Raw genomic sequence first — 47,576 nt, 5'->3', positions numbered from 1 at the left:
CCTCGCCCCGCCGACCCGACCCCGGTCCGGCTCGCGGTCGCGGGGCCTGACGCCTGTCGGCGTCAGGCCCCGCCGGCCGTCCGGGACCCGGCGCGGCGGATGTCGAGCAGGTGGTGCTCGGCCTCGTGGACCGTGTGCCGGCCGAGCCAGAGCAGGGTCCGCACCTCGCGTTGCGGCCACGGGTAGACGCCGGTGCGGGCCAGGTCGGCCTCGCCGAGCGCCCCGAAGCGGGCCGCGAACCCTTCGGCGGCCGTGGCCAGGTCGGCGAGGACCACCTCCGGGTCCTGGGCGTTGTAGCGCTCGGTGACCACCAGCTCGTCGCGGCCCATCGGCGTGAACTCGGGCTCCGCCACGCGCAGCGCCAGCGCCAGCCGCTCACCCTGCACCCGGAACACGTCCCGGACGTGGCAGGCGTACTCCAGCGGCGACCACACCTCCGGTGCGGGCCGCCGGCGCACGTCCGGCGCCCCGTGCAGCGCGGCCGGAAAGTGCCCGGCCAGGTCACGCAGCCGCCCCGGCAGCTCGCCACTGTCGAGCGCGGAATAGACGAACAGACACTCGTCACACCGATCCACGCGTTCAGGGTAGGTGCTGTACTGCGTACCGGTGGGGCGTGCTCCTGCCGCCCCGGGGAGGGCGGCGCGCCGAATCCGCCACCGGGCGCGGACGTGGCGGCGGAGGATGGGCGGAGCGGACGCACGTCCGGGTGCCGCCGCAGGGAGAACGGGAGCCGCCGATGACCGCCAACCGGGAGATCGTGGCGGACGCCTTCGCCGCCTGGTCCGCCGGCACCCGCGCCATCACCGACATCTTCGCCGAGGACATGCGGTGGGAGATCATCGGCCGCTCCGTGGCGGGCGGGCTCTACCAACCCGCCCGGCAGTTCATCGAGGAGGCGCTGACGCCCTTCGGGGCGCGCTTCACGGCGCAGGATCCCTTCCGGCCCGTGCTCATCCGGGGCATCTACGAGGACCCGAGCGCCGACATGGTGATCGTGGCGTGGAACGGCGCGGGCACCACCACGATCGGCACGACGTACACCGACACGGTCGCCTGGTTCCTGCGGATGCGGGACGGCAAGGTGGTCGAGGGGACCGCCTTCTTCGACAGCATCGCCTTCAACGAGCTCTGGCAGGACGTGCCGGCCTAGCCGCCGGGTGCCGGGTCCCGGAGGACGTACGCCAGGATGGGCGCGTGGACTTCGAGCTGCACCGGGGTGAGCTGCTGGCGTACTGCTACCGGATGCTGGGCTCGTTCCACGAGGCCGAGGACGTCGTGCAGGAGACGATGCTGCGAGCCTGGCGGGCCAGGGACCGCTACGACCCGGCGCGCGCCTCGCAACGGACCTGGCTGTACCGGATCGCCACGAACGCGTGCCTCACCGCGCTGGAAGGGCGCGCGCGACGGCCGTTGCCGTCCGGGCTGGGCGCACCGAGCGACGACCCGGAAGCCCCGCTGACACCCTCGATGGACATCCCGTGGCTCCAGCCGTTCCCCGACGACCGGATCGAGGTGGAGACGCGGATCGACCTGCGGCTCGCGCTCGTGGCGGCCACGCAGGTGCTCCCGGCCCGGCAGCGGGCCGTGCTCCTGCTCCGCGAGGTGCTGGAATTCAGCGCCGCCGAGGTCGCCGCGCAACTGGGCACCACGGTCGCCGCGGTCAACAGCGCGCTCCAGCGTGCCCGGGCCGCTCTCACGGAGGTCGGCGACGCCGGCGAGGTGGCCGAACCGGACGATCCGCGGGTGCGGGCCGTGGTCCAGGAGTACGTGCGGGCGTTCGAGGCGGCCGACGTTCCCGGGCTCGTGCGGCTGCTCGCCGACCAGGCGGTCCTGGAGATGCCGCCGGTGCCGCTGTGGTACCGGGGCAGCCGCGACTACGGCCGGTTCATGGATCGCGTGTTCCGGACCCGCGGCGCCGGCTGGCGCCTGCGACGGCTGAGCGCCAACGGGCAACCGGCCCTCGCCGCGTACGCGCCGCAGCCGGCCGGTCCGCACCGGCTGCACACGTTGCAGGTGCTCACCGTCGTCGGCGGGCGCGTCACGCACAACGTGGTGTTCGCCGACCCGCGCGTCTTCGACGCGTTCGACCTGCCCCCGACGATTCCTGCCGAGGAGTTCCGCCCGGCGCGATGAGTCCGGCCGGTGCCGCCGGTACGTACCGGTGAGCACCTACCGAAGGGACATCATCGTGAGCGTCACCGTCATTCAGTTCATGACCCTGGACGGGATCGTGTCGGACCCGGACGGATCCGGGGGCACGCCCACGGGCGGCTGGGCCTTCCGGCACGGCCCGGAGAGCGTCGCCGGGGACAAGTTCCGCCTCGGCAGCCTGCTGGACGAGGGGGTCCTGCTGCTCGGGCGGACCACCTGGGAACTGTTCGCCGGGCTCTGGCCCGGACGCGACGACCCGTTCGCGGCCCGGATGAACGCGGCGTCCAAGCTGGTCGCCACCCGCTCGCTGGGCGACGTCTCGGCCTGGGCGAACTCCGCGATCATCGGCGGCGACCCGGTCGAGGCGGTCGGACGGGAGCGGCGCGATGTCATCGTCACGGGGAGCCTGAGCGTCGTGCGCCGGCTGGTGGCCGAGGACCTGGTCGACGAGTACCGGCTCCTCACCTTCCCGACGATTCTCCGCACCGGCGAGCGGATCTTCCCGGCGGACGGTCCGCCCACGTACCTGCGGTGTCTGTCGGTGGAGCAGGTGGGCGCGGCGGTCCTCGCGCGGTACCGGCGGGCATGAACGGTGCGGTCGAAACTGTTGCGCCAGCGCCGTTACATTGACGTTAACTGCTATACCAATCATCGGTACCCGGCTATATGATGCCGATCAACAGGTCCGCAACGCCTCACACAATCGCTGCTCCGGCACATTCTCCGCACCTGCCGACCGTCGCGCGTCCGAATCCACCCACGCCCGGCGGCCGATTCCCGCTGCCTGCGCAGGCAATTCGCGGACGCTGCGGAAAGGCCTCACGAAAAGGGTGGAACGGAAGGGCGGATGATGACGGGGGTGCCGTCCTTGGTCATCGGTATCGCGTCCTCGGCCGCGGAACGCCGGCAGCTCGCGCAGCTGATCGGCGGCACCGAGACGTTCCTGATCGTCTCCAGCGCGCACCAGGCACGACGGTTCCTCGATCTGCTGCGCACGCCCGGGGCGGCGCGACCCGCTCCCGCCCGTGACGCGGTCGTCGACGAGCCGCCGCCGGACGGCGCGCCGGTGTCCGAACTGGACGTCGACTCCGACCGCCGCGTCCTACGGTGGCGGGAGCGTGAGGTCGGGCTGACGCCGCTGGAGCACGACCTCCTGGTCTGCCTCGCCGGCACCCCCGGCCAGGTGTGGACGTACGCGCAGCTGCACCGGGCCGTGTGGGGCAACGACCATCTGGGGCGTGGTTCCGACATGCACTCGGTGGTGCGCCGGGTGCGCCGCAAGCTCGGCCGGGTGGGCGCGGCGCCGACCATCCACGCGGTGCGCGGCATCGGCTTCCGCCTCGCGCCGTCCTGATCCGCGTTCGCCACCGTCGCCGTCCGCCGGGGCCGGCACCCCGATCCGGGCCGTGAACGCGGTCCGGCCCGCCCGGTCAAGACACCGGGCGGGCCGGACCTCACGGTCGACGGTCAGTCGTCAACAGCGGATGGGGGACAGGGTGAAGTCCTCCACGGTGGGCGTGGTGTTGTTGATCTTCGTCTGACGGGTCTGGGGCTTCCAGCCGTCCTTGGCGACGATGATGCTGAGCGGGTTGTTGCGCCGGTCCATCCAGTAGGCGTACCTGCCGTCGGCGTCGGTGGCGAACGTCCAGGACATCGCCCACGAGTCGACCTGGACCACCGCGCCGGGAAGCGGCGCGACGGCGCCCTGGCAGCTCCGGCCGGAGACGGTGCCCATCAGCTTGCCCCAGCTGGTCGGCGGCTGCGCGATCATCGTGACCGCCACCGGCGGCACGGTGTACGGCGTGTTCTCCTTGATCGCGACCGACGCCGAGTAGGTGCCGGGCTGGTCGACGTTGGCCGTCATGCCGACGGTCACCGTGACCTTCTCACCCGGCGCCAGGGTGACCTTCGACTGGTCGATGGTCAGCCAGCTGACGTCCGCCGGCCCCTCGGCGCACTCCTCGAAGCCGGGCAGCACCTCGCTGTCCTTCGTGGCGTTGAAGCTGCCCGAGGAGCCGCCGATCTTGTAGAAGCCGCACGCCGCTCCGCCGCGGTAGCGGGGGGTGTTGGCGTTGGGCAGGTTCGCCCACGAGTCGGTGGCCGGGTCGTACGCGAAGCCGGCGTTGGTGATGGCCCCGCCCTGCGAGCCACCGACCACCAGGAGCTTGCCGTTCGCGACGGCGAACGAGCTGGCCCAGTTGTCGGCCGGCGCGTCCGCGACGGCGGTCCAGGCGTTGGCGCCGGGGTCGAAGGCGTAGCTGGCCTTCTGCGAGACGGACCCGTCGTTGCCGCCGGTGCAGTAGACCGTGCCGCCGATCCCGCCGCAGGACGCGAACGCCACCGACTTCGGGTAGTTGGGCAGGGTCTCCCAGGCGTCGGCGCCCGGGTCGTAGCGGACCACCGAGTTGGACATCGGCAGGCAGCTGGAGGTGGTGCAGCCACCGATGGCGTACAGCTTGCCGTCGGCGACGGCCTGGCCGGCCGCGGCCCGCGGCGCGGGGTTGTCGGCCTTCCTGGTCCAGGTGTTGGCCGCCGGGTCGTACGACCAGGTCGTGCCGTCCGGTCCGGCGGCGCCCCAGCCACCGGTGGCGATGATCCTGCCGTCGACGACCCCGACCGTCATGGCGTTGCGCGCGGCGGGGAGGTCGGCGATCGCCGTCCAGGTCTGGGCGATCGGGTCGTACACGTAGTTCTTCGCGCTGGACGTCGAGCCGTCACCGCCGGCGATCGAGTAGACCTTGCCGTCGAGGTTCACCACCCGGTTGTCCATCACGTTGGCCGGGTAGCTGGCGATGCCCGTCCACGGCGCCGCCTGGGGACCGGTCGGCGTGGCGGCCGCGGTGGCCGACTTGCCGGACGGACGGGCGGCGAGCGACGTCGGGGTGGTGAGCCGCTGGGCCGGCGCGCCGGGCGAGCCGAGCAGCTGCTGCTCGGACAGCTGGGACCCGTCGGCCCGCTGCAGGACGAACCCGCCGTCCTGCTCGCTGAACTCGACGGCGACCGGGGCCCCGCCGGTGTTGGTCACCGTGAAGGTCTTGCTGACCTTGCCGGTGGGCATCCGGACGGTGCCGGTCACCGACGTCGGCTGCACGGCCAGCCGGCCCGCGGCCAGCTGGAAGTTCGCCGCCGTCGCCCAGTCGGCCTCGACGGCGACCTGCTTGGTCTGGCTGACGTAGTTGCCGGCCTTGGCTGTGAACGGGTGCTGGCCGGTCAGCGACGAGAACATCCAGTAGAAGCCGTCGGCGAGTTCGGTGTCGTCCGGCGTCGCCACCGAGGTCGCCTTCTCCGCCGGGCGGTCGTCACTGGTGACGGTCGCGCCGTTGACGTAGCCGTTGTCGTTCTTGTCCCGCACGTGACCCAGCACCAGGCCACCGTCGACCGGCTTGCAGACGAGCTTGCTGCCGATCAGCACGTTGTCGACCTGCCACCACCATTCCCAGGAGGCGTCGTAGTAGTGGAAACGGACCCGGACCTGCGCCTGGCCCGCCGCCTGCGGGATCGGCACCTCGGTGACCCGGGGCCCGCGCACGTCGGCCGCCTGGCGGAGCACGTTGCTCCAGGTGGTGCCGCCGTCGAGGCTGAGGTCGACGTCCGCCCGGTCGGAGCTCAGCCAGTTGAAGTCCTGGTTGAACCGGATCACCGGCGCGGTGACGTCGGTGAGGTTGACGACGGGGCTGACCAGCGAGGTGTCCTGCCGGCCACCGCTGCCGTAGTCGTCGCTGTCGATGATGGCGAAGCCACCGGAGCCGCCGGTCAGGTTGCCCCGGTCACCGCTGTCGGTGAACTTCCAGACCTGGCCGGTGCCGGCGTTGTCCACGACGGACCAGCCGTTGGGCACGCTGGTGCCGTCGAAGGTCTCGTACACGCCGTCGGAGCTGTTGGTGTAGCCGGGCGCCGTGGTGCACGCGTTCGGGTCGGCCGGTACGGCGATGTTGCTGGTGGTGTTGCCCGAGCCGACCACGACCTCCTTGGTCACGGCCGGGTAGCCCGGGTACTGCGACTCGACCTTGAGCCGGTAGGTCGCCCCGGCCGGGAGCTTGAGGCTGTAGCGGCCGTTGGCGGGCGTGGTGTAGTCGGAGACGGGGAGCCCCTCGGCGCTCACCTTCGCGTAGAGCGGCCAGCCGTGCCCGGAGCCGTCGGTGACCTGACCGCTGACGGTGACGCTCGGCACCGCCGTCAGCGCGACGTTCAGCGTGGTGGTCGTGTTCGTGGTCACCGTCGCCGAGAGCGTCCTGGTCTGGTAGCCGAACGCCGAGACGGTGACCTGGTAGTCGCCGGCCAGCAGCAGCGACGAGTACGTCCCGTCGGCGGCGGTGGTCAGCGAGCGGGTGGCCGCGCCGGTCAGCGCGATGGTGGCGCCGGCGATCGGGGTGCCGGTGGCCGCGTCGGTCACCTTGCCGGCCAGGGTGCCGTTGTCGCCGATCGGGGCGGCGTTGAGCAGCGCGAGCGCGTCCAGCCGGCCCTCACCGTAGACGTTGTTGTCGTCCGTGGTGCCGCCGCACTGGGTGTCGGCCTTGTCGACCGCCGTGTCGTTCAGCAGCGCACGGGTCGCCGCGACGTCGCCGACGAGCGTGGGCGCCGCCGACCAGAGCAGCGCGATCGCCCCAGCGAGGTGCGGCGCGGCCATCGAGGTGCCGCTGTAGCTGGCGTAGGAGTTGTCCGGCACGCTGGACCGGACGTTGACCCCGGGCGCCGACAGGTTGGGCTTGATCTCGCCGTTCTGCCCCGCGCCCCGCGAGGAGAAGCTGGCGATGTTGTTGTTGATGTCGTACGCGCCGGCCGAGTAGTTGCTGGCCAGGCTGCCCGGCGAGCCGCTGGTCTGGCAGGCGGGCCCGTTGTTGCCGTTGGACCAGGTGCCGAAGATGCCCGAGGCGGTCCAGGCGTCGGTCACGTCCTCCATGAACGGCTCGTTGGAGGGCAGCGTGGTGCCCCACGAGTTGTTGATGATGTTCGGCCGCTTGCTGGCGTCCGGGTTCTGCCCGTTGAGGTCGGTGGGCTCCAGCATCCACTGGCCGGAGGAGATCAGCGCGGCGTCGGTCGGGCAGCACCCGTTCGCGGCGATCCACTTGACCCCGGGGGCGACACCGATCTGGTTGGCGCCGTCGGAACCGGCCATGGTGCCCATCGTGTGCGTGCCGTGGCCGTCCTCGTCACACGGTGCGGTGGCGCAGGTGCCGGCGGCGTCGAACCAGTTGTAGTTGTGGTCGAAGGTGCCGTCACCGTTGTTGCCCCGGTAGGAGCTGACCAGCGCGGGGTGGTCGAACTGAACGCCGCTGTCGATGCTGGCCACGGTGATGCCGGCGCCCTTGACGCCGTACTGGGACCAGACGTCGTCGGCGTTGATGTTCGCGATGCCCCACTCCAGGGCGTTCACCGACTTCTCGTCGGTGCCCTTGGTGACCTCGGGGAGCTTGTACTCGACCGGGGCGTACAGGCCGTCGACCTCGGCGTGGGCGGCGAGGTTCTGCGCCATGGTGAGGGAGCCACCGCTGACCTTGATGGCGTTGGTCGCCCAGAACGTCTGGTACTTCGCGCCGGAGCGGTCGAGTTCGGCGCGGACCTTCGCCTGGCTGTCCTCGGCGGTCTTCTTGAGCGCCTCCGCGACCGCGGTGCCCCGCGCGGCCCAGTCCTTGTTCGCCCCGGCCTTGCCCAGGTCGGCCTTGGCGCCGAAGTGGATCCAGAAGTCGCCCTCGCTCTTGCCCTGAAGTTGCCGGGTGAGTTCGGGACGGATCTTGTCGCCGGCGGATGCGCCGGTTCCCGTTCCGGTCTGCGCAGCCTGTGCGCCTGTGCCGGTGGCGGCCATGGTGGTCGCGGCGAGAACCAGGGCCGCGCCCGCACTCACCAGCCGACCGGCCAGGCCCCTCCTGTGTGGACGTCTCAGCATCGGTGCTGCCTCCTCCAGAACGACCCGCGGATGTTCGAGCCATGGCGGAAGGGCGCAGGGAACTCCTCTCCCGTCGGATCACACCGGTTTGAACGAACCCCCCAAGCCCCCTAGGCGCCGTGCGGGTCTACGCCGGCTGCCTGAGTGGACACTATGATCGACAGGAAAGCGCGATCAAGCACCGTACGTGAGCAACTTGTCACCAACAGGTTCCCTCCCGGTGGGCCTGGTTGACATTTACTGTCACGGCGATTCCCATAAGCGGCAATTTCTGCCGCTGGTACCTCCGGGCGGGGGGTAACGTGACCGAGCAGGAGACGAGCACAGCGGAGCACCCGTTCCCGCTGGTGATCGGGGTGACCTCGGCGCCGGCCGAGCGCATCCGCCTCACCGAGCTGCTCGACGGCGTCGCACCCCTGCTCCTGGTCGCCGACCTCGACGAACTGCGCCGGCTGCTCGCGACGCCGGGGACACCGCCGGCGGACCTCGCCACCCCGCCCCCTGCGACCCCGGCGCCCCCACCACCGGACGACACGCTCGTCATCGACGCGGCCCGCTCCGTCGCCCGCTGGGGGGACCGGGAGATCGTCCTCACCCGGCTGGAGCGCGACCTGCTGGCCTGCCTGACCACCGAGCCGGTGCGGGTGTGGACCTACGCCGAGCTGCACCGCTCCGTCTGGCACGACGAGGGGTTGCAAGACAAGGCGGACGTGCAGTCCCTGGTCAAGCGGCTGCGCCGCAAGCTCGACCAGCTGGGCACCGGTGTCACCGTCGTCGCCGTGCGCGGCGTCGGACTCCGGCTGACCGACCACCGGCGGCCCCGGGCGCAGGGCACGGGCCACTCGCCGGGTGGTCGCTAGCGCCGGACGCCGCCCGGCCCTCCTGCCGGAGGGCCGGGCGGCGGTCGGTCACCGCACCCGGTAGGCGTTGATGATCTGCTCCGTGACGGTGCCGCCGGCGGTGTCGGTGGCGCTGGCCCGCAGCGACACGTGTCCCGGGACGTCGTGGCGTACCCGCGCCGTCCAGCCGTCCGGTGTCGCGCTCAGCGGCGCGTCCTGCCAGTTCGCGCCGCCGTCGTAGGAGACCTGCACGGTCAGGGCCGCGACGTCGGCCCGCGGTGACCCGGGCTGTCGCTCCACCCGCACCGGCAGGTCGAGGGTCTGGCCGGCCGCCACCGCCTCGCCGCCGTCCAGCCGGGGTTCGAACCGCACCACCATCAGCGGCAGCCGGACGGGCGTGCCGCCGTCGGCGTGCCCGGACTCGAAGGTCCAGCTGGCGCTCACCTCGGTGCTGAGGTCGGTGAACGTGCGGGTGGCCCTCGTCTCCAGCAGGTAGCTGCCGGGGTCCGGTGCGACGGGGAACGATCCGTAGCCCGCTTCGGTGGTCTCGCCGACGAGCTTCCCGTTGCGGTAGAGGGCGGTGCGGGCGCTGGTGGTGCGGGAGATGCTGGGGTGCCCGGCGGCATCGCCGTGCAGAGAGAGGTCGACCTGGAGCGTGTCCCCCAGCCGGGTGGTCCCGCTGGCGGGCCAGCCGAGCGCTGCGAAGGACGGACCGAAGGGGGCGCGATGCCAGGTGTCCCGGTACGTCCTGCCGGCCCGGTAGCCGGTGGGTGCCGACTGCAGGATCTCCTGCCAGTCCAGCCACCCGTCCGCGGTCGGCACGCCGATGTCCAGCCGGGACGACCACCGCACCCCGCTGTTGTGGTATTCGATACGCCGGCCGGGCAGGGCGGTGGGCAGGGACGCCGCCGGGGCGGGCGTTTCGAAGCTCAGCTCGGGGAAGACGGCCCGTTCTCCGGCCTGCCCGGGGGCGCCGTGGAACCGCTGGGTGACCGTGGCCAGGTCGCCCGTCCGGTAGTCGCGGCTGAAACCCGTCGGCATCCGGCCGGACACGGTCTCGCTGACCGCGTACAGGTACGGACTGTTCGGGGCCTGTGAATGCGCCCACTGACCGCTGACCCAGCCGAGGAACTCGTCGGCCGGCACCGCCGCACCGAGCTGCCCGCTGAAGACGCCGCTGAACGTCTCGGTGGTGACAGCGAAGCCGTACAGCAGGTTCTGCGGGAGGAAGACCGCGCTGAGGTCGGCCAGAACGGGTGCGGCGGACGGCTCCGGCACGGTCATGCGGATCGGTTTCGCCCGACGGGCGTCGACGGTCAGGTGCGTGTCGCCGGTCAGGACGAGTTCCGGCTGCGCGAGCAGCGAGACGTCCGACGTGTCGCCCGCGCCGGTCCAGACGGAACTGGCCAGGCCGTAGCGTCCCTTCGGCAGGCGCAGCTCCACGGTTCCGTCCGCGTCGTACGGATCCCGGGTCAGATACCCGTCCAGCCCCACCAGCGAGGTGTGGTAGTCCGCCGTCGCGGTGCCGCTGCGGTCGAGGTGGGTCAGCGTGAGCTGGTAGCTCTCCACCTCCTTCTCCACGGCGATCGGGGTGCCGGCGACCGTCGCGCCGGCGCGAGCGACCAGCCGGCCGCTGAACAGCCCGTCCGGCCCACCGACCCGGGTGTCCACCGTGACGGTCACCGCCGCCCGCCCGCCGGCCGGCACCGTGACCCGCTCGGGCGTGAAGCGGAACATCCCGTCCGGGGCCCGGACACCGTCCGGGCCGGTGACCTCCGCGGACAGGTCCAGGCCGAGGTCGGTCGGTCCGGAGTTGAGGTACGTCAGCGTGCGGGTGATCGGGGTGTCGTCGGCGTGCGGCCAGAGGGCGCGACCGAAGGAGATGCCGGCCGGTTCCGCGGTGAGGGTCTGTCCGATGGCCCGGGCGACGTCCACGCGGCCGGCGCCCTGCTGGTAGACCGTCTGCCCGGCCTGTGCCGCGGCGGAGGCCATCAGGGCCGCCTTGAACTGTGGGGCCGACCAGTCCGGGTGCTGCTGGGCGAGCAGTGCCACGGCTCCGGTGACGTGCGGGGTCGCCATCGACGTGCCGGACACCGCCACGTACTTGTCGCCGACCGGGTTCCCGAGCGTCGTACCGGCGGCGCGGGCCGCCACGATCTCCACGCCGGGCGCGGTGAGGTCGGGCTTGATCCCGCCGTCGCCGGTCCGCGGGCCCCGGCTCGAGAACGCCGCGAAATGGTCGTCGCGATCCACCGCGCCGACGGCCAGCGCCGCGTCGGCGCTGGCGGGTGAGCCCACCGGGGCGAGCTCACCGTCGTTGCCCGCGGCGACGACGAAGAGGGTCCCGGTCTGCGCGGTGAGGCTGTCCACCGCCTGCTCCAGCGGATCGAGGTCCGGGGTGTCGGGCCCTCCGACGCTGAGGTTCACCACCCGGGCGTGCTTCTCGACCGCGGCCCAGTGCATGCCGGCGAGGATCGCCGACTCGGAGCAGAAGTCCGTGCAGACCCGGCCGGACAGCAGGGTGGCGTCCGGTGCCACCCCCCGGTACCGGCCGCCCGACGCGGCGCCGCTGCCGGCGATGATGGACGCGACGTGGGTGCCGTGCCCCACCCTGTCCACCGCTTCGGAGCCCCCGGTGAAGTCGCGCGCCTCCACGACCCGGCCGGCCAGGTCCGGGTGCCCGGTGTCCACCCCGCTGTCCAGCACGGCGACGCTGACGCCGCGGCCGGTGTACCCGGCCTGGTACGCGGCGGGGGCGCCGATCTGTGGCACGCTGCGGTCCAGCAGGACCTGCCGCCTGCCGTCGAGCCAGATCCGGCTCACCTCCGGCGCCAGGTCGGTTCCCTGGCCGGAGCCCTTCGTGCTCAGCATTGCCCAGACGGAGGTGGCACGAGCCTTCGGCGCAACGACGGCGGCACCGGCGATCGCCGGCAGGTCGCGGGTCGTACGGGCGCCCGTCACGGCCGTCCGTCGTGCCCCCGCCCGGTACGACACGAGCAGCGGCAGCTCCTTCGCGCTCGCGTCGTCGTAGCCGGACCGGATCAGCTCGGTCACGTCGAACAGGCGCCGGTCCACCTTCCCGTCGCGGATCAGCGGATCGACGTCGTGCGGAACGACCTGCACGCGCCCGCCCTCCCGGCGGACCAGGAATCGCATGCCGGTACGCCCGGCGCCCGGGCGTACGCTCAGCGCCTCGCCGGTGATGGTGACCCGGTCCCCGGTCAGCAATGTGACGGTGGCCGGTCGGCCGCCACCGGCCCGTGTCGTCATCTCCGATCGCAGGGGCGCGGTGCCGCCCGCCCCGCCGGCGGGGGCCGCCCAGCTCGCCGCCGTGGTGCCGTACAGCACCACCGCCGTGAGACCGGCGACCGAAAGTCGTCGTAACTGCCGCAACTGAACCTCCCGATCGATGTCGTCGCCTGGTTCGACTCGCGGCCGGGCCGGCCGGTGACATGTGAACGGGCCCGGCGGAATCCTCGCCCCGCGCCGTGGTGCCCGCGGTGGGGTCTTTGGCGAAGCGGGGGAGGACAGGCCGGTGCAGCCCCTAGGCTGGCGGCAGGAGGTGGCAGCGGTGAGTGCTCGCGGTCGGGGCCGGTCGACGGCGAGGCGCAACCGCCTGCTCCTGGCCGGCCTGCTGGCGGTGGTCGGGCTCATCCTGCTGCTGCTGGGCCTCACCGTCGCCAACGGCGCGGTCGCCGGCGTCGAGGTCGTGCTGGCCCTCCTGCTCCTGATCGGCAGCTACGCGATCCAGTACGCGGCCCGCCGCGACACTCTCTACCGGGACGAGCGGCCGCGGTGATCGGGTCGGACCGGGAATCCCGTTAGGCTGACCGGCGTGGATCAGGAAGACCGGATCGCGCTGTTCCTCGACTACGAGAACCTGGCGCTCGGCGTGCGGGACCATCACGGCGGCCGGGCGTTCGACTTCCGCCCGATAGCCGACGCCCTCGCCGAGCGCGGCCGGGTGGTGGTGCGCCGGGCGTACGCGGACTGGTCGTACTTCGACGAGGACCGGCGGATGCTCACCCGGTCGCACGTCGAGCTGATCGAGATTCCGCAGCGGATGGGTGCCTCGCGGAAGAACGCGGCGGACATCAAGATGGCCGTCGACGCCGTCGAGCTGGCCTTCGAGCGCGGCTACATCTCGACGTTCGTGATCTGCACGGGGGACAGCGACTTCACGCCGCTGGTGCACAAGCTCCGCGAACTCAACAAGCGGGTGATCGGGGTCGGTGTGGAGAAGTCCACGTCGGCGCTGCTGCCGCCCGCCTGCGACGAGTTCCTCTACTACGACCGCCTCGAAGGGGTCGACGTGCCGCCCGCGGCCGGCCGCCGGGGCCGGGCGGGCCGTCCGGCCGAAATCGAGACACCGCCGCCGGCCGAGCCGCCGGCCGAGGTCGCCCCGGCCGTGGAGGAGCGCGCGCGGGACGTCGACACGCTCGCGGTCCTGGTGGCCCAGACGGTGGCCGGCATGCAGGGCAGCTCCAGCGGCGAGGTGACCGCCTCCGGCCTGAAGCGCACGCTGCTGCGCAAGGACCCGACGTTCAGCGAGTCCGACTACGGCTTCCGCACCTTCGGGGAGCTGCTGCGTCACCTGGCCGGGCACAACGTCGTCGAGCTCGCCGAGGGACCCGCCAAGGGTGACCCGGAGGTGTCGCTGCCCGAGCGGGGTGACCGGGAGGTGGCCTTCGCGCTGCTGCGGTCCGTGGTGGTGGACCTGGCCGGCGAGGGCGGCGCGGTGGCGCTGTCCGGGCTGAAGGACCAGCTCCGCCGGGCGCGGCCTGATTTCAGCGAGAAGAAGCTCGGCTACCGCAGCTTCCTCCAGTTCGGCAAGGCCGCCGCCACGAGCGGCGCCGTGGAGCTGCGGTGGAGCCCGGAGGCCGACGACTACCTGCTCACCCCGCACAGCGCCTGAGGACGGGCGCGCCCCCGCTCAGCTCAGGCGGCACCGCGGCGGATGCGGATCCGGGCAGGCGCCCGGCACGGAGGCTCTCGGGGACGGCGAGCCGGTCGGCGTCGCGGTGGGGCTTCCGGTCGGTGTCGCCGTCGAGGACGGGCTCGCGGTCGGGTTCGCCGTCGTCGGAGTCGCCGGCGGCGGGGTCGGCGCGGGCGTGGTGGCGGGGGACGGCACCGGCGGCGCGACCGGCTCCGTGCCGACCGGGGTTCCCGCGACGGCCGGCCGCCGGCCTCCGTCGGCCGGCTGTGGGAGCCGGGTGGGGCCACCGGCCGGCGGCCGGGCCGGATCGTCGCCGGACGTGCCGGGTGCGCCGAGGACCGGGTCCGGCCCGGTGTCCTCGCCGGGGACCGGGGCGGGACCGTGCGTGGCCGTCCCGGGACGGTGCGCCGGCCCGGCCGTCGCGGGCCAGGTGCCCGCCGCCGTCACTCCGAGGAGCACCGCGACCGCCACGGCGCCGGCCGCGGCCAGGCGCTTCGGGCGCCGCCGTGGCACCGGGGCGTCCGCGACACCGAGCGGTCGCGGTGGCCGCGGCCGGGCCGCCCGGTGCGCGGCCAGCAGGGCGTCGAGCTGCGTGGCGACCGCGTCGCGGGTCCCGGTGGCGGTGGCGTACGCCAGGGTGAGGTAGAACCGGACGTTCGCCGCGCCGGTGACCGGCACGCGCAGGCCGGACGGGCGCCGGCCGTCCCCGGGGTGCAGGAGGGTGACCGGCAGGTCGGGGTGGTGCCCGAGGCCGAGCAGGTCGCCGTGCGCCCACTCGCGCCCGCCGGCCCGCCCGACGAAGACGACCCGCCGGTCGGTCACCACGGCGGCGCCGGTGTCGACCACCCGCAGCCCGGCCGGCAGCGCGCCGTCGGCCGGGTCGAGCAGGTCCCCGGTCAGCGCCGGGCCCGGCGCCGGGAGCCCGGGCAGGTGCCGGGCCTCCGCCTCGACCAGCTCGACGACCGGCACGATCCGGTAGACCACCTCGCCGTCGTCGAGGCCGACCGGCAGCTCGGTGTCGGGCAGGGCGCAGCCGTGGAAGCCTGCCGCCTCGATCCGGAGCCGCTCCAGGTGCTCGGTGCGGCGGCGCCACGTCCGGGCCGCCGCCTCGTACGCACACCTGCGGCGCTCGTTCTCGCGCCGCGTCCATGCGATCTGCCGTCCCAGCTCGGGGTGACGCCCGGCCGGGGTGGACCGTCTCGTCGTCACGCCCGGTACAACGTCCTCCACGGAGGGTGGACACGTGAGGGCGGCTATCGTCCGCTTTGGTTCCGGTACGTCCGTGCGACAATCCGCAGATGGCGCAGATCGTCCAGTTGCTGGCCTCGCCGGTGCACCGCTACGTGGGCCGGCCGGCCGACGGCCCGGCGCCGGCGCCGCCCGGCGAGCTGGTCGAGGAGGTGCGGATCCGGTCCGGCCTGGGCATCGTCGGTGACCGCTACTTCGGCAAGCCGGCGCACCGGGAGGCGAGCGTGACCCTGATCGCGCAGGAGTCGTTGCCTCCCGGCGCCGACCTCACCCAGGTCCGGCGCAACGTGCTGACCCGTGGCATCGCCGTGGACGAGCTGGTGGGCCGGGTGCTCACCCTGGACTCCGGCGACGGGCCGGTCAGCCTGCGCGTCCACCGGGCCGCCCCGCCCTGCGCCTGGCTGGACGTCACCGTCGCGCCCGGCACCTGGAAGGCGCTGCGCGGCCGGGGCGGCGTGCGCTGCGCCCCGCTCACCGACGGCGTCCTGCGGGTCGGGCCGGTAGAGGTGACCGTCGATTTTTGAGCGCGCCCCGGGAACTTTCCGGCCCGGCCGGCCGACCAACACATGACCGTCCGGCCGGCGGCGGGGTGACAGGGAGGACGGCGGGATGAACCGAGCGGGGCCCGCGCCCGTACCGTGGATCATGACGGTGGTGGACCGGCGGGCCGGTCGCGGATGAGCACCGAAACCGACGACGAGCAGGTGACCCGGTGGGCGCACCGGGCCGGTCGGGGCGACCAGCAGGCTGCCGCCGCGTTCGTCCGGGCCCTCCAGGGCCCGGTGTGGCGGTTCCTCGCGCACCTGGCCGGTCCCGCCGAGGCCGACGACCTCACCCAGGAGACGTTCCTGCGCGCGCTGCGCAGCCTGCCCGGCTTCGCCGGCCGGTCCGCGGCCCGCACCTGGGTCTTCACCATCGCCCGCCGGGTCGCCGTGGACCACGTCCGCGCGGCGACGGCACGCCCCCGGGTGGCCGCGCTGCCCGACTGGCAGGCCGCCGCCGAGGCGGCCGGGGCGGTCACCCCGGGCGGGGACGACGCGGTGACCCTGCGTGGCCTCATCGCCGGGCTCGCCCCGGAACGGCGGGAGGCATTCGTCGCCACCCAGGTGGTCGGCCTGTCCTACGCCGAGGCGGCCCAGGTGTGCGGCTGCCCGGTCGGCACCATCCGGTCCCGGGTCGCCCGGGCCCGCGAGGACCTTGTCGCCGCCTGGCAGGGTGACGCCCGGCCGGCTCGCCGGGGCAGCCGGGTGGTCTGAGCGCGCCCGCCGGTCACGCGGCCCGGCGGTCGCGGGCCTGCGCGGCGTACGGCGTGGGGGGCAGCAGCCGCAGTGGCGCCGGCTCGGACGGCTCCTCGGTACGCAGGGACCAGCGTGACCCGCCCTGCCGGCCCTGCCGGGGCGGCGTGCCGCCCGGGCGCCACCGGGGCCGGGCGAGCAGCACCATCACCACCCAGCCGACCAGCAGGAAGCCGTGGCTCACCAGCCGCTGCACCGCGACCTGCCCGGTGATCAGGTCATTCACCGACAGCAGCAGCAGGGTGGCGACGAACGCGCTGAGCATCGGCAGCAGGCCAGCCGGGGCGGAGCGCCGCAGCGCCACGTAGAGGAAGCCGGCGCCCACGGCCACGTTCCACGCGGCCGACTCGTGCCAGAGGTGCTGGCCGCCGGTGTGCGCGTGGTCGATCACGGCCTCCCGGCCGACCTGGGCCAGGCCGAGCACGAGCTGCACCGCGCCGAGCAGCCCGAGCACCCCGCGCAGCCCGAGCGCCGCGCGCTCCCGCCACCCGGGCCGGACCGGCGGGGCCGCGGCGAGGATCGCGTCGACCAGGTCGGGCACCGGCGGCGCGAGCTGCGTACGGGCCCGCCGGGTCACCGCGGCGGCCGCCTCGAACCAGCCCCGGCAGCCGGCGCAGCCCGCCAGGTGCGCCTCGGCCGCCGCGCTCTCCGGCCGGGTCGCCTCCCCGTCCAGCTGCGCCGAAAGGATCTCCCGCCACTGCTCACACGCCATGTACAGATAGTCGTCCGCAGGGGCCGCCTGGTTCCCGGCGCCCCGGGTCGAGCCGCCGGTCAGAGCCCGAAGAAGTCCAGGTAGGCCTCGATCTGGTGGGCGAGCATGGGCTCGCCCGGGTGCGCCGGCAGCCCCCGGTCGCGCGCCGCGCGCAGCAGCGCGGTCTCCGCCGGGGACATGATGATGTCCGCGACGACCGCGTGCGCCGGCAGCTCCGCCACCGGGAACGGGGGCGGGTCGTCGGGCCGCAGCCCCAGCGGGGTCGCGTTCACGGCGAGGTCGGCGTCGGCCAGCCGCGGCCGCGTCCCGGTCCCGACCCGTCCCGGGTACGCCGCGGACAGCCGCCCGCCCAGGGCGGCGAGCCGGTCCGGGTCGGTGTCGGCCAGGTGCAGGCCGGCCACGCCGGCATCGAGCAGGGCGACCGCGATGGCGCTGCCCGCGCCGCCCGCGCCCACCAGGCAGACCTGCCGGTCGCGCGGGTCGTGTCCGGCCGCCAGCAGCCCGCGGACGAATCCGTCGCCGTCGAAGGTGTCCGCCGACCAGGTGCCGTCCGGCTCCCGGCGCAGCGCGTTGACGCTGCCGGCCAGCCGGGCCCGGTCGGTGGCCCGGTCGGCCAGGGCGAGCAGCGCCGCCTTGTGCGGCACCGTGACCAGCAGGCCGTGCAGGTTGGTCACCTGCCGCAGCCCGGCGATCACCGGCCGGAGGCCGGCCGCCGGCACGTGCACCGGGACCAGCACGGCGTCGCTGCCCCGCCGGGCCAGCACCGGGTTGAGCAGCCCGGGGGCGCGGACCTGGGCGATCGGGTCGCCCAGCAACGCGTACAGCCGGGTGGCGCCGGTGATCGGGATCACCGGACGGCCTGCGGGCGTCGCAGCCCGCGCAGCGCCCCCGCCCACGCCACCACCTCGTCGAGCACTGTGCCCACGGTGGCCTCCTGGTGCGGGCCGGGCCGGAAGTCGCGGAACTGCGCGAAGTCGGTGTGCAGGGACAGCGTCACCTGGGAGCGGACCACCGGCACCGACACCTGCCCCAGCACCAGCCGCAGGTGCTCGGCGGCCCGGGTGCCGCCGTGCACGCCGTAGCTGACCAGGCCGGCGGGCTTGTGGTGCCACTCCTCGTAGAGGAAGTCGACGGCGTCCTTGAGGGCGCCGGGGATCGAGTGGTTGTACTCGGGGGTGACGAAGACGAACGCGTCCAGCGCCGCGACGGCGGCAGCCCACCGGCGTACCGCCGGCCGGCTGGACGGGGCCATCGAGGGCGGCAGCATCTCGTCGAAGTGGGGCAGCGGGTGGTCCTTGAGGTCGACCAGCTCCACCGTGGCGTCCGGGCGTTTCGCGGCGATGTCGCACACCCAGCGGGCCACCACGTCGGCCTTGCGGCCCGGGCGGGTGCTGCCGGCGACGACCCCGATCCTGATCATTGACGGGCCTCCCTGGTCGATCGGTCGGGTCCGGTCCGGACCCGCTGGTCCGCGAGGTCGCGGGCGAGCTGGAGCGCGCCGTGCAGCGAGGAGAGCCCGCCGAGCGCGGCGGCGGCGACGCGCGGCGCGGGGCGTCCGGGCCGGCCCGCCTGCCGGCTGAGGTGCCCGACCAGCGGCACGAAGCCGGGCAACCCGGTGGCGAACCCGCCGCCCACGATCGCCAGCTCGGCCGCGACCAGCTCGCCGAGGCTGACCACCGCGGCGGCCAGCGCCGCGCAACTGGTACGCACCGCGCGCAGCGCCCAGGGCCGGCCGGCGCGCAGCCCGGCCCGCAACTGCGGGTAGTCGACGTCGGCGCCGCGCAGCCGGCCCGCCCGGCGCAGGGTGGCCGGGCCGGACGCGATCGCCTGCACGCAGCCGGCGCGCCCGCAGTCGCAGCGCTCGCCGCCCAGGTCGACGACCATGTGCCCGACCTCCGCCGAGGCGCGGGCCGGCACGTTCCGGCCGCCCAGCACGATCCCGCCGCCGACGCCGGTGCCGACGCCCAGGTAGAGCACGTCGTCGCGGCCGGCGTGCCGGGCCTCGGCCAGCGCGGCGAGGCCGCCGTCGTCGGCGTACCCGGTCGGGACGCCGGGGAAGAGGCGGCGCAGCGCGCCGGTCAGGTCGAGGCCGGTCCAGCTCGGCCGGCCCGGCCACGCCAGCACGGCGCCGGCCGGGTCGGTGGTCGCCGGCATTGCCACGCCGACGGCGCCGACCGGTCCCCAGGCGACGCGCAGCGCGCCCAGCTCGGCGTCCAGCGCGGCCAGGTCGCCGGCCGCGTCGGCCCCGGCCGGCCAGGTGAAGCTGCGCTCGTACGCGGGCCGGCCGGCTGCCTCGGCGCGCAGGGCGACCTTGGTGCCGCCGACATCGACGCCGAGCACTCCGGCGTCCGGCCCGCCCGCCACGCCGGCGCTCAGTTGTCCAGGACGTGCAGGACGACGAGCGCGGCGGCGGCGAGGGCGAAGATCAGCGGCACCACGGTCATCGGGAAGGGATCACGGGCCCGGAGGTGGAAGCCGACCGCGCCGAGCAGCAGCAGCGCCACCCCGATCGCGGCGGCGACGCCGAGCGGCCACCAGAGCAGACCCAGCAGCAGCCCGGCCACGGCGGCGGCCTCCAGGACGCCGATCATCCGGGTCCGCCCGGCCGAGACGCCGAGATGGGCCATCCGCTCCCGCATCGCGGGCTGGCCGACGAGCTTCGGCACGGCCACGCCGAGCAGGACGGAGGCCAGGATGATGCTGAGCGAGAAGATCGGAACGCGCACGGGGTGTCCTCAATGGTCGGGGGTGGAGGGGACGGGGTCAGGGCACGGTGGCGACGAGCGCGCGGGCCGCCAGCCGGTAGCCGAGCGCGCCGAGGCCGACGATCACCCCGCTGGCCAGCGGGGCGAGCACCGACTCGTGCCGGAAACTCTCCCGGGCCCACACGTTGGACAGGTGGACCTCCATCCAGGGCCGGGGGTAGTTGGCCAGCGCGTCGCGCAGGCTCCAGCCGGCGATCATCAGCGCCCCGGGGTTGATGATCGCACCCACCGTGTCGTAACTGTCCTGGATGGTACGGATGAGTTCGCCCTCGCAGTCGTGCTGCCGGGCGATCACCCGCCAGCCCCGGCCCGCGACCTCCTCGCCGACGGCCCGCTCGATGTCCTGCACCGTGTCGGTGCCGTAGATCTCCGGCTCCCGCCGGCCGAGGATGCCCAGGTTCGGGCCGTTCAGCAGGAGTACATCGGACACGGTCCACCTCGCGCGGAGCGGCCCCGTACCGGCGGGACCGACGACAGTCCTCGGAGTATCGGCCGGGCGGCGGGAGCCGGTCACCGGAAACAGGGGGCGACTAGGGGCCGGGGTAGGGGGAGCGGTCAGCCCAGCGTGGCGGCCTTGCGCAGCAGCACCGAGCGTTCGCGCTGGTTGGCGCACAGCCGGGCCGCCAGCTCCAGCTCGGCGCGCGCTTCCGGTCGCCGTCCGAGGCGGGCCAGCAGCTCGCCGCGTACGGTCGGGACCAGATGCGAACCGGGGAGCCGGTCCGCGGCGATCAGCTCGTCCACGATGGCCAGGGCCTGCGCCGGGCCCGAGGCCATGGCGACGGCGACGGCCCGGTTGAGCTCGACCACCGGCGAGGGCGCGACCCGGCCGAGTGCCTCGTAGAGCACCACGATGCGGTCCCAGTCGGTCGCCTCGACCGAGGGTGCCGACGCGTGGGTGGCGGCGATCGCGGCCTGCAGGCCGTAGGGGCCGAGGCCGCGAGCCGACGCCCTGGCCAGCGCGGCCAGCCCACGGCGGATCGCCGAGAGGTCCCACCGCCGCCGGTCCTGGTCCTCGAGCAGGATCGGCGAGCCGTCCGGGCCGGTCCGGGCCGGGAAGCGCGCGGCGGTCAGCTCGCACAACGCGAGCAGGCCGTGCACCTCCGGCTCGGCCGGTTGCAGCGCGGCCAGCGTGCGAGCCAGCCGGATCGCCTCGTACGCGACGTCGGGGCGCACCAGCCGGTCGCCCGACGTGGCCGTCGAGCCTTCGGTGAAGATCACGTAGAGGACGCTGAGCACGCCGGCCAGCCGTTCCCGGCGCTCGGCGGCCGGCGGCAGCTCGAACGGCACGCGGGCCGCCGCGATCGTCTTCTTGGCCCGGGTGATGCGGGCCTGCACGGTCGGCACGGGTACGAGGAAGGCGCGGGCGATCTCCTCGCTGGACAGGCCGCCGACCACGCGCAGGGTCAGCGCCACCCGGGCCTCGGGGGAGAGCACCGGGTGGCAGCTGACGAACATCAGCGCCAGGATGTCGTCGTCGATCCGGTCGGGGTCGATCTCCTCGTCGACCGCCGGGTCGGCGGCCAGAAGGGCGTACCGGTCCTGGAGGGCGGCCCGGCGGCGGATCGCGTCGATCGCCCGCCGCCGGGCCGCGGCCATCAGCCAGCCCGCCGGATTCGCCGGAGCGGCGACCGGCCACGACACCAGCGCCTCGGCCACCGCCTCCTGGGCCGCGTCCTCGGCCAGCCCGAAATCGCCGGTGAGCCGGGTCAGCGCGGCGACGATCCGCGCCGACTCGATCCGCCAGACGGCCTCGACGTCGGCCGTGCCCATCAGATCCGGCCGCTGCTCTCGCTCCGGTCCTCCTCGACGAACGTCCCGTTGTCCTGCGGGACCTCGTCCTCCCCGGGCACCCGCCGGACCTCGACCTTGGACCCGCGGGCCGCCGGGACCCGCTTGGCCCACTCGACCGCCTCCTGCTTCGAGGCAACGTCGAGCAGGAAGAAGCCCCCGAACAGTTCCTTGGTCTCGCCGTACGGCCCGTCCGTGACCACCGGGGCCTCGCCGCTGAAGTCGACCACGACGCCCTGGCGCGGATCGTCCAGCCCCTCCGCGGCGAGGAGAACACCGGCCTTGACCATCTCCTCGATGAACTGGCGGGTCGTGGTCATCATCTCGCCGATGTCCGCCATCATGGCCGCGTTCGACTCGTCGGTGCCCCGCATGATCAGCAGGTACTTCGGCATCGCGTCCTCCTCGTCCGGCGGGGCCGCCTCCCGGCCCTCGCACCCTAACGTCGAGCGAGTCGCCCGCGGATCGACACGGCCCCGGAGAAATCTCGCTGACCTCCCGTCCGGCCGCCTACGCGCGAGTCGTGGAGCGGGGCGCGGTAAGGGGCGGTTAGGGGCCGTTAGGGGAGGTGGGCGGCGCGGCGGGTCGGTTAGCGTCCACCGCGAGCCGAGCACGTCACCGCGACCGACGGGGCGTCCGCCGCGAACCGACCGAACGGCACGGGTCCGGCCGTGCGCCCGCCCCGAGCCGCGCCGCCGCCGGAAAGCGACCAGCGAACCGCCGTTCCTTCTGACGCAGGAAGTGGGACATCATGAGTGGTCTGTCGGCGACCCCGCCGGAGTTCCCCGAGTGGCCGCAGTTCGGCGACGAGGAGCGGACCGGGCTGATCCGCGCGCTGGAGCAGGGCCAGTGGTGGCGCGTCGGGGGCAACGAGGTCGACACCTTCGAGGCGGAGTTCGGGGCGTACCACGGCAGCCCGCACGCGCTCGCCGTCACCAACGGCACCCACGCCCTGGAGGTCGCGCTGGAGGTGCTCGGCGTCGGGCCCGGTACCGAGGTGATCGTCCCGGCGTTCACCTTCATCTCCTCGTCGCTGGCCGCGCAGCGGCTCGGTGCGGTGGCCGTACCGGTCGACGTCGACCTCGACACCTACTGCGTGGACCCGGACGCGGTGGCGGAGGCCATCACCCCGCGGACCCGGGTCGTCATGCCGGTGCACATGGCCGGGCAGTTCGCCGACATGGACGCGCTCGGCAAGATCGCCGCGGACGCCGGGGTGGCGCTGCTCCAGGACGCCGCGCACGCCCACGGCGCGCAGTGGCAGGGCCGGCGGGTCGGCGAACTCGGCTCGGTCGCCGCGTTCAGCTTCCAGAACGGCAAGTTGATGACCGCCGGCGAGGGCGGCGCGGTGCTCTTCCCCGACGAGGATCTCTACGAGCGGGCCTTCCTCGTGCACAGCTGCGGCCGGCCCCGTACCGACCGCGACTACCTGCACCGCACCACCGGCTCGAACTACCGGATGAACGAGTTCAGCGCCGCCGTGCTGCGTGCCCAGCTGTCCCGCCTGGACGGTCAGATCGCCCTGCGCGAGCAGCGCTGGCCGCTGCTGGCCGGCCTTCTCGCCGAGATCCCCGGGGTGGTGCCGCAGGGCCGTGACGAGCGGGGTGACCGCAACCCGCACTACATGGCGATGTTCCGGATCCCCGGGATCAACCTGGAGCGCCGCCGGGTCGTGGTCGACGAGCTGATCGCCCGGGGCATTCCCGCCTTCGTGGCGTTCCGGGCGATCTACCGGTGCGACGGCTTCTGGAAGGCCGGCGCCCCCGACGAGACGGTCGAGCAGATCGCCGCCCGCTGCCCGAACGCCGAGCAGATCCACGCCGACTGCGTCTGGCTCCACCACCGCACGCTGCTCGGCACCGAGGAGCAGATGCACCAGATCGCCGCCGCGCTCGCCGACGTCCTGGCCGGATGACCGGCGGGCCGCCGGCCACCGGGCCGGACCGTACCGTCCGGGTCGCCGTGGCCGGCCTCGGCTGGGCCGGACGCCAGATCTGGCTGCCCCGCCTCGCCGGGCACCCCCGGTTCACGGTGACCGCCGTGGTCGACCCCGACGCCGCCGCCCGGGACCGGGCCCGCGCCACCCACAGGGTGCCCGACGCGTACGCCGATGTGGCCGACCTGCCCGCCGGCGCGGCGGACCTGGTGGTGGTGGCCGTGCCGAACCACCTGCACGCCGCCGTCGCGGCCCGGCTGCTGCGCCGGGGCGTGCCGGTGTTCCTGGAGAAGCCGGTCTGCCTCACCTCCACCGAGGCGGACGACCTGGCCGACGCCGAACGCGCCGGTGGGGCGGTGCTGCTGGCCGGCAGTGCGGCCCGCTACCGCGCGGACGTCCGGGCCCTGGTCGACGCCACCGCCGACCTCGGGCCCGTCCGGCACGTCGACGTGGCCTGGGTACGCGCCCGCGGGGTGCCCGACGCCGGCGGCTGGTTCACCCGCCGCGACCTCTCCGGGGGCGGCGCCCTGGTCGACCTGGGCTGGCACCTGCTCGACACGGTGCTGCCGCTGCTCGGCCCGGCCCCGATCCGGCACGTCGTCGGCAGCGTCTCCGACGACTTCGTGAACGACGACGCCGCCCAGGCCGCCTGGCGCGGCACCACCGTCCACGGTGGCCCCGGGGACGTCGAGGACACCGCGCGCGCCTTCCTGCTCACCGACGACGGCGCCTCCGCCGCCCTGCACGCCTGCTGGGCCTCGCACGAGGCGCGGGACCGCACCACCATCACCGTGCACGGCACCCGGGGGTCGGTGACACTGCGCTGCACCTTCGGGTTCAGCCCCAACCGCGAGCCGACGCCCGAGCTGACCCGCACCCGGGACGGCGAGACGGTCCGGCTGCCGCTGCCCGCCGAGCCCGTCGGCGCCGAGTACGACCGCCAGCTCGACGCCCTGCCCGGGCTGCTCGCCGCCCCGGCCAGCCGGGGCGTGGCCGCCGCCGACGCCCACCGCACCATCGACGCCATCGAACGGATCTACCGCTGCGCCCGGCCCACCGCGCCGACCCGCGCGCTGGCGGGAGCCCGCGACCGGTGAGAACCACCGGCGACCTCACTCGCTTCGGGAGCAGCCATGAGCCAGCCGCCGTCCACCGCCGGGATCACCGTCCTCGCGCCACGACCGGGACCGATCCGGGCGGTCGTCTTCGACCTCGACGGCGTCGTGGTCGACAGCTCGGCGGTGATGCGTGAGGCGTTCAGCATCGCGTACGCCGAGGTGGTCGGCACCGGGCCCGCGCCGTTCGACGAGTACAACAAGCACATGGGCCGGTACTTCCCGGACATCATGCGGCTGATGGGACTGCCGCTGGAGATGGAGGAGCCGTTCGTCCGGGAGAGCTACCGGCTGGCCCACCGGGTGCCGCTGTTCCCGGGCGTCCGGGAGACCCTGGAGGCGCTGCACGAGCGGGGCGTCCGCATGGCGATCGCCACCGGCAAGAGCGGTCCCCGCGCCCGGTCCCTGCTCGACCTGCTCGGCGTGCTGAGCCTGTTCGACCACGTGATCGGCTCGGACGAGGTGCCCCGGCCGAAGCCCGCGCCGGACATCGTGCTGCGGGCGCTGGACCTGCTCGGCATCCCGCCGCAGCAGGCCATGATGGTCGGCGACGCGGTGACGGACCTGTCCAGCGGCCGGGACGCCGGCGTGACCACGGTCGCCACCACCTGGCACGGCGGCGACGTGGCCGACCTGCTCGCCGCCGCCCCCGACCTGGTCGCCCACAAGCCCGAGGAACTCCTCACCCACTGCCCGGCCCTGCTCACCCCGTGACCCCGTCCCGCGGCGGCCGGTAGCTAGCGTCCGGCCAGGGCGGCGCGGACCGCGTCCTCGGGGACGTCCGCGACCAGCTCCGGGCCGGCCGGGCCGTCGAGCACGAAGGACAGTCCCGACGTGCTCTTCTTGTCCCGCCGCATGAGGGCCAGCAGCTCGTCGTGGTCGACACCGGCGGGGAGCGTGGTGTCGAGGCCGTAGCCGGCCACCACCTCGTGGTGCTCGTCGACCCGGCCGGTGGGGATCCGGCCGAGCAGGCCGGCCAACCGGCCGGCGAAGACGGTCCCGACGCCGACCGCCTCCCCGTGCCGCAGCCGGAAGTCGGTGGCCCGCTCCAGCGCGTGCCCGAGCGTGTGGCCGTAGTTCAGGATGTGCCGCAGCCCGGTGTCGCGCTCGTCGGCGGCCACCACCCGGGCCTTGAGCGCCACGCAGGCGGTGATCTGGGCGGTGACCGGGCGGCCGCGCAGGTCCCCGGCGCCGATGAAGTGGGCCCGGGCGATCTCGCCGTAGCCGTTGCGCCACTCCACCTCCGGCAGGGTGGACAGGTGCTCGGTGTCGCAGAGCACCGCGCGGGGCTGCCAGTAGGCGCCGACCAGGTTCTTGCCCTCGGGCAGGTTCACCGCGGTCTTCCCGCCGACGCTGGCGTCCACCTGGGCCAGCAGCGAGGTCGGCAGGTGGAGGACCGCGACTCCCCGGTGGTAGAGGGCGGCGGCCAGGCCGACCACGTCGGTGGTGGTCCCGCCGCCGCAGGAGATCACCGCGTCGGCACGGGTCAGCCCGAAGTCGGCGAACTCCCGGCAGAGCGCCGCCACGGTGGCCAGGGTCTTGTCGTGCTCGCCGTCGCGGGCCGGCACCACCCGGTGCGGCACCCCCGGGTCGGGCGTCCACTCCGGCGGCCGGGCGGAGACCACCACGGCCCGCCGGGCGCCGATCCGCGCCACCTCCGCAGCCAGGTGGTGGCGCACCCCGGGGCCGACCAGCACCGGGTACGCCCGGTCGCCGAGGTCGACCTCGACCCGTTCGGTGTGGCTGACGGTCATGCCGCGGCTCTCCTGCCGGTCGAAGGGGTGCGGGCCTGGGCCAGCCGCAGCGCCAGGGCGGCCAGCGAGTCCACCGCCGGGTCGATGCCCCACCGCCGGTGGCTGAGCTGAGCGTGCTCGGCGAGCAGGAACCCGCGTGGCGCGGCGGGGTGGTCCTGGCCCGCCACCTCGGTCACCCGGTCCAGGTAGCGCCGCCAGGCCACCGCCACCGCGTCGGTCAGCGGCAGGTCACCGCCCGCCAGGGCGATCTTCTCGGCGCCCGCCTGCGCCTGCGCGGCCAGCTCCCGGCGCTGCGCCCCGGTCAGCGACCGGCTGCGGTCCTGCCAGTGCAGGAACAGGAAGGCGGGCCGGTCGGCGGCCGGGACCAGCCCGGACAGGTGCCGCAGGTGCGCCACCGCGAGCGGCAGCTCCACCCCGGCCAGCCAGGGCGGCACGCCACCGAGCAGTACCAGCGCCAGCTCGCTGCCCGCGTGCGCGAGCGGCCCGCCGCGGGCCGGGTCCCGGACGGCGTACGCCGCAGGGGCCGGCCGGGCCGCCGGACCGAGCCGCTGCCGGGCCACGTCGAGCGCGGCGGCGCCGGCGTGCAGGCCCAGCCGCAGGCGCGGGCCGGGGGAGTCCAGCCGGTCGAAGAACCAGTGCGCGTCCGGGTCGGTGACGCGGACGGCTGCGACCAGGTCCGCCACCACGGTGCCGACCAGCTCGGCCGCGCGGGCGTCGAGGCACCCCGTGCCGGGCACGGCGAGGTCGGCGAACAACCAGGAGCGTTCCAACGACGGCACCTCGACTGACGGGCGGGTGGAGCACGCGGGCGGTCCTCGGGGCGAGCCCATCATCACCGCGCCGGGCCGCCGGGCCACCCGCCGACGACCCAGATGTGGGGACGACATAGGGGGCGACAGGGGTAGGTCACCGGCAGGTCCCTGGCCAGACTTGGGCCGTTACGGCGAGGGACGGATGTGGTGACATGCTTCGGAGCGACCTGGTCCAGCCGTTGCCCGACCTGCTCCGGGCGCACGCCACCCGGCTCGGGGACCAGATCGCGTTCCGCGACGACAGCCGCTCGGTCTCCTACGCCGAACTGGAGGCGCGCACCCGCCGGCTGGCCGGGCACCTGGTCGCGGCCGGCGTCGAGCGGGGCCAGCGGGTCGCCTTCTGCCTGGGCAACCGGGTGGAGACCGTGGAGATCTGGCTGGCCGTCACCCGGGCGGCGGCGGTCGGCGTACCGCTGAACCCGCGCAGCACCGAGGCGGAGCTGGCCCACCTGCTGGACGACTCCGGCGCGGTGCTGGTGGTCACCGACCCGCAGCACCTCGACCAGCTCCTGCGGCTGCGCCGGGACCGGCCCGGGCTACGGGTCTGGGTGACCGGCGACGGCACCCACCCGGCCGGCGTGACGGGGTGGCCCGCGCTGGTCGGCGCCGAGCCGGCCGCCGACGCCCGCGACGACCTCGGCCTCGACGAGGTCGCCTGGATGCTCTACACCTCCGGCACCACCGGCCGCCCCAAGGGCGTGCTGTCCACCCAGCGCACCTGTCTGTGGTCGGTGGCCGCCTGCTACGTGCCGATCCCCGGGCTCACCGAGGGCGACCGGGTGGTCTGGCCGTTGCCGCTGTTCCACAGCCTCTCCCACATCGGCTGCGTGCTGAGCGTGACCGCGGTCGGGGCGACCGCCCGGCTGGTCGACGGGTTCTCCGCCGACGACGTGCTGCGCGCGGTCGCCGAGGACCGGGCCACCGTGCTGGCCGGAGTGCCGGCCATGTACCACCACCTGGCCGCCGCGGCCCGGGAGACCGGCTTCCGCGCGCCGGACCTGCGGGTGTGCCTGGTCGGCGGGGCGATCACCACGGGCCCGCTGCGGCGGGCTTTCGAGGAGGTCTTCGACGCGCCGCTGCTCGATGCGTACGGCAGCACGGAGACCTGCGGCTCGATCGCCGTCACCCGCCCCGGCGAGCCCCGGGTCGAGGGCTCCTGCGGCCGTCCGGTCGACGGTGTCGAGGTCCGCCTGGTCAGCCCGGACACCGGGCGGGACGTGCCGACCGGCGAGGAGGGCGAGGTCTGGGTCCGCGGACCGGGCGTCATGCTCGGCTACCACGGGCTGCCCGAGGTCACCGCCGCCGCGCTCCGCGACGGCTGGTACCGCACCGGTGACCTGGCCCGCCGGGACGCCGGCGGGAACCTGTTCGTCACCGGGCGGCACCGCGAGCTGATCATCCGGGGTGGGGAGAAGGTGCATCCCGCCGAGGTGGAGGAGGTGCTGCGCGGGCTGCCCGGCGTCGCCGACGTCGCGGTCACCGGCCGGCCGCACGACGTGCTCGGCGAGGTGCCGGTGGCCTTCGTGGTGCCCGGTCCGGAGGGGTTCGCGCCGGCCGCCGCGTACGCGGCCTGCCGCCAGCGGCTCGCGTACCACAAGGTGCCGCAGGAGCTGTACGAGATCGACGCCGTGCCGCGGACCGCCTCGGGCAAGGTCACCCGGCGGCTGCTGCTGGACCGGCCCGCCCGGCTGCGTGCGGTCAACGGCCGGCACCACGACGAGCTGACCCGGATCACCTGGCGGCCGCTGGACCCGGCCGGCGGAAGCGCGTCCGGGCGGCGCTGGGCGGTGATCGGCCCGGACGCCGAGGAGCTTGCCGCCTCGCTGCGGTCGGCCGCGGACGCGGTCGAGGTGGTCGCCCGCCCGGACCTGGTCGCGCTGCGGGGGGCCACCCCGGACGTGGTGGTGCTTCCGGTCGGGCCGGCCGACGCGGCGGATCTGGCCGACCGGCTGCGCGGGTGGCTCGACGACGACCGGTTCGGGGACGGCCGGCTGGTGCTGCTGACCACCGGGGCGGTGGACGCCTCGACGGGCGAGCACCCCGACGATCCCGACCTGGTCCCGGCCGCCGCCGCCACCTGGGCGGTCGGGCGCTGCCTCCAGGCCGCGTACCCGGACCGGATCCTGCTTGTCGACCGGGACGCCGACCCGCGCTCGGTGCCGCTGCTGCCGGCCGTGGTGGGCTCCGGCGCCGCCCAGATCGCGCTCCGCGCCGGAGAGGCCCGGCACGCCGTGCCCGGTCCCGCGCCGGCACCGGACCGGGAGCGCCCGGCGGCGGTCGTCGACCCGGCCGCGCCGGTGGTGCTGGCCGGCGGCGACACCGCGTTCCTCGCCCGGCACCTGCTCACCGGCCACGGCGCCCGCACGCTGCGGCTGCTCCACCCGGGACCGTCCGGCGACGCCCGCCTCACCGACCTGGTCGGCGAACTCACCGCGGCCGGCGCCGAGGTCACCGTGCACCCCGTCGGCCCGGGCCGGGCGGGGGAGGGCGACGAGCCGGTCGGGGCGGCGGTGCTGCGGGCGTCCGACACCGACCTGGACGACCCGGACCGCTGCGGCCGGCTGCTCGCCCTCGCCGAGGCGCTCGACCGGCGCACGCGGCACCCGGGGGCCACCGCGTACACCGTGCTGGTCCCGGCCGACCTGCTGGCCGGCGCCGCCGGCCGGGAGCGGGCCGCCGGCGCGGTCGCCGCGCTGCACACCCTGGTCGCCCGCCGGCACGCGGCCGGCCTGCCGGCCCGGCTCATCGGCCTGGCCGGGCCGGAGCGGGCCGGAGCGGCCGCGTTCGACGTCGCCCACGACGGCGACGACCTCGTGCTCGTCGCAGGCGCCGCCGAGCGGCTGGCCGCCCACCCGGCCTGGCGGGCGCCGGCCCGGCCGGACGACGAGCAGGCCGCCGAGGCGCTCCGCCGCCGGCTCGCCGTGCTGCCCACCGCCGAGGGCGACCGCATCCTGCTCGACCTGGTCCGCGCGGCCACCGCGGAGACCGCCGGCCTGCCCGGCCCGGCGGCGGTCCGCCCCGCCCGGGCCTTCACCGAACTCGGCTTCACCTCGGTCGCCGTGGTCGCCCTGCGCGACCGGCTGGCCCGGGCCACCGGCGCCCGGCTCTCCGCCACGGCCGCCTTCGACCATCCCACCCCCGCGGCCCTGGCCCGGCACCTCGCCGCCCGGCTGCGCGGGACCGACCCGGCGGGCGCCCCCGACGCGCCCCGCCCGGCGTCCGACGCGGACCCGGTGGCGATCGTCGCCATGGCCTGCCGGCTCCCCGGTGGCGTCGGCAGCCCCGAGGAACTGTGGGAACTTCTCGACCAGGGACGTGAGGGGCTGACCGGCTTTCCCACCGACCGCGGCTGGGACCTGGCCCACCTCTTCTCCGACGACCCCGACCAGGCCGGCACCTCCTACGTACGGGTCGGTGGCTTCCTGGCCGGCGCCGGGGACTTCGACGCCGACCTGTTCGCGATCAGCCCCCGCGAGGCGCTCGCCATGGACCCGCAGCAGCGGCTGCTGCTGGAGACCTCCTGGGAGCTGTTCGAGCGGGCCGGCATCGATCCGACCGCTCTGCGTGGCAGCGCCACCGGCGTCTTCACCGGGGTGATGCACCACGACTACGCGGCGAACCTGCGCCAGGCGCCCCCCGGCACCGAGGGCTACCTCGGCGTCGGCACCGCCGGCAGCGTGGTCTCCGGGCGCGTCGCGTACGCGCTGGGTCTCGAAGGGCCCGCGGTCACCGTCGACACGGCGTGCTCGTCGTCGCTCGTGGCGCTGCACCTGGCCGCGCAGGCGCTGCGCGCCGGGGACTGCTCTCTCGCCGTGGCCGGCGGCGTCGCGGTGATGGGCACCCCGCAGGCGTTCGTCGAGTTCAGCCGGCAGCGCGGGCTGGCCCCGGACGGCCGGTGCAAGGCGTTCGCCGACGCGGCCGACGGCACCGGCTGGTCCGAGGGCGTCGCCGTCCTGCTGCTGGAACGGCTGAGCGACGCCCACCGCCACGGGCACCCGGTGCTGGCCGTGCTGCGCGGCTCGGCGGTCAACCAGGACGGGGCGTCCAACGGCCTCACGGCGCCGAACGGCCCGGCCCAGGAACGGGTCATCCGGCGGGCGCTGGCCGCCGCGCGGCTGGGTCCCGCCGACGTGGACGCCGTCGAGGCGCACGGCACCGGCACCCGGCTCGGCGACCCCATCGAGGCGCAGGCGCTGCTGGCCACGTACGGGCAGGACCGGGGGGACGGAGCGCCGCTGCTGCTCGGCTCCCTGAAGTCGAACCTCGGGCACACCCAGGCGGCCGCCGGCGCGGCCGGGGTGCTGAAGATGGTCCTCGCCCTGCGGCACGGGACCCTGCCGCGCAGCCTGCACGTGGACGCGCCGACCTCGGAGGTGGACTGGTCCGCCGGGGCGGTGGAGCTGCTCACCGAGGCCCGGCCGTGGCCCGCCGTGGACCGGCCCCGCCGCGCCGGGATCTCCTCGTTCGGCATCAGCGGCACCAATGCCCACGTCATCGTCGAGGAGCCGCCCGCCGCGCCGGTCCCCGCCACGGCGACGGCCCGGAGGGCGGGCGCCGCCGTACCCTGGCTGCTCTCCGCCGCGAGCCGGGAGGGCCTGCGCGACCAGGCCGCCCGGCTGCTCACCTGGCTCGACGGTGCGGCGGCCGACCCGGCCGACGTGGCGCACGCGCTGGCCACCACCCGCGCCGCCCTCGACCACCGGGCCGTGCTGCTGGTCGGTGACCCGGCCGGCGCCCGGGCCGGGCTGACCGCGCTCAGCCGGGGCGACGACGACCCCGCCGGGGTGCTCACCGGCCGGGTCGAGGACGGGCAGCTCGCCGTCCTCTTCGGCGGGCAGGGCGGCCAGCGCCCCGGCATGGGCCGGGCGCTGCGCGACGCCCACCCGGTCTACGCCGAGGCGTTCGACGCCGCCTGCGCCGAACTGGACCGCCACCTCGCCGGCCACGTCCCGCACCCGGTCGCCGAGGTCGTCCTGGCTCCCGAGGGCGACGAGCGGGCCGCCCTGCTCGACGAGACCCGCTACACGCAACCGGCGCTGTTCGCCGTCGAGGTGGCGCTGTACCGGCTGCTCGAATCCTGGGGTGTCCGCCCGGACCTGCTGCTCGGCCACTCGATCGGCGAGCTCGCCGCCGCCCACGTGGCCGGCGTGTTCCCGCTCGCCGACGCGGCCGCCCTGGTCGCCGCCCGGGCCCGGCTCATGCAGGCGCTCCCCGCCGGGGGCGCGATGGTCGCCGTCGAGGCCGACGCGGCCGAGGTGACCCCGCACCTGACCGACCGGGTCGGGCTGGCCGCGGTCAACGGCCCGACCAGCGTGGTCCTCTCCGGGGACGCCGACGCCGTGCAGGCCGTCGCGGCGACCCTGCGCGCCGCCGGCCGCCGCACCAGCCGGCTGCGGGTGTCGCACGCCTTCCACTCGCCGCGGATGGCCCCGATGCTCGACGCGTTCCGGGAGGTCGCCGCCGGACTCACGTACCGCGCCCCGCAGCTGCCGGTGGTCTCCACGCTGACCGGCGGGCCGGTGGACCCGGCCCGGCTCGGCTCGCCCGAGCACTGGGTGGCCCACGTCCGCGACACCGTGCGGTTCCTCGACGGGGTACGCGCCCTGCACGGCCACGGCGCCACCACGTTCCTGGAGGTCGGGCCGGGCGGCGTGCTCACCGCCATGGCCCAGGACTGCCTCGCCGACGCCGGCGACGACCTCGCCTTCGTGCCCACCCTGCGCACCGGCACGCCCGAGCCCGAGGCGCTGCTCACCGCGGCCGCCCGGCTGCACGTGCGCGGCGTCCCCGTGGACCGGGCCGCCCTCGCCGGTCCCGGCCCGCACGCCCCGGTCGCGGTGCCCACGTATGCCTTCCAGCACCGGCACTACTGGCTGCCGGTCACGCCCGGCGCCCCGGCCGGCGACGCCGGGCACCCGCTGCTCGGCGCGGTGCTGCCGGTCGCCGGAACCGGCCAGGTCGTCGCCACCGGCCGGTTCACCGCGACCGGACCGGCCGCGCCGGACGGCACCACACCTCTGCTGCCCGCCACCGCCCTGCTGGACGTCCTCGCCCACCTCGGCGAACGCCTCGACGCACCGACCGTGGCCGAGCTGCGGATGCCCGGGCCGGTGCCGCTGCCCGCCGGGCTGGCCGCCGAACTCCAGGTCGACGTCGCCGGCCCCGACGGCGACGGACGCCGGGTCGCCCGTTGCCACGTCCGGGACGCCGACGCACAGCCCTGGCGGCCCGTCGCCGAGGCGGTGCTCGCCCCGGCCGACCCCCTGGCCGCACCGGGCGTCTCCGCCGTGGCCTGGCCGCCCGCCGGCGCCCGGCCGGTGGACCCGGCCGCCGCGGAGCAGCATCCCCTGCTCCGCGCCGCCTGGAGCGCGGGGGACCGGCTGCACCTCGACGTACGCCTGCCCGACGACAGCACCGACCCCGACGCCGAGCGGTACGGGGTGCACCCCGAGGTGCTGGACGCCGCGCTGCGCCTGCTGCCGCTGGCCGACTTCGCCCCGCCGGCCGGAGCGGGCGGGCGGCTCGTACCGACCGGGTGGACCGGCGTCCGCCGGCACGCCACCGGCGCGTACGCGCTGCGGGTCACCATCGCCCCCGCCGGGGCGGACGCCGTGACCCTGAGCGCGGTCGACGACGCCGGCCAGCCGGTGCTCGACGTCGACCGGATCGTGCTGGCCGCCGTGGCGCTGCCGGCCGCCGACGCCCCGGCGCCCGCCGCCGAGACCGGCCCGGCCGGCCTGTACACCGTGGACCGGCTACCGGCGCCGGCCGGAACCGGCCCGGTGCCCGCCTGGACCCTCGCCGACGCGGTGCCCCCGACCGGGCCGCTGCCCCCGGTGCTCGTGCTCCGGCTCGGCGACGGGGACCCGGCCGCGCCGGTCCCGGACCGCGCCGACGCCGTCGGCCTCGACCTGCTCGGCGTGCTGCACCGCTGGCTCGCCGACCCCCGGGCCGAGACCACCCGCCTCGCCGTCGCCGTCCGCGACGGCGACCCGGTGCACGCGCCGGCCGTCGGGCTGCTGCGGGTGGCCCGCGCCGAGCACCCCGACCGCTTCCTGCTGCTGCACCTCGACGCCACCGACGACGCCACCGTCCGCGCCGCGCTCGCCGCCGCCGAGGACGAGCCGGAGGTCGCCGTCCGGGACGGCCGCGCCCTGCTGCCCCGGCTGCGCCCGGCCGCCCACCCCGAGGCCGGCGCACCGGCGCCCCCGCTCGCCGGCGGGGCCGTGCTGGTCACCGGCGGCACCGGCGGCATCGGCCGGCACGTCGCCACCCACCTCGCCGAGGCGTACGGGGTCCGCGAGCTGGTCCTGGTCAGCCGGACCGGCCGGCCCGCCCCGTGGACCCGGGCGCTCGCCGGGACCGGCGTCGACGTGCGGGTGGTCGCCGCCGACGTCGCCGACCGGGCCGCCCTGGCCGCCGTCGTGGCCCCCCTCGCGGACCGGCTGGTCGCCGTGGTGCACGCCGCCGGAGTCACCGACGACGCGCTGCTCACCGACCTCGACCCGGACCGCTGGGCGCGTGCCCTGCGCGCCAAGGTGCACGGCGCCTGGCACCTGCACGAGCTGACCGCCGGCCTCGACCTGGCCGCGTTCCTGCTCTTCTCCTCCGCCTCGGCCACGTTCGGCAGCCCCGGCCAGGGCAACTACGCCGCCGGAAACGCGTTCCTCGACGCGCTCGCCGCGCACCGCCGCGCCCAGGGCCTGCCGGCCACCGCGCTGGCCTGGGGACTCTGGGCCGAGGCGGACGGGATGGCCGGCCGGCTCGCCCCGGCGGACCTGGCCCGCCTCGCCCGCGCCGGCACCCGGCCCCTGGACACCGTCGCCGGGCTGGCCCTGCTCGACGCCGCCCTGCGCGCCGAACCGGCGGCCCTCGTGCCGATCGGGCTGGACCTGGCCGCCGTACGGGCCGCCGGGGAGGTCCCCGCCCTGCTGCGGGCGCTGCTCCCGCCGCCGCCGCGCCGGGCCGTCAACGCCGCGGCGGGTGTCGCCACCGGCGGTGGTGTCGCCGACCGCCTCGCCGGCCTGGGCGAACCCGAGCGGGCCGCCCTGCTGCTCGACCTGGTCCGCACCCGGTGCGCCACCGTCCTCGGCCACCCCGGCCCCGAGCGGGTCGAACCCCGCCGGCCGTTCAAGGAACTCGGCTTCGACTCGCTGATGGCCGTGGAGCTGAGCAACCGGCTCTCCGCCGCCACCGGCCTCCGGCTCGCCCCGCACGCGGTGTTCAACCACCCCACCCCGGAACTGCTCGCCGCGCACCTGCACGCCCGGCTGCTCGGCACCACCGCCACCGAGGTCGCCGACGCCGGCACCGCCGCCCTGGACGAGCCGGTCGCCGTCGTCGCGATGGCCTGCCGGTTCCCCGGTGGCATCGGCTCTCCGGAGGAGCTGTGGCGGCTCCTCGATGCCGGCGGTGAGGTGATCGGTGACCTGCCCACCGACCGGGGCTGGCCGCTGACCGACCTGTACGACCCGGCCCCCGGCACCCCCGGCCGCACGTACGCGCGGGCCGGCGGGTTCCTCACCGGCCTCGCCGACTTCGACGCCGCCTTCTTCGGCATCAGCCCCCGCGAGGCACTGGCCATGGACCCGCAGCACCGGCTGCTGCTGGAGACCTCCTGGGAGGCCCTCGAACGGGCCGGCATCGACCCGGGCACCCTGCGCGGCAGCCGCACCGGCGTCTTCGCCGGCACCCACGGCCAGGACTACGCCGACCGGATCGCCCCGGGCGCCTCCTCCGACGACGGGGAGACCACCGCCGACGAGGGGCACCTGCTCACCGGCACCGCCGGCAGCGTCCTCTCCGGACGGGTCGCGTACGCCCTCGGGCTGGAGGGACCGGCGGTCACCGTGGACACCGCCTGCTCGGCCTCCCTCGTGGCGCTGCACCTGGCCGGTCAGGCGCTCCGCCAGGGCGACTGCGACCTCGCCCTGGCCGGCGGGGTGTCCGTGCTGTCCAGCCCGGCCGGGCTCACCGGGTTCAGCCGCCAGCGGGGGCTCGCCGCCGACGGCCGGTGCAAGGCGTTCGCCGAGGAGGCCGACGGGTTCGGCATGTCCGAGGGCGTCGCCGTGCTGGTCGTGGAGCGTCTCTCCGACGCCCGGCGGCGCGGCCACCCCGTGCTCGCCCTGATCCGCGGCTCGGCGGTCAACTCCGACGGGGCGTCCAACGGGCTGACCGCCCCCAACGGCCCGTCGCAGGAGCGGGTCATCCGGGCCGCCCTGGCCGCCGCCGGGCTCGACCCCGCCGACGTGGACGCCGTCGAGGCGCACGGCACCGGCACCCCGCTCGGCGACCCCATCGAGGCCGAGGCGATCATCGCCACCTACGGCCAGCGCCCCGACGACGTCCCGCCGCTGCTGCTCGGCTCGGTGAAGTCCAACCTGGGCCACACCCAGGCCGCGGCCGGCGTGGCCGGGCTGCTCAAGGTCGTCCTCGCCATGCGGCACGGGCGGCTGCCCCGCACCCTGCACGCCGAGCGGCCCACCAGCCGGGTCGACTGGGCGGCCGGCGCCGTGGACCTGCTCACCGAGGCCCGCCCGTGGCCCCGCGCCGACCGGCCGGCCCGGGCCGGCGTCTCCTCGTTCGGCATCAGCGGCACCAACGCCCACGTGATCGTCGAGGCGGTGCCGCCGGCCCGGCCGGAACCGGCCGACGAGCCGCCGGCCGATCCGGTCGCGCTGCCGTGGCTGCTCTCCGCGCGTACCCCGGAGGCCCTCGCGGGGCAGGCCCGCCGGCTCCGTGCCCACCTCGCCGAGGCGCCCGCCCAGCGCCCCCTCGACGTGGCCTGGTCGCTGGCCACGACCCGGGCCACCTTCGACACCCGGGCGGTCCTGGTCGGCGCCGACCCGGCGCGGATCGCCGGGGCCCTCGACGCGCTCGCCGACGGCGGCCCCGCCACCGACCTCGTCCGCGGGGAGGCCACCGCCACCGGCAAGGTGGTGTTCGTCTTCCCCGGCCAGGGCTCCCAGTGGGACGGCATGGCGCTGGACCTGCTCGACCAGGCGCCCGTCTTCGCCGAGCGGATGGCCGCCTGCGACGCCGCGCTGCGCCCCTACCTGGACTGGTCGCTGCGGGACGTGCTGCGCCAGGCCCCGGGCGCGCCCGGGCTGGACCGGGTCGACGTGGTGCAGCCGGCGCTGTTCGCGGTGATGGTGTCGCTGGCCGAGCTGTGGCGCTCGCACGGCGTCCAGCCCGCCGCCGTGGTCGGCCACTCGCAGGGTGAGATCGCCGCCGCCTGTGTCGCCGGGGTGCTCTCGCTGCCCGACGCCGCCCGGATGGTGGCGCTGCGCAGCCGTGCCCTGCTGGCCATCGCCGGCCAGGGGGCGATGGCCGCGGTGGCGCTCCCGGCCGACCAGGTCCGTGAGCGCGTCGCCCGGTACGGCGACCGCCTCGCCGTCGGGGCGGTCAACGGGCCCGCCGCCGTGGTCGTCTCCGGCGACCCGGACGCGGTCGACGAACTCGGCGCCGAACTCGTCGCCGACCAGATCCGGTTCCGCCCCATCCCGATCGGCTACGCCTCCCACTCCGCCCAGGTGGAGCGGATCCGCGAGGAGTTGACCGAGGCCTTCGCCGGCGTCACCCCCGGGCCGGCCGCCGTGCCGCTGTTCTCGACCACCGACCTGCGCTGGCTCGACGGCGCCGAGATGGGCCCGGACTACTGGTACCGCAACCTGCGCCAGCCGGTCGAGCTGGCCGACGCGGTCCGGGCGCTGGCCGCCGAGGGCCACGACACGTACGTGGAGTGCAGCCCGCACCCCGTGCTCACCGTCGGCATCGAGCAGACCCTCCAGGAGCACGACGGCGAGGCCGTGGTGGTCGGGTCGGTGCAGCGGGACCAGGGCGACCGCGCCCGGTTCCTGCTCTCCGCGGCCCAGCTGCACGTGCGCGGCGTACCGGTCGACTGGCGGCCTGCCCTGGCCGGCGGGCGCCGGGTCGACCTGCCCACGTACGCCTTCGACCACCGCCGCTACTGGCCGCGGCCGGTCACCGGCGCCGCCGACGTCGGCGCGGCCGGCCTGGCCGCCGCCGGGCACCCGCTGCTCGGTGCCTCGGTGCCCCTCGCGGACGGGCAGGGACACCTGTTCACCGGGCGGCTCGCCGTCGGCGACCAGACCTGGCTGGCCGACCACCGGGTCTCCGGCAGCGTGCTGGTGCCCGGCACCGGCCTGGTCGAGCTGTGCCTGCGCGCCGGCGACGAGGTCGGCTGCCCGATCCTCGACGAGCTGGTCATCGAGGCCCCGCTGACCCTTCCGGCCGACCGGGCCACCCAGGTGCAGGTCGCCGTCGGCCCGGCCGGCGCGGACGGCCGCCGCCCGGTCACCCTGCACTCCCGTCCCGCCGACGGCCCGGCCACCGCGCCGTGGACCCGGCACGGCACCGCGACCGTCTCCGCCGCCCCGCCGGCACCGCCCACCGCGCCGGACGCCGGGCCACCGCGCGACGCCCGTCCCGTCGACCTCACCGGCTTCTACGACCGCCTCGCCACCGAGGGGTACACCTACGGCCCGGCGTTCCAGGGCCTGCGGGCCGTCCGGGCCGGCGACGACGAGGTGTACGCCGAGGTCGAACTGCCCGCCGGCCCCCGCGCCGACGCCGACCGGTACGGCCTGCACCCCGCGCTGCTCGACGCCGCGCTGCACGCCGCGCACTTCGGCGGTCTCGCCGACGCGGGCGGCGACCGGCTCCTGCTGCCGTTCGCCTGGAACGGCGTGACCCTGCACGCGGCCGGCGCCACCGCGCTGCGGGTCCGGCTCCGCCGGGTCGCCCCGCACGCCTTCGCGCTGACCGCCACCGACCCGGCCGGCGCCCCGGTGGTCGAGGTGGCCTCCCTCGCGATGCGCCCGATCTCCCGCGCCGAACTCGGTGCCCGGGACGCCGCCGTGGCCGACGCGCTGTTCCACCTGGCCTGGCAGCCGGTGCCGGCGCCGGAGGCAGCCGCCCCGGCCCGGGGCATCGCCCTCGGCCGGCCGGTCGGCGACCTGCCGTGGCACTCCGACCCGGCCGCGCTGGCCGCCGCCCTGGACGCCGGAACGCCGCCGCCCGACGCCGTCGTCGCCCCGCTCGGGGACACCGGGACCGCCGCGCCGGACCGGGCGCGCGCCGTCGCCGCGCAGGCGCTCGCGCTGGTTCAGGAGTGGCTGGCCGACCCGCGGTGGGCGGACACCCGGCTGATCCTGCTCACCCGGGGCGCGGTCGGCGTGCACAGCCCCGCCGAGGTCGACGACCCGGACGCCGCCACCGCCTGGGGACTCGTCCGCTCGGCCCAGTCCGAGCACCCCGACCGGTTCGTGCTGCTCGACGCCGACAACCCGCCCGACCAGGCCGTGCTGGCGGCCGTGCTCGGCAGCGGCGAACCGCAGGTGGCGCTGCGCGACGGCAACCCGTACGCGCCGCGGCTGGCCCGTCGCGCCGACGCGGGCACCCTCACCCCGCCCGCCGACGCCCCCGCCTGGCGGCTCGACGTGCCGACCCGGGGCAGCCTCGACCACCTCGCGCTGGTGCCCGCCGACGCGGCGGACGTCCCGCTCGGCCCCCTCGACGTCCGGGTCCGGGTCCGCGCCGCCGGCCTGAACTTCCGGGACGTGCTCAACGCGCTCGGCCTCTACCCGGGCGATCCCGGGCCGCCCGGCGGCGAGGCGTCCGGCGTGGTCACCGAGGTCGGCGCCGAGGTCACCGACCTGCGCCCCGGCGACCGGGTTCTCGGCGTCTTCGTGGGCGGCTTCGGGCCGGTCGCGGTCACCGACCGGCGGCTGCTCGCGCCGATGCCCGACGGGTGGACCTTCGCCCAGGCCGCCTCCGTGCCGGTGGTGTTCCTGACCGCGTACCGGGGGCTGGTCGACCTGGCCGGGCTGCGCGCCGGGGAGTCCGTGCTGGTGCACGCCGCGGCCGGTGGCGTCGGCATGGCCGCCGTGCAGCTCGCCCGCCACCTCGGCGCCGAGGTCTACGCCACCGCCAGCCCCGGCAAGTGGCCCGCGCTGCGCGCCCTGGGCATCCCCGAGGACCACCTGGCCTCGTCCCGCACCCTCGACTTCGAGCCGCGCTTCCGCGCCGCCACCGGCGGGCTGGGCGTGGACGTGGTGCTCGACTCGCTGGCCCGCGAGTTCGTCGACGCGTCGCTGCGGCTGCTGCCCCGCGGCGGGCGGTTCCTGGAGATGGGCAAGACCGACCTGCGGGACCCGGAGCGCGTCGCCGCCGACCATCCCGGCGTCGCCTACCAGGCGTACGACCTCACCCAGGCGCACCCCGACGAGATCCAGCGGATGCTCACCGCGCTCATGGCGCTGTTCGCCGACGGCGCCCTGCGCCCGCTGCCGGTGCGCGCCTGGGACGTCCGCCAGGCCCCCGAGGCGTTCCGCTACGTCAGCCAGGCCCGGCACGTCGGCAAGGTGGTGCTCACCATGCCGGCCCGCTGGGACCCGGACGGCACCGTGCTGCTCACCGGCGGCACCGGGCTGCTCGGCGGCCTCGTCGCGCGCCGGCTGGTCACCGACCACGGCGTCCGGCACCTGCTGCTGGCCAGCCGGGGCGGTCCCGACGCGCCCGGCGCCGCCGACCTCGTCGCCGACCTCACCGCGCTGGGCGCCACGGTGACCGTGACCGCCGCCGACGTCGCCGACCGCGACGCTGCCGCCCGGCTGCTCGCCGGGGTGCCCGCCGCGCACCCGCTCACCGCCGTGGTGCACCTGGCCGGGGTGCTCGACGACGGGGTGGTCACCGCCCTCACCCCGGACCGCATCGACACGGTCTTCCGGCCCAAGGTGGACGCCGCCCGCCACCTCGACGAGCTGACCCGCCACCTCGACCTCGCCGGGTTCGTGCTGTTCTCCTCCGGCGCCGGCGTGTTCGGCGTGCCCGGCCAGGGCAACTACGCGGCCGCCAACGCCTGGCTGGACGCCCTCGCCCAGCGCCGCCGTGGCGCGGGCCTGCCCGCGCAGTCGTACGCCTGGGGCCTCTGGGCGCAGGCCAGCGCCATGACGGCCGGGCTCGACCGCGCCGATCCCCGGATCACCGCGCGGGACGGCCAGCTCGCCATCCCGTCCGACCTCGGCATGGCGCTGCTCGACGCCGGCCTGGCCGCCCCCGAGGAGCACCTCGTGCCCACCCGGGTCGACCTGGCCGCGCTCGCCGGGCGGGCCGGCATCCCGCCGCTGATGCGAGGGCTGGTCCGGGGCAGCCGACCCCGGGCCCGGGCCGGCGCGGCCGGCGGCGGGACCGACCTGGCCGGCCGGCTGCGCGCGCTGACCGGCGCCGAGCAGTCCGCGCTGCTGCTGGACCTGGTCCGCGCCGAGGCCGCCGCCGTGCTCGGCCACGGCAGCGCGGACGCCGTCCGGGAGACCCAGGCGTTCCACGAGCTGGGCTTCGACTCGCTGACCGCCGTCGAGCTGCGCAACCGGCTCACCGAGGCGACCGGCGAACGGCTACCGGCGACCGCCGTCTTCGACTACCCGGATCCGGGCGCGCTCGCCGCGTACCTGCGTTCGCGGCTCGTCCCCGACGGGGCGCAGGCCGCGCCGGCGGTCCTCGCCGAGCTGGAGCGCCTGGAACGCGCGCTCGCCGAGACGACCGTCGAGCCGGAGTTGCACACCCAGGTGGCGGGCCGGCTGGAGGTGCTGGTCGCCAAGTGGCGGACCATGCGCGGCGCCTCCGCCACCGACCACGACCTGGACCTCCAGCAGGCCAGCGACGACGAGATCTTCAGCCTGATCGACACGGAACTCGGGCTGTAGGGGCCGAGGCGGACGGACGAGGGACGGCGATGACCGACGTACTGATCGTGGGCTACGGCCCGGTGGGCCAGGTGGCCGCGATCCTGCTGGCCCAGCGGGGCCTCACCGTACGGGTGCTGGAGAAGTGGACCACCCCGTACAGCATGCCCCGCGCGGTCTCCTACGACGGCGAGGCCAGCCGGATCCTCGCCGCCTGCGGCCTCGGTGACCGCCTCGACGAGGTGACCGAGCTGTCCGGCGAGTACACGTGGAAGAACGGCTTCGGCCGGACCCTGCTGCACGTCAAGGGCGCCGAGGACGGCCCGGCCGCCTGGCCCGACTCGACCTCCTTCTACCAGCCCGGCCTGGAGGCCCGGCTGGCCGAGCGGGCCGCCGACCTGCCCGGCGTGGAGGTGCGGCGCGGCCTGGAGGTGACCGCGCTGGCCGAGCAGGGCGACCGGGTCGAGGTGACCGCGGTCGACGGCGACGGCCGGCCGCACACGTTCACCGCCTCCTGGGTGCTCGGCTGCGACGGCGCGAACAGCTTCGTCCGCGGCTGGCTGGGCGCCACCGTCACCGACCTGGGCTTCAGCTACGACTGGCTGGTCTGCGACGTGGTGCTGCACACCCCGCACGAGTTCAAGCCGAACAACCTCCAGATCTGCGACCCGGCCCGGCCGCGCACCGCGGTCTCCGCCGGCCCCGACCACCGTCGCTGGGAGTTCATGCGGGTGCCCGGGGAGACCCTGGAGGAGTTCCGTACCGAGGCCAGCGCGTGGCGGCTGCTCGGCCTGTTCGACATCACCCCGGACACCGCCCGGCTGGACCGTTACGGCGTCTACACCACCCAGGCCTGCTCCGCCGACACCTGGCGGGCCGGGCGGGTGTTCCTGGCCGGCGACGCAGCCCACGTCATGCCGCCCTTCCTCGGCCAGGGCATGAGTTCCGGCTTCCGTGACGTGCTCAACCTGGCCTGGAAGCTGGACCTCGTGCACCGCGGCCACGCCGGGGAGGCGCTGCTCGACACCTACCAGGTGGAGCGGCGGGCGCACGTACAGCACGCCATCCGGATGTCGATGGACTCCGGGGCGGTGATCTGCGAGACCGACCCGAAGAAGGCCGCGGGCCGGGACTCGGTGATGCTGGCCGCGCTGCGCCGGCGTACCCAGCAGCGCAACGTCCGCTCGCTGCGCGAGGCGATCGTCGACGGCGTGCTGCACCGCGGGCCCGACGGCGCGCCCGCGCCGCGCGCCGGTGACCCGGCACCGCAGGGGCGGGTGGCCGCCGCCGGGCGCAGCGGACGCTTCGACGACGTGGTCGGCACCGGCTTCGTGCTGCTCACCCGCGAGCCGGCCACGCTCGACGGCGACGCCGCCGCGTTCCTCGACGACCTCGGCGCCCACCGGGTCACCGTGCGACCGGCTGACCACGACGGCGCCGCCGGAACCGACGTGGCCGACCTCGACGGCGTCTACCTGCCCTGGCTGGCCGGCGCGGACGCCGCGCTCGTCCGGCCCGACTTCTACCTCTTCGGCGTGGCGGCCGGCCCCGACGCTCCGGCCGCCCTGGTGGCCGACCTGCGCCGGCAGGTCTCCGCGCCGGCCCTGCACCCCTGATCACCCCCGCAGCCCCAAGGAGCTGACATGCTGGAGAACCTCCGCACCTTCGGCCGGGTCATCCGCACCCTGGCCACCAAGGACCCGGTGACCCGGGTCCGCCGCTTCTACGAGATCCAGTCGCCGGACGTCGAGTTCGCCGCCCGCACCACCCGCTACATGAACGTCGGCTACTGGGAGGACGGCGTCACGAGCATCGACGTGGCCGGCGAGGCCCTCGCGACGAAGCTCGCCGACGCCGCCGGGTTCAAGCCCGACGACACCGTGCTCGACGTCGGCTTCGGCTACGGCGACCAGGACTTCGCCTGGCTGCGCGACCGCCGGGTGGCCAAGGTGCACGGCATCAACGTCACGCCCCGGCACGTCGAACACGCCCGCGAGCGCGCCCGGCGGGAGGGCTTGGCCGACCGGGCCGACTTCCAGCTCGGCACCGCCACCGAGCTGCCCTTCCCGGACGCCAGCGTGGACCGGGTCGTCGCGCTGGAGTCGGCGTTCCACTTCTACCCGCGCAGCGCGTTCTTCGCCGAGGCGTTCCGCGTGCTGCGCCCCGGGGGCACCCTGGCCACCGCCGACATCATCCCGCTGAGCAACGACACGGCCCGGATGTCGATCAACTCCGGCCCGCTGAGCTTCGTGAAGTTCAGCATCCCCGACGAGAACTGGCACGACCGCACCGTCTACGGCGAGCAGCTCGCCGCGGCCGGATTCGTGAACCCGGAGGTGCGGTCCATCCAGGACCGGACCTGGGAGGGCTGGCGGCGGTTCCAGGCCGCCCGCCCCAGCGACCCCGCCTTCCAGGCCGAGGCGGAGCGCAGCGCGGTCAAGGGGATGGCCAACCACTGGCGCGACGAGGCGCTCATCAAGAAGGAGCTGGCCCTGCTCGACTACGTCATCGCGGTCGCCCACAAGCCGTGACACGGGCCGGCCCCCGCCGCCCGTCCGGGGCTGCGGGGGCCGGCGCGCGTTCCGGTCCGCCGGCTCAGCCGACCGCCGTCCGGGTCAGCGCCGCCGAGAGGGTACGCAGGATGGCCGGCTGGTGCTGGGCCAGGAAGAAATGGCCGCCCGGGTAGACGTGCAGGTCGAACGGCCCGGTGGTGTGCTCCGCCCAGGTCTTCGCCTCGTCCACCGTGGTCTTCGGGTCGGCGTCGCCGGTGAACACCGTCACCGGACAGCTCAGCTTCGGTCCCGGCACGTACTCATAGGTCTCCGCGGCCCGGTAGTCGCTGCGGATCGCCGGCAGCGCGGCACGCAGCATGTCCGGGTCGCCGAGCACCGCCGAGTTGGTGCCGCTCAGCTTCTTCACGTCGGCCAGCAGGCCCTCGTCGTCGAGCAGGTGCACCGTCTCGTGCCGGTGGCACGACGGCGCCCGCCGGCCCGACGGGAACAGGTGCGCCGCCGCGGTGCCCGTCTCCGCCTCGATCAGCCGCGCCACCTCGAAGCCGAGGGTGGCGCCCATGCTGTGCCCGAAGATCGCCAGCGGCTGGTCCAGCCAGGGCCGCAGCACTGCGAAGACCTGCCGGGCCAGCTCCCCGATGGTGGGCACGCAGGGCTCGTGACGGCGGTCCTGCCGGCCCGGGTACTGGATGCTCAGCACCTCGACCGCGGGCGACAGCGCCCGGGACACCGGGAAGAAGAAGCTCGCCGAGCCGCCGGCGTGCGGCAGGCACACCAGCCGCGGGGCGCCCGCCGGGGCCGGGTGGAACCGGCGTACCCACAGGCCGTTGTCGTGGTCGGTCATCGTCACGCGGTCCTTCCAGCGGTGGTGCCCGGAACCGGCGCACCAGGGCGGTCCACCGGACGCTAACCGCGCCGCAGGAGGCGGACCACCCCTAGCCGACCGGCCGTACGGGTTAGGGGTTGTCGCAGCTCAGGGCGACCCCATAGCTTCCCCGCAGAGGGGACCCGTGGCTCTCGGGTGACGTGTGCGCAAGGACGTGGAACAGATCTGGCCTGAAGAACTCGCGCGATCACACCGCCGTCAACGTCAGGTCTCCGCCGGCCACCGCGATGGGTCAGGTTGATGGACACCGAAGAGAAGCTCCGGGAGTATCTGAAGAGGGTCACCACCGACCTGCGGCGCACCCGGCAACGGCTCCGCGACGTCGAGGACGAGGCCCACCAGCCGATCGCGGTCGTCGGCATGGCGTGCCGCTTCCCCGGCGGCGTCACCTCCCCGGCCCAACTGTGGGACCTCGTCGCCGCCGGCCGGGACGCGGTCGGCCCGTTCCCCGCCGACCGGGGCTGGGACCTCGCCACCCTGTACGACCCCACCCGTGAGCGCCCCGGCACCTCCTGCGTCCGCGAGGGCGGCTTCGTCCCCGACGTCGCCGACTTCGACCCGGCGTTCTTCGGCATCTCGCCCCGCGAGGCCCTGGCCATGGACCCCCAGCAGCGGCAGCTGCTGGAGGTGTCCTGGGAGGCGTTCGAGTCGGCCGGGGTGGACCCCACCGCGCTGCGGGGCGGGCGGGTGGGCGTCTTCGCCGGCCTCACGTACGACGACTACGCGGCGGGCGCCACCGACGTGCCCGACGGCGTCGAGGACTACCTCGGGCTCGGCATCGCCGGCAGCATCAGCTCCGGCCGGGTGGCGTACGCCCTCGGCTTCGAGGGGCCGGCGGTGACCGTGGACACCGCCTGCTCGTCGTCGCTGGTGGCCCTGCACCTGGCCGTTCAGTCGCTGCGTACCGGCGAGTCCGACCTGGCGCTGGCCGGCGGCGTGACGGTGATGCCGACCCCGGCCGTCTTCGTGGACTTCACCCGGCAGGGCAACCTGTCGATGTCGGGCCGCTGCCGGGCGTTCGCCGACGCCGCCGACGGCACCGCGTTCGCCGAGGGCATCGGCATCCTTCTGGTGGAACGTCTCTCCGACGCGCGCCGGCTCGGGCACCGCGTTCTCGCCGTGGTGCGCGGTTCGGCGGTGAACCAGGACGGGGCGTCGAACGGGTTGACGGCGCCGAACGGCCCTTCGCAGCAGCGGGTGATCCGCTCGGCGTTGTCGTCGGCGCGGCTGTCGCCGGCCGACGTGGACGTGGTGGAGGCGCATGGCACTGGTACGACCCTGGGTGATCCGATCGAGGCCCAGGCGCTCATCGCCACCTACGGGCAGGACCGGCCGGCCGGCCGGCCACTGCTGCTCGGCTCGGTCAAGTCGAACCTCGGGCACACCCAGTCCGCCGCCGGCGTGGCCGGTGTGATCAAGATGGTGCTGGCGATGCGGCACGGCATGGTGCCCGCGTCGTTGCACGTGGATGCGCCGTCGTCGAAGGTGGACTGGTCCTCGGGTGCGGTGAGTCTGGTGACCGAGGCGCGGCCGTGGCCGGTGGCGGAGCGGCCGCGTCGGGCGGCGGTGTCGTCGTTCGGCATCTCCGGCACGAACGCCCACGTGATCCTCGAAGCGCCGGAACCCGAACCGGTCGACGGCGAGGCTGCCACGCCAGCGGGCCAGGGCAGCGTGGCCCGGGAGGTGAGCCAGGCGGCACTGACGGGCGCCGCGTCGAGCGGTGACGGGGCCGAGAATGCCGCGGTCGGCGCCTCGGCGGATCTGCCGGTGGTGCCGTGGCTGGTGTCGGCGCGTTCGGCGGAGGCCCTGGCGGGTCAGGCGGCGCGGCTGGCCGGGCACGTCCACGAGCACGACGGCCTCTCGGCCGTCGACATCGGCTGGTCGCTGGCCTCGACGCGCGCCGCCCTGGAGCATCGCGCGGTGGTGGTCGCCGCGGGTCGGGACGGTCTGCTCGCCGGTCTGTCCGCCCTGGCCGAGGGCGGGTCCGTGCCCGGCCTGGTCGTCGGGGAGGCGGTGGCGGCCCGGCGTGCGTTGCTGTTCACCGGTCAGGGTGCGCAGCGGCCGGGGATGGGCCGGGACTTGTATGACCGGTTCCCGGTGTTCGCGGATGCGTTCGACCGGGTGTGCGCGTTCTTCGATGGCCGGCTGGATCGCTCGTTGCGGGAGGTGGTGTTCGCGGAGCCGGGCGGTGAGCTGGCCGGGTTGCTGGATCAGACGGTGTTCACGCAGGCGGGGTTGTT

General features: G+C 75.6%; 31 protein-coding genes. 16 read left to right on the top strand and 15 right to left on the bottom strand.

Going from position 1 to position 47,576, the window contains the following annotated elements:
• Positions 1-62: 62 nt before the first annotated feature.
• Positions 63-575 (bottom strand): DinB family protein, encoded by a 513-nt coding sequence (locus ABZW14_RS31330; RefSeq protein ID WP_355353820.1) that lies wholly within the window; start codon positions 573-575, stop codon positions 63-65.
• A 161-nt stretch (positions 576-736) separates the two neighbouring features.
• Between ABZW14_RS31330 and ABZW14_RS31325 the strand changes: the two genes are divergently transcribed.
• The 4 genes from ABZW14_RS31325 (at position 737) to ABZW14_RS31310 (ending at position 3,505) form a co-directional block, all read left to right on the top strand.
• Complete coding sequence (locus tag ABZW14_RS31325) at positions 737-1,150, top strand: hypothetical protein (protein ID WP_355353817.1); 414 nt, start codon at positions 737-739, stop codon at positions 1,148-1,150.
• Positions 1,151-1,194: 44 nt separating this feature from the next.
• A complete protein-coding gene (locus ABZW14_RS31320) occupies positions 1,195-2,133 on the top strand; it encodes a sigma-70 family RNA polymerase sigma factor (protein ID WP_355353814.1) in 939 nt (312 codons plus the stop codon).
• A 55-nt stretch (positions 2,134-2,188) separates the two neighbouring features.
• On the top strand, positions 2,189-2,740 hold the full coding sequence (locus tag ABZW14_RS31315) for a dihydrofolate reductase family protein (protein WP_355353811.1): 552 nt from the start codon (positions 2,189-2,191) through the stop codon (positions 2,738-2,740).
• Positions 2,741-3,010: 270 nt separating this feature from the next.
• Positions 3,011-3,505, top strand: coding sequence for a winged helix-turn-helix domain-containing protein (locus ABZW14_RS31310; RefSeq protein WP_355353808.1), 495 nt, complete (start codon positions 3,011-3,013; stop codon positions 3,503-3,505).
• 120 nt (positions 3,506-3,625) lie between these two features.
• Here the strand turns inward: ABZW14_RS31310 and ABZW14_RS31305 are convergent, their stop codons facing one another.
• A complete protein-coding gene (locus ABZW14_RS31305) occupies positions 3,626-8,035 on the bottom strand; it encodes a S8 family serine peptidase (protein ID WP_355353806.1) in 4,410 nt (1,469 codons plus the stop codon).
• A gap of 302 nt (positions 8,036-8,337) precedes the next feature.
• On the opposite strand from ABZW14_RS31305, the gene ABZW14_RS31300 reads away from it, so the two are divergent.
• A complete protein-coding gene (locus ABZW14_RS31300) occupies positions 8,338-8,895 on the top strand; it encodes a winged helix-turn-helix domain-containing protein (protein ID WP_355353804.1) in 558 nt (185 codons plus the stop codon).
• Between the two features lie 48 nt (positions 8,896-8,943).
• Here the strand turns inward: ABZW14_RS31300 and ABZW14_RS31295 are convergent, their stop codons facing one another.
• Positions 8,944-12,267: a S8 family serine peptidase gene (locus tag ABZW14_RS31295; RefSeq protein WP_355353802.1), complete on the bottom strand. Its 3,324-nt coding sequence runs from the start codon at positions 12,265-12,267 to the stop codon at positions 8,944-8,946.
• 178 nt (positions 12,268-12,445) lie between these two features.
• Between ABZW14_RS31295 and ABZW14_RS31290 the strand changes: the two genes are divergently transcribed.
• A complete protein-coding gene (locus ABZW14_RS31290) occupies positions 12,446-12,673 on the top strand; it encodes a hypothetical protein (RefSeq protein ID WP_355353799.1) in 228 nt (75 codons plus the stop codon).
• A 36-nt stretch (positions 12,674-12,709) separates the two neighbouring features.
• Positions 12,710-13,789: a PIN domain-containing protein gene (locus ABZW14_RS31285; protein ID WP_355353796.1), complete on the top strand. Its 1,080-nt coding sequence runs from the start codon at positions 12,710-12,712 to the stop codon at positions 13,787-13,789.
• A gap of 18 nt (positions 13,790-13,807) precedes the next feature.
• Here the strand turns inward: ABZW14_RS31285 and ABZW14_RS31280 are convergent, their stop codons facing one another.
• Positions 13,808-15,019, bottom strand: coding sequence for a hypothetical protein (locus ABZW14_RS31280; RefSeq protein WP_355353793.1), 1,212 nt, complete (start codon positions 15,017-15,019; stop codon positions 13,808-13,810).
• Positions 15,020-15,108: 89 nt separating this feature from the next.
• On the opposite strand from ABZW14_RS31280, the gene ABZW14_RS31275 reads away from it, so the two are divergent.
• The gene (locus ABZW14_RS31275; RefSeq protein ID WP_355353790.1) at positions 15,109-15,582 is read left to right on the top strand and encodes a molybdenum cofactor biosysynthesis protein; all 474 of its coding nucleotides are present in this window, start codon (positions 15,109-15,111) and stop codon (positions 15,580-15,582) included.
• Positions 15,583-15,735: 153 nt separating this feature from the next.
• The gene (locus ABZW14_RS31270; RefSeq protein ID WP_355353787.1) at positions 15,736-16,314 is read left to right on the top strand and encodes a sigma-70 family RNA polymerase sigma factor; all 579 of its coding nucleotides are present in this window, start codon (positions 15,736-15,738) and stop codon (positions 16,312-16,314) included.
• A gap of 13 nt (positions 16,315-16,327) precedes the next feature.
• On the opposite strand, the gene ABZW14_RS31265 is transcribed toward ABZW14_RS31270, so the two are convergent.
• The 8 genes from ABZW14_RS31265 to ABZW14_RS31230 form a co-directional block, all read right to left on the bottom strand.
• Positions 16,328-17,065 (bottom strand): zf-HC2 domain-containing protein, encoded by a 738-nt coding sequence (locus ABZW14_RS31265; RefSeq protein WP_355353784.1) that lies wholly within the window; start codon positions 17,063-17,065, stop codon positions 16,328-16,330.
• 59 nt (positions 17,066-17,124) lie between these two features.
• Complete coding sequence (locus tag ABZW14_RS31260; protein ID WP_355353781.1) at positions 17,125-17,916, bottom strand: shikimate dehydrogenase; 792 nt, start codon at positions 17,914-17,916, stop codon at positions 17,125-17,127.
• Entirely contained in the window at positions 17,913-18,485 is a 573-nt protein-coding gene (locus ABZW14_RS31255) for an NAD(P)H-dependent oxidoreductase (protein WP_355353778.1), read from the bottom strand. Before ABZW14_RS31255 ends, ABZW14_RS31260 begins: the two co-directional genes overlap by 4 nt.
• Entirely contained in the window at positions 18,482-19,429 is a 948-nt protein-coding gene (locus tag ABZW14_RS31250; protein ID WP_355353775.1) for an ROK family protein, read from the bottom strand. Before ABZW14_RS31250 ends, ABZW14_RS31255 begins: the two co-directional genes overlap by 4 nt.
• Positions 19,430-19,437: 8 nt before the next feature.
• Positions 19,438-19,791 carry a DoxX family protein gene (locus ABZW14_RS31245; protein ID WP_355353772.1) on the bottom strand — a complete coding sequence of 118 codons (354 nt, stop codon included), beginning with the start codon at positions 19,789-19,791 and terminating at the stop codon, positions 19,438-19,440.
• 37 nt (positions 19,792-19,828) lie between these two features.
• Positions 19,829-20,260 carry a type II 3-dehydroquinate dehydratase gene (locus ABZW14_RS31240; protein WP_355353769.1) on the bottom strand — a complete coding sequence of 144 codons (432 nt, stop codon included), beginning with the start codon at positions 20,258-20,260 and terminating at the stop codon, positions 19,829-19,831.
• A 125-nt stretch (positions 20,261-20,385) separates the two neighbouring features.
• The gene (locus ABZW14_RS31235; protein WP_355353766.1) at positions 20,386-21,600 is read right to left on the bottom strand and encodes a sigma-70 family RNA polymerase sigma factor; all 1,215 of its coding nucleotides are present in this window, start codon (positions 21,598-21,600) and stop codon (positions 20,386-20,388) included.
• On the bottom strand, positions 21,600-22,013 hold the full coding sequence (locus ABZW14_RS31230; protein ID WP_355353763.1) for a YciI family protein: 414 nt from the start codon (positions 22,011-22,013) through the stop codon (positions 21,600-21,602). Before ABZW14_RS31230 ends, ABZW14_RS31235 begins: the two co-directional genes overlap by 1 nt.
• Before the next feature lie 356 nt (positions 22,014-22,369).
• On the opposite strand from ABZW14_RS31230, the gene ABZW14_RS31225 reads away from it, so the two are divergent.
• Genes ABZW14_RS31225 through ABZW14_RS31215 form a run of 3 tightly spaced genes read left to right on the top strand, consistent with a single transcriptional unit; the run spans position 22,370 to position 25,383 of the window.
• Positions 22,370-23,533, top strand: a complete 1,164-nt coding sequence (locus tag ABZW14_RS31225) for a DegT/DnrJ/EryC1/StrS family aminotransferase (RefSeq protein ID WP_355353760.1) — start codon at positions 22,370-22,372, stop codon at positions 23,531-23,533.
• Complete coding sequence (locus ABZW14_RS31220; RefSeq protein WP_355353757.1) at positions 23,530-24,651, top strand: Gfo/Idh/MocA family oxidoreductase; 1,122 nt, start codon at positions 23,530-23,532, stop codon at positions 24,649-24,651. Before ABZW14_RS31225 ends, ABZW14_RS31220 begins: the two co-directional genes overlap by 4 nt.
• A gap of 36 nt (positions 24,652-24,687) precedes the next feature.
• A complete protein-coding gene (locus ABZW14_RS31215; protein ID WP_355353754.1) occupies positions 24,688-25,383 on the top strand; it encodes an HAD-IA family hydrolase in 696 nt (231 codons plus the stop codon).
• A 23-nt stretch (positions 25,384-25,406) separates the two neighbouring features.
• On the opposite strand, the gene ABZW14_RS31210 is transcribed toward ABZW14_RS31215, so the two are convergent.
• Positions 25,407-26,423, bottom strand: coding sequence for a 3-dehydroquinate synthase family protein (locus ABZW14_RS31210; protein WP_355353751.1), 1,017 nt, complete (start codon positions 26,421-26,423; stop codon positions 25,407-25,409).
• Complete coding sequence (locus ABZW14_RS31205) at positions 26,420-27,193, bottom strand: hypothetical protein (protein WP_355353747.1); 774 nt, start codon at positions 27,191-27,193, stop codon at positions 26,420-26,422. Before ABZW14_RS31205 ends, ABZW14_RS31210 begins: the two co-directional genes overlap by 4 nt.
• 194 nt (positions 27,194-27,387) lie before the next feature.
• On the opposite strand from ABZW14_RS31205, the gene ABZW14_RS31200 reads away from it, so the two are divergent.
• The 3 genes from ABZW14_RS31200 to ABZW14_RS31190 are packed head-to-tail and all read left to right on the top strand — an operon-like array spanning position 27,388 to position 44,471.
• Positions 27,388-41,961, top strand: coding sequence for an SDR family NAD(P)-dependent oxidoreductase (locus ABZW14_RS31200; RefSeq protein ID WP_355353744.1), 14,574 nt, complete (start codon positions 27,388-27,390; stop codon positions 41,959-41,961).
• A 29-nt stretch (positions 41,962-41,990) separates the two neighbouring features.
• Positions 41,991-43,556, top strand: a complete 1,566-nt coding sequence (locus ABZW14_RS31195) for a bifunctional 3-(3-hydroxy-phenyl)propionate/3-hydroxycinnamic acid hydroxylase (RefSeq protein ID WP_355353741.1) — start codon at positions 41,991-41,993, stop codon at positions 43,554-43,556.
• Positions 43,557-43,583: 27 nt separating this feature from the next.
• The gene (locus ABZW14_RS31190) at positions 43,584-44,471 is read left to right on the top strand and encodes a methyltransferase domain-containing protein (protein WP_355353738.1); all 888 of its coding nucleotides are present in this window, start codon (positions 43,584-43,586) and stop codon (positions 44,469-44,471) included.
• Between the two features lie 64 nt (positions 44,472-44,535).
• Here ABZW14_RS31190 and ABZW14_RS31185 read toward each other — a convergent pair whose 3' ends face one another.
• A complete protein-coding gene (locus ABZW14_RS31185) occupies positions 44,536-45,294 on the bottom strand; it encodes an alpha/beta fold hydrolase (RefSeq protein ID WP_355353735.1) in 759 nt (252 codons plus the stop codon).
• Between the two features lie 282 nt (positions 45,295-45,576).
• On the opposite strand from ABZW14_RS31185, the gene ABZW14_RS31180 reads away from it, so the two are divergent.
• On the top strand, positions 45,577-47,576 hold a 2,000-nt coding region (locus ABZW14_RS31180; RefSeq protein WP_355353732.1), incomplete at its 3' end, for a type I polyketide synthase.

Source organism: Micromonospora sp. NPDC004551, from assembly GCF_040609975.1.
Classification (GTDB): domain Bacteria; phylum Actinomycetota; class Actinomycetes; order Mycobacteriales; family Micromonosporaceae; genus Micromonospora.
This window is presented reverse-complemented; position numbering and strand designations above follow the sequence as displayed.

Bases quoted from the DNA above. Each gene is read 5' to 3' on its own strand.
- ABZW14_RS31325 (WP_355353817.1), top strand. From the start codon at position 737: ATGACCGCCAACCGGGAGATCGTGGCGGACGCCTTCGCCGCCTGGTCC.
- ABZW14_RS31305 (WP_355353806.1), bottom strand. From the start codon at position 8,035: ATGCTGAGACGTCCACACAGGAGGGGCCTGGCCGGTCGGCTGGTGAGT.
- ABZW14_RS31275 (WP_355353790.1), top strand. From the start codon at position 15,109: ATGGCGCAGATCGTCCAGTTGCTGGCCTCGCCGGTGCACCGCTACGTG.
- ABZW14_RS31270 (WP_355353787.1), top strand. From the start codon at position 15,736: ATGAGCACCGAAACCGACGACGAGCAGGTGACCCGGTGGGCGCACCGG.
- ABZW14_RS31265 (WP_355353784.1), bottom strand. From the start codon at position 17,065: ATGGCGTGTGAGCAGTGGCGGGAGATCCTTTCGGCGCAGCTGGACGGG.
- ABZW14_RS31255 (WP_355353778.1), bottom strand. From the start codon at position 18,485: ATGATCAGGATCGGGGTCGTCGCCGGCAGCACCCGCCCGGGCCGCAAG.
- ABZW14_RS31235 (WP_355353766.1), bottom strand. From the start codon at position 21,600: ATGGGCACGGCCGACGTCGAGGCCGTCTGGCGGATCGAGTCGGCGCGG.
- ABZW14_RS31230 (WP_355353763.1), bottom strand. From the start codon at position 22,013: ATGCCGAAGTACCTGCTGATCATGCGGGGCACCGACGAGTCGAACGCG.
- ABZW14_RS31225 (WP_355353760.1), top strand. From the start codon at position 22,370: ATGAGTGGTCTGTCGGCGACCCCGCCGGAGTTCCCCGAGTGGCCGCAG.
- ABZW14_RS31220 (WP_355353757.1), top strand. From the start codon at position 23,530: ATGACCGGCGGGCCGCCGGCCACCGGGCCGGACCGTACCGTCCGGGTC.
- ABZW14_RS31215 (WP_355353754.1), top strand. From the start codon at position 24,688: ATGAGCCAGCCGCCGTCCACCGCCGGGATCACCGTCCTCGCGCCACGA.
- ABZW14_RS31210 (WP_355353751.1), bottom strand. From the start codon at position 26,423: ATGACCGTCAGCCACACCGAACGGGTCGAGGTCGACCTCGGCGACCGG.
- ABZW14_RS31200 (WP_355353744.1), top strand. From the start codon at position 27,388: ATGCTTCGGAGCGACCTGGTCCAGCCGTTGCCCGACCTGCTCCGGGCG.
- ABZW14_RS31195 (WP_355353741.1), top strand. From the start codon at position 41,991: ATGACCGACGTACTGATCGTGGGCTACGGCCCGGTGGGCCAGGTGGCC.
- ABZW14_RS31190 (WP_355353738.1), top strand. From the start codon at position 43,584: ATGCTGGAGAACCTCCGCACCTTCGGCCGGGTCATCCGCACCCTGGCC.
- ABZW14_RS31185 (WP_355353735.1), bottom strand. From the start codon at position 45,294: ATGACCGACCACGACAACGGCCTGTGGGTACGCCGGTTCCACCCGGCC.